We start from the raw sequence: 56,818 nt of genomic DNA on the forward strand, positions 1-56,818 counted from the left end.
TGCGCCGCGAGGGCTTCGAGCTGACGGTCGGCAAGCCGCAGGTGGTCACGAAGAAGATCGACGGCAAGGTGTACGAGCCGTTCGAGCACCTGACCATCGACACGCCGGAGGAGCACCTCGGCGCGATCACTCAGCTCCTCGCGAACCGCAAGGGTCGCATGGAGAACATGACCAACCACGGCACCGGCTGGGTGCGCATGGAGTTCGTCGTGCCCTCGCGTGGTCTCATCGGCTTCCGCAGCGAGTTCCTCACGACCACCCGCGGAACCGGTATCGCCAACGCGATCTCGCACGGCTACGAGCCGTGGGCGGGGCAGATCACCACCCGCCAGAACGGCTCGATCGTGGCCGACCGCTCGGGTGTCGTCACCCCGTTCGCGATGATCGCGCTGCAGGAGCGCATGTCGTTCTTCGTGCAGCCGACCGAAGAGGTCTACGAGGGCATGGTCATCGGCGAGAACTCGCGCGCCGACGACATGGACGTCAACATCACCAAGGAGAAGAAGCTCACCAACATGCGCTCCTCCACGGCCGACAACTTCGAGTCGATGACGCCGCCGCGCATCCTCACGCTGGAGGAGAGCCTGGAGTTCGCGCGCGACGACGAATGCGTCGAGGTGACTCCGGAGAAGGTCCGCATCCGCAAGGTGATCCTCGACCAGACCGTCCGCGGTCGCGAGGCCTCGCGTCTCAAGCGTCAGGACGCGAACGCCTGATCGCACCGCACTCCTTGAGAGAGGGCCCCACGCCGCCGCCCGGCCGCGTGGGGCCCTCTCTCATGAAAATCCCAGGTGAGGGCTAGTTTTCGCTCAGGTTGATGACGCAGACTCGTTGACTTGCGCCCGGGGCGAGCTCCCGATGAGTCCCCGATATGGGCGTACGACGACCCGAAAGTCAAAGCCTTGCTTCAGAAGACCCGTGCGCTTCGGCGCGCCTCCGACGCGGCAGCCGCTCGCGCCACTGTCACCCGTACCCCCCTGATCGCCCTCGGCGCCGCCACGGCCGCGCTCGTCGGCATCACCCTCAGCGTGGGCCTCGCCTCCGCCCCGGCGGCCGGAGCAGAGCGCTCCGACGCCGCCGCCGCCGTCACGAGCCACGACCTCGGCGCCGAGCCCCTCGCCCGCATCGCCGATCAGGCCGTCATGACGGTCGCGAACGCGACCGATGCGGTCGCCGCGGCGAAGAGCCTGACCGCGGAGGTCACCGAGTCGGGCCTCGACGTGGGCGCGGCGGCGTCCGTGGACACCACCGCTCTCGAGGACGACCTGGAGACCCTCGCCGACCGATCCACCCTCCCGCTGGTCCTCATCACGGTGACGGCCGAGCAGGCCGAAGCCGAGACCGAGAAGGTCGTGACGGCCACCGCAGACCTCCAGGCGGCCTTCACGGCCGCGCAGGAGAAGAAGGCGGCGGAGGATGCTGCCCGCGTCGCCGAGGAGAAGGCGGCGGCCGCAGCGGCCGCGCTCGCCTCCGCGAACACGCCGGACGGCGCTCGGGCCACCGCACAGCAGATGATGGCGGATCGCTACGGCTGGGGCGGCGACCAGTTCTCCTGCCTGAACTCGCTGTGGAACAAGGAGTCCGGCTGGAACTACCAGGCGTACAACAACGACGGGGGAGCGACCGGCATCCCGCAGGCGCTGCCCGGCAGCAAGATGGCCTCGGCGGGCGCCGACTGGCAGACGAACGCCGCCACCCAGATCGCCTGGGGCCTGCAGTACATCGCCGACGCCTACGGCACCCCGTGCACGGCCTGGGGGCACTCCCAGGCCATGAACTGGTACTGAGCCGAAGAGCCATCCGCCGACCCGGCCTCTTGTGGGCGAACCGGCCCCTTGTGCGCGAACGCAAGGGGCCGTTCGGTCGCAAGGGGCCGGGCCGGGGGAGTGATCCTCAGCGCAGCTCGGAGATGAGCACGGCGCTCGTCCCGGGCGCGATGGCCTCGAACACGTGGGCCGCGTCGCCGGCATACGTCAGGTAGTCGCCCGGGTTCAGCACCACGGCATCCTCGGGCGGGCCGACCCGCGCCTGTCCGGCGATGAGGATCACGTGCTCGATCGTGCCCGCATGGTGGGGGTCCGAGCGCCGGGGGTCGCCGGGCTCCGCCTGGATGAGGTACACGTCGCGCCGGGCGCCCGGAGGGCTCGCCGAGAGAAGGGTGGCGCTGTAGGCGGCGGCGGAGGAGGGTACTCCCGCGAGGTCGTCCGCACGGATGAGGGTGGGGGCGTTGGCCTGCTGGTCGACGAGCACCGCGAAGGGCACGCCGAGCGCGACGCCCAGCGCCCACAGCGTCTCGACGCTCGGGTTGCCGGCACCGCTCTCGAGCTGGGAGACCGTCGCCTTGGAGATGCCGGCCCGCCGGGCGAGCTCGGAGACGGACAGGTTCGCCGCCTCGCGCTCGCGGCGGAGCGTGCGGGCGATGCGGGTGCGGAGATCGTCCATGCGTTCATCATGGCAAACGATCGTTCGCTTGACTATGCATCCGGGCATGTTCAGAATGATGATCGTGTGTTCAGCGAAGCGAACGGGTGGCGGTCGATGACCGCTGAACGTGAGGTGTGGCGCGAGGCCCTCGGCGTCGTGCTCGCCACGAGCGCCTATGGCATCTCCTTCGGTGCGCTCGCCGTGGCCGCGGGCCTCGACGTGTGGCAGGCGTGCGTGCTCAGCCTCCTCATGTTCACCGGCGGGTCCCAGTTCGCCTTCGTGGGCGTCTTCGCCGCCGGCGGACTGGCCGCCCTGCCGTCGGCGATCGCGTCCGCCGCCCTGCTCGGGGTGCGCAACGTCGCCTACGGGATGCGCATGTCGCCGGTCGTCGGCGGGGGACCGGCACGACGAGCGCTCGCCGCGCACTTCACGATCGACGAATCCACCGCGGTGGCTATCGCGCAGGACGATCCGCGCCTGCGCCGGGTGGGCTTCTGGGTCACGGGGGTCGGCATCTTCGTCGGCTGGAACCTCACCACCCTCGTCGGCGCGCTGGTCGGCGACGTGCTCGGCGACCCGAAGGCCTGGGGGCTGGACGCCGCGGCGGCCGCGGCGTTCCTCGCCCTGCTGTGGCCGCGACTGCGCCGGCGGCAGGCGGTCGCCGTCGGGATCGCGGCGGCCGTGATCGCGGCCGCCCTCACCCCGTTCCTCCTGCCCGGACTCCCCGTGCTCGTCGCCGCTCTCGTCGCTATCGTCGTCGGGTGGTTCAACTGGCTGGAGACACCGCGAGCCGCAGAGGTCGTCGACGGGGAGGTCGGCGCATGAGTCTCTGGAGCGCCATCCTCCTCGCCGCCCTGATCTGCCTCGCCCTGAAGGCCGTGGGCTATCTCGTGCCGCCGAAGGTGCTCGAGGCGCCCCGGCCCGCCCGCATCTCCGATCTCCTCACCGTCGCGCTGCTCGCCGCCCTCGTCGCGGTGCAGTCCCTCGGCGACGGGCAGGCCATCACCGTCGATGCGCGTGTCCCCGCCCTGCTCGTCGCGGCGGGACTCCTCTGGCTGCGGCAGTCGTTCCTCGTGGTGGTGGCGTCCGCCGCCCTCGTTGCCGCGCTGCTGCGGCTGTGGGGTCTCGCCGCCTGACGCGTCGATTCGCCGGACTTCGCCCGGGTAGGATCGGGGGGTGCGCGGGAAGTGGTTGTCGAGGGTGCTGTCCTGGGTGGCCGCTGCCCTGGTGGGCGGCGTCTACGGGGTGGCCGGAACCATCGCGCACAGCGTCACGTGGGGCCCGATCCCGATCGGCCTGATCGTCGCCGCGATCGCGTGCGCCGCGATCCTCATCGCCGTGCGGGCGCTCACCCATGACCGGGGCGCCGCGGTCGCCGCCGGACTCGGGATGCTGGGCATGATCGTGCTCATCTCGGGCGTCGGTCCCGGTGGCTCGGTCGTCGTGCAGGACACCCTCGCCGGGCGCATCTGGACGTATCTCGCCGCCGGCATCGTGCTGCTCGTCATCGCGTGGCCGTCGTTCTCCCGGCAGCCGGTCCGCCCCGCCACGCCGTCCTCGGAGGAACCCGAGGTCCACGGGTCGTAGACTGAGGGGGTGACGTATGTGATCGCCCTCCCGTGCGTCGATGTCAAGGATCGCGCCTGCATCGACGAGTGCCCCGTTGACTGCATCTACGAGGGCGAACGGTCGCTCTACATCCACCCCGACGAGTGCGTGGATTGCGGAGCGTGCGAGCCGGTGTGCCCCGTCGAGGCGATCTACTACGAGGACGATCTGCCCGACGAGTGGCAGGACTACTACAAGGCCAACGTCGAGTTCTTCGACGAGATCGGCTCGCCCGGCGGCGCCGCCAAGGTCGGCGTCTACCCGTTCGACCACCCGATCATCGCCGCGCTCCCGCCGCAGGGCGAGTAGGCCCGCTCCGTGAGCGTCCGCGACCTCGCCGACTACCCGTGGGACGCCGTGGTCCCGTATCGTGAGCGCGCCGCCCGGCATCCGGGCGGACTCGTCGATCTCTCCGTCGGCTCGCCGGTCGATCCCACGCCGGAGATCATCCGTCAGGCCCTCGCCGCAGCGACCGACGCCCACGCCTATCCGCAGACCGTCGGCACCCCCGCGCTCCGGGAGGCGATCGTCGACTGGTACGCCCGCCGCCGTGGCGTCCCGGACCTCCGGGTCGACAACGTGCTGCCGACGATCGGCTCCAAGGAGCTCGTCGCGCTGCTGCCCACGCTGCTGGGGCTCGGCGCCGGAGACATCGTGGTCCACCCCCGCGTCGCCTACCCGACGTACGACGTCGGCGCGCGGGTCGCGGGAGCGACGCCTGTCGCGGCCGACGACCCGACGGAATGGCCGGAGGGGGCGCGGCTCATCTGGATCAACAGCCCGGGCAACCCGGACGGTCGCACGTGGACCGTCGAGGAGCTCTCCGCGGCCGTGCAGCGGGCGCGTGAGCTGGGGGCCGTGCTGGCGAGCGACGAGTGCTACGCCGAACTGGGATGGGACGGTCCGTGGGCCGAGGAGCCCATCCCGTCGGTGCTCGACCCCCGGGTGACCGGCGGCACGCGGGCGAACCTCCTCAGCGTCTACTCTCTGAGCAAGCAGTCCAACCTCGCCGGCTACCGGGCGGCCTTCGTCGCCGGCTGCGCCCGCGTGGTCGGCGAACTCCTCACCGCACGCAAGCACCTCGGCCTCATGCCGCCCGCGCCCGTCCAGCGGGCGATGGCCGTCGCCCTCGGGGACGAGGCTCACGTGGGGGCGCAGAAGGAGCTCTACCGTGAGCGGCGGGCGCTGCTGCTTCCCGCCGTCGAGGACGCCGGCTTCCGCATCGACGGCTCGCAGGCCGGGCTCTACCTCTGGGCGACCGAGGGGCGCGACGCCTGGGAGTCGATGGCGCGTCTCGCGGACCTCGGGATCCTCGCGGGCCCCGGGCACTTCTACGGCGCCTCGTCGCCTGAGCACGTGCGGCTGTCGCTGACGGCGCCGAGCGACCGCGTAGCCGAGGCGGCTCGGCGCCTGCGCGACGCGGTTCTGTAGGAACCCTCCCGGTTGCGCCGATCTCTTTGGCCGTTGTCACAGTAGGCCTGCGCGACGACTAGGCTGTAAAGGCGATTCGGTCGGCACCCGGCCAGGCGCTCGGCGCCCGAGAGATCGCCAGTTCCGGCTTGATCAAGAACTTGCTGACGCCCGCGACGCCGGGGCGATCAGACAGAAGGAGGAGGTCCGCGTGAGCGCTGCGGCAGACCAGACGGCGAAGCTGACGATCGGCGAGACCACCGCCGAATTCCCCCTGGTGCGCGGTACCGCGGGCCACGACAGCATCGACTTCTCGACGCTGACCCGTCAGACCGGTTACACCGGTCTCGACTACGGCTTCGTCAACACCGCCTCCACGAAGTCGGACATCACGTTCATCGACGGAGACAAGGGCATCCTGCGCTACCGCGGCTACCCGATCGAGCAGCTCGCCGGCAGTACCAGCTACCTCGAGGTCGCGTGGCTGCTCATCTACGGCGAGCTGCCGTCCGCCGTCGAGCTGGCGGAGTTCGACGAGAAGATCCGCCGCCACACGCTGCTGCACGAGGACCTCAAGCGCTTCTTCTCGGCGCTGCCGCACACCGCGCACCCCATGTCGGTGCTGTCCTCCGCCGTCGCGGCCCTGTCGACGTACTACGAGGGCCAGACCGACCCGCACAACCCCGAGCACGTCGAGCTGAACACCATCCGCATGCTCGCCAAGCTTCCGGTCATCGCCGCCTACGCGCACAAGAAGAGCGTCGGCCAGGCCTTCCTCTACCCGGACAACTCGCTCGGCTTCGTGGAGAACTTCCTGAAGCTGAACTTCGGCGTGAACTCCGAGCCGTACGAGATCAACCCGACCATGGTGAAGGCCCTCGAGCTGCTGCTGATCCTGCACGAGGACCACGAGCAGAACGCCTCGACCTCCACCGTCCGTCTCGTCGGCTCGACGGGGGCCAACCAGTTCGCCTCCGTCTCGGCGGGCATCCAGGCCCTTTCCGGGCCCCTGCACGGCGGCGCGAACGAGGCCGTCCTCACGATGCTCGGCCAGATCCGCGACTCGGGTCAGAGTGTCTCCCGGTTCGTCGAGCGGGTGAAGAACAAGGAAGAGGGCGTGAAGCTCATGGGCTTCGGGCACCGGGTCTACAAGAACTACGACCCGCGCGCCAAGCTCGTCAAGGAGGCCGCAGACGAGGTGCTGAGCTCGCTCGGCGTCACCGACCCGCTCCTGGACCTCGCGAAGGAGCTCGAGGAGATCGCCCTCGCAGACGACTACTTCCGTGAGCGGCGCCTGTATCCGAACGTCGATTTCTACACGGGCGTGATCTACAAGGCGATGGGCTTCCCCACGCGCATGTTCACGGTGCTGTTCGCGATCGGTCGCCTTCCCGGCTGGCTCGCGCAGTGGCGCGAGCTGCAGCTCGACCCGCAGACGAAGATCGGCCGTCCGCAGCAGCTCTACACCGGGTCGCCGGAGCGCGCGTTCCCGACGCGCTGAGCGCGGCGCCGCAGACGCCGAAGGCCCCCTCGCACCGGAGTGCGAGGGGGCCTTCGCCATTGTGAGGCGTGAGCTGGGATCAGCGTCCCTGCGCGCCGCGCGTGGCCTGACGGCCCTGGCCGCCCTGACGCTGCGAGCCCGGCGCGCCGCCCTGGCCCGCGGAGCGCGGGCGACGGCGACGGCGGGACGGCGGGGTGGTCGCGGTGCTCTTCTCGCCGCCCGCCGGCCGCTGCTTCGCGGAGCGCTGCTGCTGCGGCTGCGGGGGAGCCGGGCGCACGTGCGGAGCACGCTCGGGGACGAGCTCGGTCACGGCGTCGGCGGTGAGGTTCTCCAGCGGTGCCGTGATCGCGGCCTTGCGCAGGAGATCCTTCACGTCGCGGCGCTGCTCGGGCAGGACCACGGTGACGACGGTGCCCGCCGCCCCGGCTCGCGCCGTGCGGCCCGAGCGGTGCAGGTAGGCCTTGTGCTCGACGGGCGGGTCGACGTGGACGACGAGGTCGACGTTGTCGACGTGCACACCGCGGGCCGCGACATCGGTCGCGACGAGGACGCGGACGCCCCCGTCGGCCGGGTCGGTGGAGAAGGCGCCGAGGTTGCGCTCGCGTGCGTTCTGGGAGAGGTTGCCATGCAGGTCGACGGCGGGGATCCCGGCGGCGGTGAGCTGCTTCGCGAGCTTCTTCGCCTGGTGCTTGGTGCGCGTGAAGAGGATGCGACGACCGGTGCCCGAGGCGAGGTCGCGCACCAGCACGGTCTTGTTCTCGGGGGAGTCGACGACGAGCACCCGGTGGGTCATCTCGCCGACGGGCACGCTCGCCTCGTCGACCTCGTGGCTGACGGCGTTCGTGAGGAACCGGCGGGCGAGGGTGTCGATGCCGCGGTCGAGCGTGGCGCTGAACAGCAGGCGCTGACCGTCGGCGGGCGTCGCCGAGAGGATGCGGGTGACGCCGGGGAGGAAGCCGAGGTCGGCCATGTGGTCGGCCTCGTCGAGCACGGTGACCTCGATGGCGCTGAGGCGCACGACCTGCTGCTTCATGAGGTCTTCCAGGCGGCCGGGGCAGGCGACGACGATGTCGACGCCGCCCTGCAGCGCCTGCTCCTGCGGACGCTGGCTGACGCCGCCGAACACAGTGGTGACGCGAAGGCCGACGGCCTCGGCGAGCGGGGCGACGGTCGCGGCGATCTGGGTGGCCAGCTCGCGGGTGGGGGCGAGCACGAGGCCGCGGGGCAGGCCAGACCGGCGCTTGTGGCCGGAGGCCGCCAGGCGGGCGACGAGCGGGAGCGCGAAGGCGATGGTCTTGCCGCTGCCCGTGCGTCCGCGACCGAGGAGGTCACGGCCGGCGAGCGAGTCGGGCAGGGTGTCACGCTGGATCGCGAACGCCTCGGTCTTTCCGGAGGCGGCGAGAACGGTGGCGAGCTCGGCGGGAACGCCGAGCTCGAGGAAGGAAGGCATGCAGAGAACTCCGTCAGCGCACGAGAACGGCGCGGGATAGTGGGGTGAGGTGGGCGAAGACGCAGCGAGTGCGCGTCCGTTCGCCGTGCGAATGGCCAGTTCGGGCTGGAGAGGGGAGCGCGGGCGCTCGCTTCGGTCCTCGGAGACCCCTAGACGACGATGATGCTGACCGGCCGGCGGCGCGGGCAACGACCCCAGTCTACCAGCGGAGACCGGTCGAAGGCTGCAGGTGGGCTGTCAGGCGTGGAGCGCTTCGTTGAGCGTCACGCCGACGCCGGCCCGACGGACGGCCTCGACCGCGCCCGTGAGCGAGTTGCGACGGAAGAGCAGGCCGTCCTGGCCCGAGAGGTCGGCGCCCTTGACGGTCTTGCGTCCGCCATCGGCCGTCGCGGGACCGTCGGCGAGCACGATCTTCGTCCCGGCGGTGACGTAGAGCCCGGCCTCCACGACGCAGTCGTCGCCGAGGGAGATGCCGATGCCGGCGTTCGCGCCGAGAAGCGTACGGGCGCCGATCGACACGCGATGCGACCCGCCGCCGGAGAGCGTGCCCATGATCGAGGCGCCGCCGCCGATGTCGCTGCCGTCGCCGACCACCACGCCCTGCGAGATGCGCCCCTCGACCATCGAGGCGCCGAGGGTGCCCGCATTGAAGTTGACGAAGCCCTCGTGCATGACCGTGGTGCCGGGGGAGAGGTGGGCGCCGAGCCGTACGCGCGAGGCGTCGGCGATGCGTACCCCGGCGGGCTGCACGTAGTCGGTGAGACGAGGGAACTTGTCCAGGCCCTGGATCTGGATCCCGGCGCGCTGAAGCTGCGGGCGCAGGCGTGCGGCATCGGCGGGGAGCAGCGGGCCGGCATTGGTCCAGGCGACGTTCGGCAGGTGACCGAAGATGCCGTCGAGGTTGAGGGTGTTCGGCCGCACGAGCAGGTGCGACAGCGCGTGCAGGCGCAGATAGGCGTCCGCGGTGGAGGTCGGGGCCGCGTCCAGGTCGATCGTGAGCTCGACCACCGCGAGGGTGACGTCGCGGCGCTCGTCCGGACCGGTCTGCGCGTCGAGCGCGGTGCGCGCGGCGGCGACCTCGGCCTCGGACGGCGTGGAGGAGCGGACCTCCGGGTACCACGCGTCGAGGACCGTGCCGTCGCTCGCGGTGGTCGTCAGGCCGAGTCCCCAGACAGATCGTGCGTCGCTCATGCCTCCACGGTATCGCGCCGACGACGGTGTCCCGTCCCGCATGACGGGCATCAGTAGGCTGGGGGCATGGTGCTCGATCTGACCGCGTCCTCCGCCGACATCACCCGCGCGATCTGCGACGTCCCGAGTGTCTCCGGCGACGAGAAGACACTCGCCGACCTGATCGAGGAGGCCGTGTCCGGTCTGCCGCACCTGGAGGTCATCCGGCACGGCAACACGGTCGTCGCCCGCACGGATCTCGGTCGGGCGCAGCGCGTCGCGATCGCCGGGCACATCGACACCGTGCCCCTCAACGACAACCTGCCCACGCGCGACATCGAGATCGACGGCGTGCCGTATCTGTGGGGAAGGGGCACCGTCGACATGAAGGCGGGGGTCGCGGTGCAGCTCAAGCTCGCCGCCGAGCTCACCGACCCCGCGATCGACGTGACCTGGATGTGGTACGACAACGAGGAGGTCGCGGCGTCCCTGAACGGCCTCGGACTTCTCGCCGCGGCACGACCCGACCTGTTCCAGGCCGACTTCGCCATCCTCGGGGAGCCGTCGAACGGTCAGGTCGAAGGCGGGTGCAACGGCACGCTGCGGGCGATCGTGCGGACCACGGGCGTCCGCGCGCACAGCGCCAGGGCCTGGATCGGCGAGAACGCGATCCATCGCGCGGCCCCCATCCTCACCCGACTGTCCGAGTACCGGGCGCGCGAGGTGATGGTCGAGGGCCTGCTCTATCGGGAGGGGCTCAGCGCGGTCCGCATCGCGGGAGGGGTCGCGGGCAACGTCATCCCGGACGCCTGCGAGGTCGAGGTCAACTACCGCTTCGCGCCGAGCAAGTCCGCGGCCGACGCCGAGGCTCACGTCCGAGCGGTCCTCGCCGGATTCGACGTCGAGATCACAGATGCCGCCGAGGGCGCCCGCCCCGGCCTGGACGCGGACATCGCGCGCCGGTTCGTCGCGGCTGTCGGTGCGGAGCCGCAGCCGAAGTACGGCTGGACCGACGTGGCGCGCTTCTCGGCCCTCGGCATCCCGGCCGTGAACTACGGGCCGGGCGATCCGCATCTCGCCCATCACGACGAGGAGCGTGTGCCGCTCGCCCAGATCGACGCCGTCGAGCGGGGTCTGCGCGCATGGCTGACGTCGTACTGACGCTCGCACGGCGCTGGGCGCGGATGCCGCTGGCTCTGCGCATCGGCATCGTCTACGTCCTCGCACGGGTCGTGACGACCGGATTCCTCATCGCCGCTGCCTCCCTGTCCACGGTGTTCTCTCGCTTCGGCGGCGACGCCGGGCTCGTGGACTTCGTCCTCGGGTGGGATGCGCAGTGGTACTGGCAGGTGGCGGTGCACGGCTATCCCACCGACCTTCCGCTGACTGTCGACGGGAAGGTGGCAGAGAACGCCTGGGCGTTCATGCCCGTGTTCGCGTATGCCGCGAAGGCGTTGGGCTTCGTGCTCGGATCCTGGGGCGCGGGCGCTCTCGTGCTCTCGCTCGGAGCCGGCTACCTGGCCTGTCTCGCCCTGCATCGTCTGCTCCACGACCGCATCGGGAACGCGGCGGCGCTGTGGGCCGTCGTCTTCTTCGCGTCCGGACCGCTGGCCGCCCTCTTCCAGGTCGGCTACGCGGAGACGCTCTTCCTGCTGCTGCTCTTCCTCGCGCTGGATTCGACGATCCGGCGGAAGTACGCGTGGCTGTACGTGCTCATCCCGGTGCTGGGGTTCACCCGCCCCGGGGTGCTCGCCTTCGCCCTGTACCTCGGCCTGCACGGCATCCTCCGCTGGAGGAATCGCCGCACCGATCCGCTGGGCGCCCGAGAGGTCGTGCACATCGTCGCCCTCGGTGCGCTCGCGACCGCCACCGGGTTCGCTTGGCAGCTGATCGCCGGTGTCGTGACCGGCGACCCCGGCGCCTACCTCGCCACCGAGCTCGCTTGGCGACGACACTGGATCGCCGGCGGCGTCGAGGGCTTCGTGCCCTTCGAGGGATGGGTGCAGGCATCGCAGTTCTGGTTCGAGCTGTGGGGCCTGCCGGCCGGCTGGGGGCCGGTCGCGCTCATCGTGCTCGTGGTCGCGGCGGCCGCCGCGCTGCTGCTGTCCCCGCAGGTGCGGGCGCTCGGCCCCGACCTCCGTCTCTGGAGCGCGAGCTACCTGCTCTACCTGCTCGCGGTGTTCTTCCCGCAGTCGAGCACCTTCCGCCTGCTGCTGCCGCTCAGCCCGGCGTGGGGTGCGGTCGCGGTGCCCCGCTCACGAATCTGGCGCCTCGGGGTGCTGGCACTGTGCCTCGTCGGCCAGTGGGTGTGGATCTACCACGTGTATGCCCTCGGCAGCACGTTCTGGCAGGTGCCCTGACGACGCGGGGGAGCGGATTGTGTCCCCGCGTCGTCCACGGCACGGTCGCACCCGATAAACTCGTCCCATACCACCGGAGGAAAGGGAGCCACGATGGCAGCGATGAAGCCGAGGACCGGAGACGGACCCATGGAGGCCGTGAAAGAGGGACGACTCATCATCGTGCGTGTTCCGCTCGAAGGAGGAGGCCGCCTGGTCGTCTCCGTGAACGACGCCGAGGCCAAGGAGCTTCACGACGTGCTCGGTGCCGTCGTGGCCCCGGCCTGATCGAACCCGGTCCGCGGAAGCGCGACCGCAGAGGGCGAGGGATCGCGGATCCCCCGCCCTCTTCGCGTCCGGGGCGTCTGCTCAGGCGCGGTCGTCGAGGCGGATCAGCTGCAGCAGGCCCTCGCCCGCGGGGGAGACGGTCGCCAGCACCGCCGACGACTCCTGCGTCTCCTGGACCAGCGATCGATAGGCGGCGGTGATGTCGTCGCGCTGGACAGGGTCGGCCACGCGGCCGCCGGCGAGGATGCGGGGCACGAGCACCAGGCCACCGGTACGGGCGAGACGGAGTCCGTGCGAGACGTACTCGATGACGTTCTCGGGGTCGGCATCGACGAGGACGATGTCGTACGACGCCTCGTTCATGCGGGGGAGCACGTCGATCGCGCGCCCGGCGATGAACCGCGCGCGGGTGGCGGGCACCTTCGCGTCCGCGAACGCCTGGCGGGCGGCGGCGAGGTGCTCGGGCTCGTTGTCGATCGAGGTCAGCACCGCGTTCGGGGCCCCGCGCAGCAGCCAGAGTCCGGAGACGCCGGCGCCGGTTCCGATCTCGACGATGGAGCGGGCGGTGCCCGCGGCGGCGAGCACGGCGATCTGCGAGCCGACGACGGCGCTGATCGGGGCCGCCCCCAGCTCCACGGCGTGGGCGCGAGCGCGGGCGATGGTCTCCGGCTCGACGATGGACTCGCGAAGGAAGCGCGCGTTGGCGTCGTGCTCGCTCATGACCTGCCTCTCCCTGCGTGCATGGCTGATGTGTCCAGGGTATTCGCTCACCGCGCGCAGAGCCCGCAGGCGCGGCGGTAGCCTGGTCACATGACGTTCGGCCTCACCTTCGAGAAGCTGCTGCTCATCGGCCTGATCGCAGTGCTGATCATCGGCCCCGAGCGTCTGCCGCGTGCCGCGGAGGCCTTCGCGAGCATCGTGCGCAAGGCCGGCGAGTACATCCGCGACACGAAGTCCCGCGTCCGCGAGGAGATGGGTCCGGAACTCGACGACGTGGACTGGCGCAAGCTGGACCCGCGGCAGTACGACCCCCGGCGCATCATCCGCGACGCGCTCCTGGAGGAGCCGGAGCCCGCGACCCCCGCCCAGGCGACCGCGACGATCGCGGAGCCGGTGGCCCCGCGCACCGCGCCGCCGACCTTCAGCGCGGAGAACCGACCGCCGTTCGACACCGAGGCGACCTGAGTCGTCCGTTCAGGAGATCCGGGCCCGCAGCATCGCCAGCTCCTCGTCGCTGAAGAGCGAGCGCGGGATGGCGGTCGCGACCGAGGAGTCGCGCACCTTGAAGATCACGGCGTCCCTGCCGACACGGAGGCTCTGGAACGTGCGGTACGGGATCTCGGAGCGGCGGCGATCGCTTCCCAGCTGCAGCCTGTCCTCGTCCAGCGCGACCCAGACCACGCTCTCGACCGGCATCGCGGTACGGACGGCCCTGCGGGCGCTCGAGGTGGTCAGGATCACCGCGTAGGCACCCAGCGCCACCGTCATGGCGGGCAGCCAGGCGACGATCGTGCTGACCTCCGCTCCGCGGGAGAGGAGGGCGTTGAGCGTGAAGACGGAGAGGACCAGTCCGGCGGCGAGTGCGACCCACATCACGATCGCGACGGGCCTGGTCAGGGAGTACACGGCGGCGTCACGTGCCATCCGCCGCAGCAGGCTCTCATCCACGGTCACAGAACGGTGCGGCATCCGTCCATCCTTCCACGCGGCCTCATCCGATCGACATCGGCAGCGAGCGTCCGGCGAGGCCACGGCCCCGTCGGGCGAGGCCGGCGGCCATCGTCCGGATCGCCTGCGCGGCGGCGTCGTCCGGCGCGGAGGTGACGACCGGGACGCCCTCGTCCCCGCCCTGACGGAGTGCCGGACTGAGCGGGATGGAGGCCAGCAGCGGCACCGGCGCGCCGGGCTCGGACAGCGCCTCCGCGACCGCTGCACCGCCGCCCGCGCCGAACAGGTCGACGACGGTGCCGTCGCGGAGGGTGTACGCGGACATGTTCTCGATCACGCCGATCACGCGCTGACCGGTCTGGCGCGCCACGAGTCCGCTGCGGATGGCCACGTCGGAGGCCGCTGCCTGGGGAGTGGTGACCACGAGCACCTCGGCGTGCGGGAGGAGCTGCCCGATCGAGATGGCGATGTCGCCGGTGCCCGGCGGCATGTCGATGAGCAGGACGTCGAGGTCGCCGAAGAAGACGTCGGTGAGGAACTGCGAGACCGTGCGGTGCAGCATCGGTCCGCGCCAGGCCACGACGGACTCCCCGTCGCGGAGGAACATCCCGATGGAGATGGTCTTCACCCCGTGGGCGACCGGCGGCAGCATGAGGTCGTCGATGCGCGTCGGCTGCGTGCCGGCGGGGATGCCGAGCAGTCCGGGGATCGAGAAGCCGTGCACGTCCGCATCCACCAGGCCGACGGCGAGGCCCTGGTCGGCGAGGGCGACCGCGAGGTTCGCGGTGACCGTCGACTTGCCGACGCCGCCCTTGCCGCTGGAGACGAGGATCACGCGGGTGAGGGAATCCGGCCCGAAGGGCATGTGCCGTGCCGGGCGTCCCGCGCGAAGCCGCTCGGTGAGGGCCTTGCGCTCGGCCGGGGTCATCACCCCCACCTCGACCTCGACGTCCGTGACCCCGGGGACCGCGGCCGCGGCACCGCGCACGTCGCGCTCGATGCGGTCGGCGGCGGGGCATCCGATGATCGTCAGCACGATGCCCACACGCGCCACCCCGTCCTCGACCGAGATGTCGCGCACCATGTCGAGGTCGCCGATCGGTCGCCGCAGCTCCGGATCGGTCACCGCCGCCACCGCGGCCCTGACGTTCTCGGCCGCGGTCATGAGGCGGTGCCGCCCGCGGGCTTCTCCTCGGCGTCGCCCAGCTCGGCCAGCAGGGCACGGAGCTCCTGCCGCAGCACGTCGCGGGTGACCACCTGCGCGTTGCGCTCTTCCAGCGACATCCGCAGCGCGACGATCTCGCGGGCGAGATACTCGGTGTCCGCGAGGTTCCGCTCGGCGCGCTGCCGGTCCTGCTCGATCTGCACGCGGTCGCGGTCGTCCTGGCGGTTCTGCGCGAGGAGGATGAGCGGCGCGGCGTACGAGGCCTGCAGTGACAGCATGAGGGTGAGCGCGGTGAAGCCCAGCGCGGCGTCGTCGAAGCGCACCTCGTGCGGCATCAGCGTGTTCCAGCCGATCCAGAGGATGCAGAAGAGGCTGAGGATGACGAGGAACGCCGGGGTGCCCATGGCGCGGGCGACCCACTCCGTGAAGCGTCCGAAGCGGTCGCGGGAGGTGGAGCGGGGGCGGGTGCTCGTCCGTCCAGGCGCGTCGAGGCGGGCGGCCCGCTCCTTGCGCGCCATCAGCGCGCCTCCGTCACGGGCGGAGTCACATCGTCGCTGTCGTGAGTGCGCCAGTCGTCCGGCAGCAGGTAGTCGAGCACGTCGTCGATGCTGATCGCGCCGACGAGGCGGTGGGCTGCGTCGATCACGGGCAGCGAGACGAGGTCGTAGCTGGCGAGCATGCGGGCGACCTCGGCGGCGGAGGCGGTGACGGGCACCGGCTCGAGGCTGTCGTCGAGGATGGCGCCGAGCCGCTCGTGCGGTGGATAGCGCAGCATCCGCTGGAAGTGCACGAGGCCGAGCAGCCGGCCGGTCGGCGTCTCGAACGGCGGGAGCGTGACGAACACGGCCGCGGCGAGGGCCGGGTGCAGCTCATGGCGGCGGATGAGCGCGAGCGCCTCCGCGACCGTGGCGTCGGCAGACAGGATGATCGGCTCCGGGGTCATCAGACCGCCGGCCGTGTCGGGGCCGTAGCGCAGCAGCATCCGCACGTCCTCGGCGCGCTCCGGCTCCATCCGCTGGAGCAGCTGCTCCAGCTGGGCGGGCGGGAGCTGGGCGAGGAGGTCGGCGGCGTCGTCCGGTTCCATCTGATCGAGGATGTCGGCCGCGCGCTCCTCGCCGAGGCGGTCGAGGATGTGCACCTGCTCGTCCTCCGGCATCTCCTCCAGGGCGTCGGCGAGGCGGTCGTCGGAGAGCTCCTCCGCGACCTCGATCATCCGCTGCTGGGGGAGGTCGAGGAGCGTGTTGGCGAGGTCGGCGGCGTGCAGCTCCGAGTAGGAGGCGACGAGCTGCTCGGCGGACTGCGATTCGCCCGGTGCGTGCTCCTCGGTGACCTCGCTCCAGGCGGCGAACGTCGTCGGGCCCTTGGCGAACGGCGACGCCCCGGTCTTCGGTCGGCGCAGGAAGAGCTGGCTGATCGCCCACTCGCCGAGGCGGTTGGGCTCGATCGCGACATCCTCGATGACGGCAGTGCCGCTTCCGTCCGTGAGGCTCACGCGTCGGCCGAGCATCTCCGCGAGGACGCGCACCTCGCCGGCGCGCGGCGAGAAGCGACGGACGTTGATGAGCCCGGTGGTGATGACCTGTCCGGACCTGATGGATGTGACTCGACCGATCGAGAGGAACACGTGGCGGCGGCCGGGGATCTCCACGACCAGTCCGATCACGCGCGGGGCCGCGGTACTTCGATACACGACGACGACGTCCCGGACCTTGCCGAGCCGGTCGCCGACGGGATCGAAGACGGCGCACCCGGCCAGGCGCGCGGCGAAAACCCGTTGTGTGCTCACCCGACCAGCGTAGCCCGCGGCGTGCCGGGACGGCGGTCGCGGCGGTCGCTCGGCCGGACGCGGGGCACGACGTGGAAGAATAGCCGGATGAGCATGCTGAATCGCCCCGCGAGCGGCACGGACACCGGTGAGATCGTCGCCTCCATGCGCGACTACGAGAGCGCGCAGAAGGCGGTGTCGAAACTGATCGCCGGAGAGGTCCCCGCGCGCGACATCGCGATCGTCGGTCAGAGCGTGCGGACGGTCGAGCGGGTGACCGGACGGCTCGGCTATGCTGCGGCCGCACGGTCGGGAGCGATCAACGGCATCCTCATCGGCCTGTTCCTCTCGGCGATCCTCGTCCTCGGCAATCCCGAGGTGCCGATCCAGCTGTTCGTCGGCTTCGTCCTCATCGGCGTCGCCGTGGGCATGCTGCTGAGCCTGATCACCTACGCGATCGTGCGCCGCCGTCGGGACTTCGCGAGCGTGACGCAGTTCGCCGCGGATCACTACGAGGTGACCGTGCAGCCCGGTTCGCTGGCGAAGGCGCGCCAGGTCCTCGGTGCGCAGCGCGTCGCCCCGGTGCGTCCGCCGGTGAACCTGGACGAGCCGCCGAAGTACGGCGAGCGGATCCCGGCCGGCTCTCCCCAGCCCTCGCCTGAGCCTGCACCGGCGCCTGAGCCTGCCCCGGCGCCTGAGCCTGCCCCGTCGCCTGAACCTCAGCCTGCACCGGCTCCCGAGCCCGCGCCCGAACCGGGACTTCCGCCGCGACCCGCCGACCCGGAGACCGACACCCCCGGATCGGTGCGGTGACCCCGGAGCCCACGCCGGTCCGCATCGAGGTCGCACTGCCGACCGGTACGACGACGGTGTCCGCCGACTGGACGCCGGGCACCGGTGACGATGTCGTCCTGATCGCCCACGGGGCCGGAGCGGGGAAGGACCACCCCTTCCTCGTCGGGTACGACCGCGCACTCGTGGCGCTCGGGTACACGACGCTGCGCTTCAGCTTCCCGTACGCCGAGCAGGGACGCCGCATGCCCGGTCCGGCCGCGCACGCCGTCGCGACGTGGCACGCTGTGGTCGCCGAGGCCCGCGCGCGAGCGCCACGAGCCGCCGTGTGGGCCACCGGGAAGTCCTATGGCGGGCGCATGGCCTCCCAGGCCGTGGCAGAGGGCCTCGTCGTGGAGGGCCTGGTCTATCTCGGCTACCCGCTCCACCCGCCCGGCCGCCCGGACAAGCCCCGGGTCACCCATCTGCCGTCGATCACGGTCCCGCAGCTGTTCATCGAGGGCACGGCGGATCCGTTCATCCAGCCGATCGCCCAGCTCGACGACGCCGTCGCCGGCTGCCAGGACGCCCGGGTGCACTGGGTCGAGGGCGGCGGGCACTCCTTCGAGGTGAAGGGGCACCGGCGGCCCCCTGCCGAGGTCGGCGCGGACATCGCGTCCGTTGTGGACGCCTTCGTCGCAGCACGACGGGGCTGATCCTCCTCCGAATCGGAGAAACCGGCCGAACCGCGTAATGAACGGCCGGCTCCCGCATCTCTTCCGTGGGAGGCGGCCGCAGGTCTTCGGGGGGAGACACGGCACCGGCACGGGCACCATGCCGGGGGTGGCTCCAGGGATCCTCGGGGGAGGCCCCTGGTCGACCTTCGTCTCCGCAGAGGGGGAACGGGCCGCCGGTCTGGGGAGAGCGGCGGCCCTCCGTCCTCCCCAGCCTCGGCTCAGCGGCTGCGGTCCGAGCTCAGCGCTGCAGACGGGCCATCCACGCCTCGACCTCATCGGCCGTGCGGGGGATGTCCGCGGAGAGGTTGACCGGGCCGTCCTCGGTCATCAGGATGTCGTCCTCGATCCGGACGCCGATGCCGCGCAGCTCGGCGGGTACCGTGAGGTCGTCGATCTGGAAGTACAGCCCCGGTTCGATCGTGAAGACCATGCCCGGGGTGAGGATGCCGTCGTAGTACATCTCGCGGCGCGCCTGCGCACAGTCGTGCACGTCGATGCCGAGGTGGTGCGACGTGCCGTGCACCATGTAGCGCCGATGCTGGCCGCCCTTGTCCGCGTCCAGAGCTTCCTCGGCGGTGACCGGGAGCAGGCCCCACTCCGCGGTGCGGGCGGCGATCACGGACATGGCCGCCGCGTGGACGTCGCGGAAGCGGGCGCCGACCTTCGCCGCGGCGAGGGCGGCGTCGGCCGCCTCCCGCACCGTCTCGTAGACGCGGCGCTGCACCTCGGTGAACGTCCCGGACACCGGCAGCGTGCGGGTGATGTCGGCGGTGTACAGGCTGTCGGCCTCGACACCCGCGTCGACGAGGATGAGGTCTCCGGGGATGACCGTGCCGTCGTTGCGCGTCCAGTGCAGGTAGCAGGCGTGCGGCCCGGACGCGGCGATCGTGTCGTAGCCCTCGCCGTTTCCATCCTCGCGGGCGCGCCGATGGAAGACTCCCTCGACGACGCGCTCTCCTCGGGCGTGCGCGACGGCGGCCGGGAGCTCGCGGATGATGTCGTCGAAGCCGCGTGCGGTGATCTCCACGGCCCGACGCATCTCGGCGATCTCGAAGTCGTCCTTGATGAGACGCAGCTCCGAGACGAAACGGGTGAGGGACTCGTCCTCCTCGAGGACGAGCTCGCCGTCGAGCGGGGAGAACTCGTGCAGGTGCGCCGTGGCCACCTGCAGGTCGGCGGCGACGCCGTCCAGCGACGGACGCGGACCGATCCAGAACTCGCCCACCGTGGCGTCGGCGTAGAACTCCGTCGTCGTGCGGTCGGCGCGCTCGCGGAAGTAGAGCGTGACGTCGTGCCCGTCGTCCGTCGGCTCGAAGACGAGCACCGAGTCCGGCTCCGCGTCGGACCCCCAGCCGGTGAGGTGCGCGAAGGCGGAGTGCGCGCGGAAGACGTAGTCGGTGTCGTTGCTGCGCTGCTTGAGCGAGCCGGCGGGGATCACGAGCCTCTTGCCGGGGAATGCGGCCGAGACGGCGGCCCGGCGGCGCTCGGCGTACGCCGCCTGGGCGCGCGGCGCGGGCAGGGTATCCGGACGCTCGGCCCACCCGGTGGAGATGGTGTCGAGGAACCCCTGCGGGAAGGGCTGCTTGCGATTGGTCGAGCTGTTCTCGACGGGGGCTTCGACGGTCTCGTCAGCGATGGTGTCGTTTTCTCCGGTGCTCATCCGTCCAGTCTCTCACCTGGACGCGCCAAGCGCGGATCAGCCGGTCGGCTCGAGCTGCACGATGAGGGCGCGATGATCGCTCCCGCCGGCATCTTCGAGGACAGCGGACCCCGTGGGCCGCCAGTTGGGGGACGCCATCACGTGGTCGATGGGGGCGCCGGCGAGGGCAGGGAACGAGCTCGGCCAGGTTCCGGACATCCCGTTCCCGGTCCGGGAGGCAGCGTCGCGGCAGTACCCCATGTCGCCGCCGTCGACGCCGAGGGAGGCCATGTGATCGACGGTGGCGTTGAAGTCGCCGGCGAGGATGAAGTCACCCGCGGGGCACTGGTCGGCGATCCACTGCAGATCGCTCTGCCACTGCTGCATCTCCTCCATGCGCGGCGCGACCGCGTGCACGGCGACGATCGTGGGGCCATCGCCGTCGATCGGCATCAGCACGGCGCTGGGCACGGATCCGGTGTTGTTGCTCCCGTCCTTCGACGACTCGATGACGGAGTACTCGCCGAGCTCGGGGGCCACGAGGACCGTCGTCTGCCACGATTGCGGGCCGTCCTCCACGTCCGGGCGGAACTGCACGTGGTGCACCCACATCGGATGCCCCTGTTCGCGGAGCATGAGCGCGATCCGCTCGCCGACCTCCTCGGTGGTCTCGGGCAGCGCCACCACGTCGGCTTCCTGCTCCAGGATCTCCTGGGCGATCTGCTCGGCGGAGACGGCCTCACCCGCGGTGTTCCAGGTGAGCACCCGCAGGCTCGTGTCGGTTCGCTCGGGAAGGGCGGTCACGCCGAACCCCCGCGTCGCTCCGATCACCCCGGTCGCGCCGGCACCGAGCAGGGCGACGATCAGGATGGACGCCGCGAAGCCGCGCAGCGGCCGGGCGAGCAGGAGCAGCAGCGCCAGCACCGCGATGATCAGGAACCCGCCGAGCACGAGCCCGCGGGCGGCGACGAGCTGCGCGAACGGGTACGTCTGCTCGAGGTTGAAGAACTGCGGCCACACCACGACCGCCGTCGCGATCGCGAAGAGCACGGTGAGCAGGATCCCCAGGAGTCGAAACATCCCCTTCAGCCTAGAAGCGTCGCCTGTGAAGTCCCTGCCTCGCGCCCGGCCCGTCGCCGCGATCGGGGTCCCGGAATCCGCGCCACGCGCGTCGGCGCTCGGTACGCTCGGAGGATGCCCGTTCCGCCCGCCGGTCCCGCCGATCTGCACCTGCACTCCAACCACTCCGATGGCACCGAGGCGCCGGGCGAGGTCATGAGACAGGCGCATCGACACGGCGTGCGGACCGCCGCGCTCACGGACCACGACCGCACCACGGGCTGGACGGAGGCCGGGGACGCCGCCGTCGCCCTGGGCATGACCTTCCTTCCCGGGATGGAGCTCTCCGCCAAGCACGAGTGGCGCAGCGTGCACGTGCTCGGCTACCTCTTCGATCCGGACGACGCGGCGCTGCGGGCCGAGACCGACCGGATCCGGAACGACCGCATCGGGAGAGCGGAGCGCATCGTCCGCAACATCGGCCGCGACTATGACCTGCATTGGGACGACGTCCTGGCCCAGACCACGCTCGACGCGACCGTCGGCCGCCCGCACATCGCCGACGCACTGGTGGCGCGCGGCATCGTGCGTGATCGGGGCGAGGCCTTCGACGGCATCCTCCACCCGCGGGAGGGGTACTACGAGCCGCACTACGCCCCGGACCCGCTGACCGCTGTGCGACTGATCACCCAGGCGGGAGGTGTGGCGATCATCGCCCATCCGGTCACGGCCGGCCGGGACCGGATGATGCCGGCGCCGTACATCGAGCGTCTGGTCGACGCGGGGCTGGCCGGGTTCGAGGTGGACCACCGGGAGAACACGACCGCCGGCAAGAAGCTGCTGCGCGAGCTGGCAGCTCGGCACGACCTCATCGTCACCGGGTCCAGCGATTACCACGGCACCGGAAAACCGAACGTGCCGGGGGAGAACACCACCGCGACGGACATGGTCGCCCGGATCATCGATCGCGCCTCCGGCTCCGGCCCGCGGCGTCCCTGACTCCGGGGGACTGTCGGCGGTCTCCCGGCGTTCTGTCGAAACGGACCGATACGGTCCGAGGCATGCAACGTGCCACCTCGCTGGAGCGCCGCGTCGATGCGACCGCTCGCCGACTCCTCCGTGCGGTGCCGACCTCGGGCTTCCGTGCCGGGCTCGCCGAGTTCGTCGTGTTCGTGCTGAAACAGGCATGGGCGTGCGTGTTCGGGGCAGCCTTGCTGGTGGTGATCGTCGCGGCCCGCCTCTGGTATCCCGACGACGCGGCACTGGCCCGCAACGATGCACTGACGATCGCGGCCGTCCTGATCCAGGTGGCGATGCTCGTGTTCCGCCTCGAGAGTGGACGGGAACTCCCGGTGATCGTGCTCTTCCACATCACCGGCACCGCGATGGAGCTGTTCAAGACCGACGTCGGCTCCTGGGCGTACGCGGCCGACGGCATTCTCCGCATCGGCGGTGTCCCGTTGTTCAGCGGTTTCATGTATGCGGCCGTCGGCTCGTACATGGTGCGCGTGTATCGGCTCTTCGACCTCGGGTTCACCCGCTACCCCCGCCGGTGGGTGACGGCTGTCCTGGCGGCCGCCATCTACGTCAACTTCTTCACCCACCACTGGTGGTGGGATGCGCGCTGGGTGCTCTTGGCAGCGGTCGTCGTGCTGTGGCTGCCCACGATCATGCATGCGCGCGTATGGCGCCGCACCATCCGCCTGCCGCTGCTGGCCGTCTTCGCCGGAGTGTCGGTGTTCATCTATCTGGCCGAGAACATCGGCACCTGGGCGGGTGCCTGGGCGTATCCCGACCAGGCGGATGTTTGGCAGCCCGTGTCCCTGAGCAAGCTCAGCTCGTGGTTCCTGCTGATGATCATCTCGGTCGTGCTCGTCGCCTGGGTCTACCCGCCGCAGGTCCCGGCTGCACTCCTGGAGAACGAGGGGCGCCGCACGGAAGACCGTGCGGCGCCCCTCGGACGATGATGATGCGGATCAGGCGCCCGTGACGGGTGCCGCTCCGGTGCCGGAGCCGCCGCGACGACGGCGGCGACGACGTGCCGGAGCGGGCTTGCCGTCGTGGTGCTCCTTGCCGGCGCCGTCGTGCGTGCCGGCACCCTCGGCGCTGCGGTCGGCGGCCTGCGCGGTCGAGCCCTCGGCGGAGCCGCCCTCGCTCGCCCCGTCGGCGAAGGTCGAGCCGACGGGCGTGGAACCCGTGCGGCGGCGGCGACGGCGGCGCGTGCCGCCCTCCGCGGAGCCTTCGGCGGCGGCATCAGCGGCGCGCTCCGGACGACGGGTGCGCTCGGTCTTGACCGCCTCCTTCTTCGGAGCGCTCACGAGCCGCCCCTTCGTCCCCTCGGGGATGTCGAGGTCGGTGTAGAGGTGCGGGCTCGAGGAGTAGGTCTCGATGGGCTCGGGCTGGCCGAACTCAAGGGCACGGTTGATGAGGGCCCACTTGTGCAGGTCCTCCCAGTCGACGAACGTGACGGCGATGCCGGTCTTCCCCGCGCGGCCGGTACGTCCCGCGCGGTGCAGGTACGTCTTCTCCTCGTCGGGGATCGTGTGGTTGATGACGTGCGTGACGTCATCCACGTCGATGCCACGCGCGGCGACATCGGTCGCCACGAGGACGTCCTTCTTGCCCGCCTTGAACGCGGCCATGGAGCGCTCGCGCTGATCCTGGCCCATGTCGCCGTGCACGCCGCCCACGTTGAAGCCGCGGTCGGTGAGCTCGTCGACGAGTCGCTGCGCCGCACGCTTCGTCCGCGTGAAGATCACGGTCTTGCCGCGTCCCTCGGCCTGCAGGATGCGGGCGATGACCTCGTCCTTGTCGAGCGAGTGCGCGCGGTAGACGAGATGCTTGATGTTCGCCTGCGTCAGACCCTCGTCCGGGTCGTTGGCGCGGATGTGGATGGGGCTGGTCATGAACCGCCGCGCGAGCGCGACGATCGGACCGGGCATGGTCGCCGAGAAGAGCTGGGTGTGCCGCACTGCCGGCACCTTCTGGAAGATCTTCTCGATGTCGGCGAGGAAGCCGAGATCGAGCATCTTGTCGGCCTCGTCGAGCACGACCTCGGTCGCGTTCGAGAGATCGAGCAGGCGCTGGCCGGCGAGGTCGATGAGGCGACCCGGCGTGCCGACGACGATCTGCGCCCCGGCCTTGAGCTGGTCGATCTGTCCCTCGTAGGCCTTGCCGCCGTAGATGGCGACGACGCTCGTGGAGCGGTTGCTCGTGAGGAGGTCGATGTCCTCGTAGACCTGCACCGCAAGCTCGCGGGTGGGGACGACGATGAGGGCCTTGACGCCCGGCTCTGGGTCCTTCCCGAGTCGCTGCACCACCGGGATGCCGAAGCCGAAGGTCTTGCCGGTTCCGGTCTTGGCCTGCCCGATGATGTCCTGCCCCGGGAGGCCGAGGGGGATGGTCTGCTCCTGGATCGGGAAGGCATCGACGATGCCCTTCGCAGCCAGTGCGTCGACGATGTCCTGATCGATGCCGAGTTCGGCGAAACTTGTCACTGTTGTTCAGATGCCTGTCCGGCGACCGTGCGATCGCCTCGTAACGGAGCCACGCCGTCTCGTGTGCCACAGGCGCGGGGCCCCGCTCCGACGGCGGGGACACGCCCAGCCTACCGGAGCGGGGGCTCGGGGCAGGGAGGACGTCGTCGCCCGAGTATTGTGAACGACGTGGCCGACTCGGGAGGAACACCTCGTGGTTAAGTGGTTCTGGCAGCGCGATGCCGCGCCGCGACGCACCCTGGCGCTGCGCAGCCGGGGCGAGCAGGGCGATGCGACGCGCGTCGACTTCGCGGAGTTGGCGCCGGAGCTGGACCGGTTCCTCGGCCAGGCGGCCTACCTGCAGCTGGGCTACTTCGAGACGCTGACGCGGCTCATCCGCGCGACTCCCGAGCTGGCCGAGAAGGAGTCGCTGTCCCGGGCCGCCGGCGCCGCGCTCACCAAGCACCGGGGCATCGTCGACATCATCGCGGCACGCGGTCAGGACCCGACGCAGCTCATGCTCCCGTTCCGCGAGCATCTGGACGCGTTCCGGCGCAAGACCATCGGGGCGCGCCCGCGTGAGACCCTGCTCGCCGTCTACATCACGGCGGGCATGCTCGACGACTTCTACCTCGCGCTCGCCTCGAGCTACGGCGAGACAGGGCGGCGCGTCGCCGAGATCCTGCGCGAGGACGATGCGCGCCACGAGATCGTCGCGATCATCCAGGAGACGATCGAGAGCGACGAGGAGTGGCGTTCGCTGCTGTCCATGTGGGCACGGCGTCTCGTGGGCGACACCATCCTCGTCTGCCGTGCGGCGCTGCGGCCGGAGATCCTCGCCGTGGAGGAAGCCCGCATCGAGCCGGTGTACACCGAGCTGATGGGAGCGCACGCCCGACGCATGGATGCGATGGGACTCGCGTCCTAGCTCAGATCCCGAGCGCGGCCTTCGCCTGCGCGTCACCGCGTCGACGCGCGGCGGTGAGCGCCCCGGTCACCAGCGCCGCGACCACCGCCGCGCCGAGGACGCTCGCGAGCCATAGCCAGACGCTGTCCTCGCCCACGCCGGCCCATTGCAGGCTCGTGTAGACGATCGCCGAGACGGCGGTCGCGATCGCCGGGGCGAGGGCGACGCCACGGCGTTCGCGACCGCCGATCAGGAAGTGCGCGGCGATGCCGAGAACGCACGCGCCGACGAGGGCGAGGAGGATGTACATGCGCGGGTCAGGCGACGAAGCCCACGCGACGCGACTCCTCGGTGCCCAGCTCGATGTAGGCGAGGTTCGCGGTCGGCACGATGTAGGAGTTGCCCTTCACATCGGCGAAGCTCAGGTGCGAGGCGCTCTGCTCGAGTGCCGCGGAGACCTGGGTGCGGACCTCGTCCGCCGTGGCAGCGGTGTCGAAGCTCAGCTCGCGGCCGGTGTTGATGATGCCGATGCGGATTTCCACGGATGCTCCTTGAAGGTCGTCGGACTCGGCCAACTCTATCGCGCGGCGAGCAGCGGAGACCGGCGGCGGCGGCCGTTTCGCCCTGAGCGCACATCCGGTGACGGGCCTCGCCCCCGACGCCGATGTCCGCGCCTCCCGATAGCGTGGAGGGATGATGTCGGATGCCGCCCAGCGAGCCGTGATCACGGCGTCGCCGACCGCGTCCGGCGTCGTGATCGGCGCCCCCGGCACGGGTAAGACGCGCACGCTCGTCGACCGGGTCGTGCAGCTTCTCGAGGTCGAGGGACTGCCGCCGGAGGAGGTGCTGGCGCTCACCCCGAGCAGGCAGGCGGCGACCGCGCTGCGCGACCGCATCGGCGTGCGCATCGGCCAGGCGACGCCGGGCCCGCTGGCCCGATCGCTCGGGTCGTTCGCATTTCAGCTCGTCCGCGGCGCGATGGTCCGGGAGGGGGCTGAGCCTCCGGCGCTGCTCACCGGCGCCGACCAGGATCGCATCATCGCCGAGCTGCTGGCGGGCGACGTCGAAGACGGTCGGATCGTCTGGCCCCCGGCGCTCAGCGAACCCGTCCGTGCGTCGAAGGGCTTCCGCTCCGAACTCCGCGCCTTCCTCGCGGAGTGCACGGAGCTGGGGGCGAGCCCGGCGGAGCTGCGTGCCACCGGTGATGCGGTCTGGACGGCGGCCGCCGACTTCGTGGAGGAGTACCGCACCGTGCTCGACGCCCTGCGGTCCGCCCACCGCGACGCCGCCGACCTCCTCGGTGAGGCGGCGGGGATCCTCCGTACGGCGGACGCCGCGACGCTCGGAGCGCTGGCACCCCTGCGCGTGGTGCTCATCGACGACGCCCAGGAGCTGACGCGCGGCGGGATCGGCGTGGTGCGCGCCCTCCTCGACCGCGGCATCGCGGTCCAGGCCTTCGGCGACCCCGACATCTCCTCCGGCGCCTTCCGGGGCGCGAGTCCCGAGCTGTTCGCCCAGCTCGCCGGTGCGCTCGGCACCGTGCACGTGCTCGACGGCGCCCATCGCCAGCGCCCGCTGCTGACCGCGCTGACGCGTACGGTGACGCAGGCGATCGGCGTGTCCGGACGGGTCGAGCACCGCCGCGCGCCCGCCCCGGTCGCGGGGGACGACGAGGCCGAGGTCTCGACCTTCCTCGCGCCGTCGCCCTACGAGGAGTTCGATCGCATCGCCGGGGTCATGCGCGACTGGCACCTCAGCGCCGGCATCCCGTGGGACCGGATGGCGGTCATCGCCCACGACACCCGTCAGGTGACGGCCCTGGAGACCGAGCTCGCCGCGCGCGAGATCCCGACGAGGGCCGCGGGAGTGCAGCGCCCGCTCGGCAGCGAGGGGATCGTGCGCGACATCGTCGGCATCGTGCGGCTCGCGTTGACCCCGGACGAGGAGCGCACGGTTGGGGCCTGGGAGGAGGCGCTGCGCACACCGTTCGGGGGCATGGACGCGATCGCGCTCCGCCGGCTGCGCGCGCGGCTCCGCCACCTCGAACTCGGGCAGGGCGGCTCGACTCCGGCGCGCGAGCTCCTGCGCGCGGCGATGTCGGAACCGGCCACCCTCACCCTCATCGACGCTCCGGAGTCACGGACCGCCGAGCGCTTCGCCGAGACCGTGGCGGGCGTCGCCCGTGCCGCGGCGGAGGGCGAGACGATCCATGATCTCCTGTGGCGCATCTGGGAGCAGGCCAGGGCCGTCGACGGGCGGCGGCTGCAGGTCGCGTGGCGGGAGATCTCGCTGCTGCCCACCGGCGCCGAGACCGCGCGGTCGCTCGACGCCCTCGTGGCCCTCTTCGACGCGGCCAAGCGCTTCGTCGAGCGCACCCCGAACGAGCGCCCGGAGGTCTTCGTGCGCGACATCCTCGACAGCGAGGTGCCGGAAGACACGCTGTCGTCGCCCGAGCGTCCGGGCACGGTCACACTGCTCACGCCGGCCACCGCGCTCGGCACGGAGTTCGACGCCGTGGTCGTCGCAGGGGTCCAGGACGGCGTCTGGCCCAACGTGCGGCTGCGCGGTGGGCTCCTGCAGACCTGGCGGCTGGCGGACACGGTGACCGCGGCCCGCTCCGGCCTGCCGGCCCAGGTGCCGGATGTCCTCGACCGGCGCCGCGCCGCGCTCCACGACGAGCTGCGGCTGTTCGTACGGGCGATCTCGCGCGCCCGCCACCGGCTGCTCATCACCGCCGTCGACGACGACGATCTGACGCCCAGCGCCTTCTTCGGGTTCCTTCCGCCGCCGGAGCCGCCGGAGCGCCATGCCTCCGCGGAGCACCCGCTCACGCTGCGCGGGCTGGTCGCGCGATACCGTCGGGTGCTCACCACGACGCCAACCGAATCCGCGCGGCGCGGGGCGGCCGCCCAGCTCGCCGTCCTCGCCCGGGAGGGGGTGCCCGGAGCTCATCCGCACGACTGGTACGGGGTCACGGCGCCGTCGACGGCTGCGCCGCTGCGCGATCTCGCCGCGAACGGGGCACGGGTGTCTCCGTCAGCTGTGGAGTCGTACGAGGAGTGCGGCCTCAACTGGGTCGTCTCGGCCCTCGGAGGTGACACCGTCATGCCGCCGACGGCCGGTATCGGCACGATCATCCACGAGGCGATGGAGCGCGTTCCGGACGGCGACCTCGAGCGCATGCGCGAGGTCGTCGAGGAGCACTGGCCGGAGCTCGACTTCGAGACGGCGTGGATCGGTCGCAAGGAGCGCCGTCGCGCCGACCTGTTCGTCGACCGGTTGCACAGCTATCTCGGGGAGGTGAGGCGAGACGGCGGTCGTCTCCTCGGCAGCGAGGTGGAGTTCCGGTTCGCCGTCGATGTGTCCGGTGCGACCGCCGAGCCCACCGTGCACCCGGTGGGCGAGGACCGCGGTCACCGTGCCATCGTGCACGGCTACATCGACCGGGTCGAGGCGTACCCGCCCGGGGCGGGCGAGCATGGCCCGGCCCGCGGCCGCGGCTGGCAGTCGATGGCCGGCGGGCCGGAGGGGACCACGGTGGTCGTCGACCTCAAGACCGGGAAGACCGATCCGGAGTCGGACGGCGGCGTGGTCGCTCACGCCCAGCTGGCGGCCTATCAGATCGCGGTGCAGGAGGGCCTCGTGCCGGGGGCCGCGCCGGCCTCGCTCGGGGGCGCGCGTCTCGTCATCGTCTCGAAGACGTTGGCCAAGAGCGACTACCGGGTCGCGCACCAGCACGCGCTGGACGGCGAGGCCCGGTCGCAGTTCCTGAACCGGGTCGCCGAGGTCGCCCGCGGCATGTCGGCGGCGAGTTTCACGGCCCAGGTCGAGGCGCACTGCGCGGACACGCAGCGCCGAGTGCATCCGTGCCGCATCCACACCGTGCCGGCGGTGAGCGCATGACCGCAGGAACCCCGGACGCCGTGCTCTCGGCGACCGATATCGCCGCCGCGCTCGGACTCCCGACCCCGACTCCCGCCCAGCAGCAGGTGATCGAGGCCCCGCTCGAGCCCGCTCTCGTCGTCGCCGGGGCGGGCAGCGGCAAGACGGAGACCATGTCGTCCCGGGTGGTCTGGCTCGTCGCGAACGGGCTCGTCCGCCGGGACGAGGTCCTCGGCCTCACCTTCACCCGCAAGGCGGCGGGGGAGCTGGCGGAGCGCATCGGCGCCCGCCTCGCCGTCGTCGACGAGTACGGTCGGCGGGGCCTGCTCCCGCATCTCCCGGAGATCGTCGCCGGAGAGGCGCTGCGTCGGGTGGCGGGGGCTGCGCCGGGGCGTCAGCGGGAGCTCGTGCGCGCCCACGTCCTCGACGACCTCGCGCGGCACTACGGCACGGGCGAGGAGTCCGGCGCGGTCCGCACGGCCGAGGACCTCCTCATCCGCCCTCGCGTGTCGACCTACAACGCCTTCGCGGACGGCATCGTCCGCGAGCACGCCGCGCGCATCGGTCGGGACCCCGATGTGGCGATGCTCAGCCAGGCAGCGTCCTGGATGCTGGCGCGGGAGGTCGTGCTCCGCAGCGACCTCCCGGAGCTGGAGGAGGTCGACTACGCCCTGGGAACGGTCATCGACGCCGTGCAGCGGCTCGCCGGCGAGGCTCTCGATCACCGGGTCGACCTCGCGGACGCCGAGCGCCTCGCCGCGGCGCAGGCCGCGGCGTTCGAGCCCTACCGCTCCCACGCCGACGTCGAGAAGGCGGCGGTCAACCTCCGAAGCCTGTCGACCCTGACCCGTCTGGTCCGCGACTACATCGCCGAGAAGGACCGGCGCGGGGTGCTCGACTTCGCCGACCAGGTGTCCGGCGCGTTCGACATCGTCGAGTCGGCCCCGGATGTCCGCGCCGAGCTCCGCGAGCAGCATCGGGTCGTGCTGTTGGACGAGTACCAGGACACCTCCGTGATCCAGACGCGCTTCCTCGCGGAGCTGTTCCGCGACACGGCCGTGATGGCCGTCGGCGATCCGCATCAGTCGATCTACGGCTGGCGCGGGGCCAGCGCCGACAACCTCTACGCGTTCCCCCGGTCGTTCTCGAGCGCGGGAGGGGTGCGCACCTACAGCCTCATGACGAGCTGGCGCAACGACCGGAGCATCCTCGATGTCGCCAACCGGGTCCTCGAGCCGCTCCAGCGTCCGGGACTCGACGTCCCGCCGCTGGAGCCGCGGCCGGGCGCGGGGGAGGGCACGGTCGGGGTGCGCTACCCGTTCACGGTCGACGATGAGGCCGCCGAGGTCGCGGCCTGGTTCGCCGAGCGCCGCGCCGCCCACGACGCGACCTCGGCCTCCCCGCACACCGGCGCGATCCTGTTCCGGTCCAAGCGCCACATGCAGACCTTCGCCGGCGCGCTCGCCGCGCGGGGGATCCCGCACCGCATCCTCGGACTGGGCGGACTCCTCGCCACGCCCGAGGTCGTCGACGTGGTCTCGACGCTGCGGGTGGTGCACGATCCGACCGCCGGTTCGGCGCTGATCCGGCTCCTCACCGGCCCCCGCTTCGGCGTCGGGGTGGCCGATATGGCGGCGCTCTACGAGCTGGGGCGCGCGCTCGCGGAGCGCGACACCGCCCTCATGCCCCTCCCTGAGGAGGTGCGGGCGCGGCTGCGCTCCTCCCGTGGCGCCGATGAGGCCGTCTCCATCGTGGACGCGGTCGACATCGTGCGAGCAGTGCGCGACGACTATCGCCTGCTGGAGGGCATCACCCCGGAGGGGCGCGCCCGGATCCGGGCTGCCGGGGAGATGCTGGAGCGCCTGCGCCGCGCGTCGTCCCAGCCCATCCCGGAGCTCATCCGGCTCATCGAGCTGGAGCTCAGGCTCGACATCGAGCTCGCCGCCAACGAGACACGAGGACCGGCGCGCGTCGCGGCCACCCAGTTGCGCGCGTTCGCTGACGAGGTGCGCGCGTTCCTCGCCGCCGATGAACGTGGCACGATCGGCAGCCTGCTGGCCTGGCTCGACAAGGCGGAGAGCACCGACGAGCTGATGCCGCGTCCGGAGCCGCCGGAGCCCGGGGTCGTGCAGCTGCTCACGATCCACGGGTCGAAGGGCCTGGAGTGGGATGCCGTCGCGGTCGTGCGCCTCGTCATCGACGAGCTGCCGGGGCGTGTGTCCGACACCTCCGGGTGGTTCGGGTTCGGGGTCGTGCCCTTCGCGCTGCGCGGAGACCGCGACGCGCTTCCGCGCTTCACCTGGGATCCGGAGGAGGCGATGGAGGGCGAGACCGATCCCGGCAAGCGGCAGAAGCTCGCCCAGGCATCGCTGTCCGGCGGCGCGACGAAGGCGAATCCGCACGGCGGCGCCCTCAAGCGGTTCAAGGACGCCTACCGGGAGTACCAGCGACAGGAGGAGCGTCGTCTCGCCTACGTGGCGATCACCCGCGCGAGGAGCGACCTGCTGCTCAGCGGGGCGCACTGGGCGGGCCAGAAGGCACCACGCACCCCGAGTCCGTACCTGCAGGAAGCCATCGACGTCCTCGGACTCGACGAGATCCCGCCGGTCGATCCGGATGAGAACCCGTACGACGGCCCCGGGGCCACGCTGCACTGGCCGCTCGATCCGCTCGGCGGGCGGCGTGGGGTGGTCAGTGCCGCGGCCGCGGCCGTCGGAGAGGCCCTCCAGGACGACGCGATCGTGCCGACGGAAGAACTGCGTCGGCTGCTGGACGAGCGCGCAGCCCGCCAACGCGGGACGGACGCGCAAGCTCCCACCCGCGTGCCCGCCTCCCGGTTCAAGGACTACGTCACCGACTACACCGGCACCCTGTCCTCGCTCGTGCGTCCGATGCCGGAGCGTCCGTACCGCCAGACCCGTCTGGGGACCCTGTTCCACGCGTGGGTCGAGCAGCGCTCCGAACTCGTCGGTGTCGGGACCCGGGTCGATGAGGCGCTCTGGGAGATCGACGAGGACCAGCCGGAGGGCGACACCGCCCCGGGCGCTCCCGCATCCGGTGCTGCTGCGGACGCCGCCGACCTCGCTGCGCTGCAGGAGACCTTCGAGCGGAGCGAGTGGGGCCCGTTGCAGCCGCTCGCCGTGGAGATCGAGATCGACTTCGCGCTGGGGGCCGGCCTCCCGGGCCTGCACTCAGCTACGGACGCGCACATCGTGATCTGCAAGCTCGACGCGGTGTACCGACGCGCCGACCGCGGCGGACGGATCGAGATCGTGGACTGGAAGACCGGACGGGCGCCACGGACGCCACAGGAGCGCGAGGAGCGGATGCTGCAGCTCGCCCTCTATCGGCTCGCGTACCATCGGCGCTTCGGCGTCCCGCTGGAGGACATCGACGTGGCGCTGTACTACGTGGCCGATGACCTCGTCATCCGCGGGGATCGCGTCTACTCCGAGGAGGAGCTCTTCCAGCGCTGGAGCGCCGCCCGCGCCGCGCGCTGAGCCTCTTCGGAGTCGTCGTCGTCCGCTGCCGGGGACGAGGCGAAGGCGGGCGACTCGCTTCGTCCGCTCCCTCGCGTCTCGGCGAACGCATGTGCGACGCCGGAGAGGTCCTCGGTCTCGATGCCCGCCACGGCGGCGCGGTGCTCCGCGTCGGGTTGAGACGGTGCTCCCGCAGGCGCATCCCGGTCGGCCGACACATCGACCGGGGCATCGCGGTCGGCGTCGTCCGCCTCCGCCGCCCAGAGCTCTTCGGGGTTGTAGGCGTCGGTCTGCATCGAGGTGTCCACCTCGGGAGCGGCCGCTGCCGGCACCCGGTCGAGCGCGTCCATCGCGGAGTCGACATCCGAGCGTCGATCGCCTGGCACGCCGAGGTCGTCATGGCGCAGGCCGTCGGCCAGAGCATCGAGCAGTGCCGCGGCGTCCTCCACGATGTCCTCGCGCCGCAAGGCGTCGCCGTGGACGAGCCAGCGCGCGAACTCCAGTTCGGCGAGCAGGCGCGCGCGAACCTCGAGGCCGGCGTCGGGAGTGCGATCCATGGCGCGGGCATACGAGCCGTGCACGTCGGCCGCGGCGTCGGGAGCCGCGGACAGCCAGGACAGGTCGAGCGCCGGATCGCCGACGGCCAGACCGTGCCAGCCGATCACGCCGGTGACCTCGGGACCGCGCTCGGGATGATCGTCGAAGAGGAACGACGTGGCCTGCGCGCCGCCGAGGATGACCGTCGACTCGAAGCGCCAGAGGTCGTCGTCGGCGACCGCGTCCCGCCACCGCACCGTGAGGCGGGCGGGGACGCGTCCCGTGGCTGCCGCGGTGTCGACGAGCCGCTCCAGCTCGGCGCGGCTCTCCTCCGCGCTGCGCATCACCAGCCCGGCGCCGCGCACGACCGACGTCGGCAGTGCGTGCACGGCGGCGATCGCCGCACCCATGGACTCTGCGGCCCCGCGTCCGGCTGGCACCATCGCCGCTTCGATCTGGAAGCCGGGGAGCAGCTCGGTCACCAGCGCGCGCCCTTCGCCCACCCGGGTCTCGCCGATGTAGCCGGGCGCGCGGAACGGCAGCATGGCGCGGGCGCCGTCGGTGAGCGCTCGCAGCGCCAGGGCCTCTGCCGCCAGCTCCCGCGCCGCGTCGTCGTCGTCCGCCACGCGGATCGCGAGTTCCCGGCCGTCGGCGAGGGAGGCGACGGCGGAGTCGAAGCGCCCGTCGCCGTCCGCGGTGAGTGCCCGGGTGCCCGTGACCTCCGCGCCGGGAAGTGCGGCCGTCACCGCCGCGGCTAGAGTGAATGGAGAGCGTCCCATGCCCCCAGGGTAGGTCGGCTCAGGGGCGGTCCCGCCTCCGCCACGCCCGTGAAAGAGGGAGTCGATGAGCATTCCGCGCCCGTTCTTCGACCGCGCCGCCGAACTCCGCGAGGAGGAGGGCGTGATCGAGCGTCTGCGCGACGACGCGGGCTCGCGCGTCGTCGTCGTCCGGGAGGGACGGGTGCGTGTGGCAGCCTCCGCGCTGCTGCGCGTCTCCGCGGACGAGGTCGCGGACGGGACATGGGCGCTGCTCGGCCGGGATGCGGACGGCGGCGCGCTCCTGCTCGCCGCGCTCCCGCCGGAGACCGATGCCCTCGACACCGCGCCGGATGAGATCTGGCTCGGACTCCGCGACCTGGGCGGGCGTCTCGACGCCGGGGAGTCCGAGGTGCTCGTCGCCGCGGTCGCACTGGCCGGCTGGCTCCGCGACGCCCCGTTCTGCCCGACCTGCGGCGGAGGGACGGAGCTGCGCAACGCGGGCTGGTCTCGGCGGTGCCTGGTGTGCGGGCGCGAGCACTTCCCGCGGACCGATCCTGCCGTGATCGTCGCCGTCGAGAGCGCGGACGGCGAGCGGCTGCTGCTCGGTGCCAACGCCAACTGGGGCGGACGCATGTACTCCTGCTTCGCGGGTTTCACCGAGGCGGGCGAGTCCCTCGAGGCCACCGTGCACCGGGAGATCGAGGAGGAGTCCGGTGTGCGCCTCTCGGCGCTGCGCTACATCTCCTCCCAGCCGTGGCCCTTCCCGCGCTCGCTCATGATCGGCTTCCGCGCCGTCGTGGAGGATGAATCGGCGGCCAGGGCCGACGGTGAGGAGATCATCGACGTGCGCTGGTTCACACGGGCGGAGATCGGTTCCGCGCTCGCCGGGGACGGCCCCGTCGGGCTGCCGGGGCCCGCGTCGATCGCGCGCGCTCTCATCGTCGACTGGTTCGAGGATCGCCCGTGAGCGCACTCGATGCCCTCGACGAGCGGCAGCGAGCGGCCGCTTCCGTGCTGCGAGGACCGGTGGCGGTGCTGGCGGGTGCCGGTACGGGCAAGACCAGGGTCATCACCCACCGCATCGCGCACGGGGTGGATACCGGTGCCTACTCTCCGTCGCGCGTGATGGCGGTGACCTTCACCGCGAAGGCTGCCGGCGAGCTCCGCGGTCGCCTCCGTGCCCTGGGGATCGAGGGTGTCGCGGCTCGCACCTTCCATGCCGCCGCTCTCGCGCAGCTCAACTTCTTCTGGCCCACGCTGGCGGGGGCTCCCGCGCCGTCGATCATCGACAACAAGGTGCGTATGCTCGGCCAGGCCGCCGATGCCCTCCGCCTGCGTCCTCGAACGGCGACCCTGCGCGACATCGCGTCGGAGATCGAGTGGCGGAAGGTGTCGATGATCTCGATCGACCGGTACGCCGAGCTCGGACGCCCGGTCAGCGGGGTCGACCCCACGCAGCTCGTGGAGTTGATGCGCGGCTACGAGGCGCTCAAGGACGAGCGTCACCAACTCGACTTCGAGGACGTGCTGCTCGCGTGCGCGGGGATGCTGGAGACCGAGCCGCGCGTCGCAGCGGCCGTCCACGAGCAGTACCGGCACTTCACGGTCGACGAGTTCCAGGACGTGTCGCCGCTGCAGAACCGGCTTCTGGAGCTGTGGCTGGGGGACCGTCACGACATCTGCGTCGTCGGCGACGCCAGCCAGACGATCTACTCCTTCGCCGGAGCCGACCAGCGGTTCCTGCTCGATTTCGAGCGGCGGCATCCGGATGCGACGGTCGTGCGACTGGAGACCAACTATCGGTCGCAGGCTCCTATCCTGACGGCGGCGAACGCGCTGATGCGCGGTCGCCCCGGGGCGTTGGAGCTGATCCCCGCCCGGGAGCGGTTCACCGCCGAGCCGCCGACGATCACGGCCTACGACTCGGAGGCCGAGGAGGCCGCAGGCATCGCGGCCGGTGTCGCCGCCCGCATCGCCGACGGCGCCTCGCCGGCGGAGATCGCCGTGCTGTACCGGGCCCACGCGCAGTCCGCGGTGCTCCAGCAGGCGCTCGCCGCCGAAGGGATCGCCACCTCAGTGCTCGGCGGCACGCGGTTCTTCGCCATGCCGGAGGTGCGTCAAGCGATCCTCGCGCTTCGAGCTGCCGCCGTGGCGCCGACCGAGCACGGATTCCTGCCCGGGGTGCAGCGCGTGCTTCGGGAGCTGGGGCTGACCGAGGAGCCGCCGACCGCCGGGGGAGCGCAGCGCGACGGCTGGGAGGCGCGCCGGGCGATCTTGCGGCTCGCCGAGGAGGCGGGTCCGGAGACGACGCTCCGGTCGTTCAGCGACGAGCTCATGGCCCGTGCCAAGGATCAGCACGAGCCGACCATGCGGACGGTGACCCTCTCGACGCTGCATGCGGCGAAGGGCCTCGAGTGGCCGCATGTCTACCTCGCCGGATGGGCGGAGGGGTCTCTCCCCATCTCGTACGCGACGACGTTCGAGGCCGTCGATGAGGAGCGACGCCTCGCGTACGTCGGGATCACGCGGGCTGCGCGCACGCTGGAGCTCTCGTGGGCGCGATCGGCAGGGCGCGGCGAACGGGCACCGTCCCGGTTCCTGGCGGAGATGGGGACGACGGGTCGCGGCACAGGCATTCTGCGCGAAACCGCACCGAACGCCACACGATCACGCCGTCCGCGCTGATCCGGCCGATGCGCGCCGGATCGGTCGCGGCCAGGAGGTGCGCCGCGACAGCACCCGCCGACGCCACCCTGGCGAGCGTGAGGCGCCCGGGGTCACGGCCCACGAGCTGAGCGTGGATCAGTGGCCAGGCCGGGTCGCGCGCCGTGTCCTCGGCATCCCGGCAGCTCAGACACGGCGTCAGCCCGGGGACCACGAGCGGCCCCACGGTGATCCGCCCCGGCTCGACGGCGATCGGGAGGTGCGGGTGGTCGGCGCGCAGCATCGGGGCGAACTGCACGGCGGCTGCCGCACCGGGGACGAGGACGACGGCGACCACCGTCGACGCCCGCGCCTCCGCCTCCGCGAGCGGTACCCCTTCGTCGGCGAGCGTCTCGCACAGGCGCCCCGCAGCGCGGGCGTCGGTGAGGCCGAGCGCGGAGACCCGGGCCGTGCGCGGTCGGTCGGGCTCGTCCCTCAGGGCCGGTTCGACGGCGGCCAGCAGCCGTCGGGCCTCAGCCCACGGCGCGCCGGCGCGATGCGCGATGACGTCGAAGGAGCTGAGCCGGAAACCGCCGCGCATGCGGCTGAGGAGCCGTTCGACCCACGGTGCGGACGCCGGCACCCGGATGCCGCCGTCGTCGCCGATCTGGAGGGTCGTCCCGTCACGCCAGAGCAGCGGGAATGCGGGATCGAGACGGGTCAGGGTCGTCGGGGAGAGCGGCACCCCTCGATTCTGCGGAGCCGCACGGGGCCGCAGGCCGGTTCGAGGGATCGGTGGAGAAATTGGCGGGCCGTCCGCGGTCGGGGAGGGAGAGTGACCCGCCGTCCCCGACCACGCATAGTGCTGGCTCAGACCGGGCGGTCACCCTCGGGAGCGTCGTCGTCGCCGCGGTCGTCGGCGCTCTCCGTGGGCGTCTCCCCGGAGAAGTCGTCGCCGTCCAGCAGGCGGGCAAGGGCCTCGTCGAACTCGTCGGCCACCGGCTGCTCGCCGCGCTCAGCGGCCTGAAGGCGGGCGATCAGCGCTGTCGGGTCGTCGATGTCCTCTGCGGTGGGCATGAGGTCCGGGTAGTCCCACAGGGAGTCCCGGGCCTCGACACCGACGGCGTCGGTGACCGCACGCCACATGGCCGAGGCCTCCCGGATGCGTCGCGGTCGGATTTTGAGCCCGACCAGCGCGCCCAGAGCGTCCTCGGCGGGACCGCCGACCGCACGCCGACGCCGCGCCGCCTCGGCGATCCTGCCGCCGTCCGGCAGCCGGGAGGTGGCGTCCGCGGTGACGACGTCGACCCACCCGTCGATCGTCGCGATGAGGTTCTCCAGCCGGGCGAGGGCTTCGCGCTGCGCCTCGGTCTGTGTGGGGAGGAGGGCGCCGCCCTCGATCGCCGCGCGCAGCTCCTCGGGGTTCGAGGGGTCGAGGCGGCTCGCCACATCCTCCAGAGCGTCGACGTCGACCGTGACGCCCCGGGCGAAGTCGGTGATCTGCGCCATCACATGCAGGTGCAGCCACTTGGCGTGCCGGTACAGGCGGGCATACGCGAGCTCGCGCGTCGCCACGTAGAGGGCGATCTGATCCGCGGGGATCTCGAGCCCCTCCCCGAAAGCGGTGAGGTTCTGCGGGATCACGGCGGCCGTTCCCGCCGGCAGCACGGGGATGCCGACATCGCCGCCGGAGACGACCTCGAGGGAGAGGTTGCCGAGCACCTGCCCGAACTGGGCGGCGAAGACCGAGCCGCCGAGGCCCCGCATCAGGCGTCCCGCCCCCTGCACCACGCCGCGCATCTCCTCCGGCACCTGGGTGTCGAGGGCAGCCGTCAGCGCGTCGGCGATGCTGGTGGACACGGGGTCCGCGATCTCCTTCCACACCGGCAGCGTCTTCTCGACCCATTCGCCGCGGGTCATCGCCACCGGCGGGTCCGCGAGCTCGGAGATGGTGGTCGCCTCGCCCAGCCAGAGGCCGGCGAGAGCGAACGAGTCGGCGAGGGAGGACCGCGAGCCGTCTCCGATGCCCTGGCCCTCGCGGTTCGCGATGTGCAGGGCCTGCCGCAGGGAGTTCTCCCATGGGTCGCCGCCGAAGGCGCCCTGAAGCTGCGCCATGATCGTCTGCATCATCGCGGGGTCGAACGTGAAGCCGTCCATTCCCTGGAACGCGTCGCGCAGCGCCTCGGGGTCGATGTCTCCGCCGCCCTGGTTCGAGAGCATCCGTCGCAGGAACTCCTGGAAGTCCTCCGGGTTCGGTTCGTTGTCTGCCATCTCGCTCGCCCTCTCAGCACGTCTGAAGCCGTGGCATCTACGCTAGTCACAGGTTTCAGTGCGCGACCCCGAAGCGGGCAGATCGCTGTACGCCGCTCGCGAACGACGGAGGATTGCTGTGGAACGACCGCGCGCAGGGAAGCTCGGACTCGGTGTCTGGGCATTGGTGGTCGCGCTCGCCGCGCTCGCCGTCCTCACCTTCCTGCCGTCGCCGTATGTGATCCAGCGTCCGGGCCCCGTGTACGACACCCTCGGCACGGCGAAGAACGCCGACGGCGAGCAGGTCCCGCTCATCAGCGTCGAGGGGACCGAGACGTACGAGACGGGCGGGACGCTCGACCTGACGACCGTCCAGGTGGTCGGCAACCGGGAACGGACGCCGAGCTGGTTCGAGCTCGCTCTCGCGTGGATGGACGCGTCTCGGGCCGTCGTGCCGCTGGACGCGGTGTTCCCCGAGGGTGTGACCACCGAGCAGCGGGACGAGCGGAACGCGATGCTCATGGTCGACTCGCAGCACGAGGCGACCGCCGCCGCGCTGAACGAGCTCGGCTACGACACCGGAGCCGAGGTCGTGGTGGTGGACGCTGTCGAAGGGTCGCCGGCCGACGGCCTGCTGCAGGCGGATGATGTCATCACCGCGATCGACGGCACGCCCGTCACCTCGGCGACCGCACTCCGCGAAGCCATCCAGGAGGCGGGCGGCGATCCGGTCGCGCTCACGGTGCGCCGCGACGGCGACGAGCAGACCGTCGAGATCACGCCGGAGGAGCAGACGCAGGACGGCACGACGACGTGGCTGATCGGCATCACGTTGCGCACGGACTACGACTTCGAGGTCGACGTCACGATCCAGCTCGACAACGTCGGCGGCCCCAGCGCGGGGATGATGTTCGCCCTCGGGATCATCGACACCCTCACGCCGGGCGAGCTGAACGGCGGCAAGGAGGTCGCGGGTACGGGCACGATCGATGCCGAGGGGACCGTCGGCCCGATCGGCGGCATCCGCCAGAAGCTCTACGGTGCTCGCGACGCCGGCGCGGACTACTTCCTCGCGCCGGAGGCCAACTGCGATGAGGTCGTGGGGCACGTCCCGGACGGCCTGCAGGTCATCCGCACTGCGACCCTCGACGAATCGCTCGCGGCGCTGGAGGTCATCGCGGAGGACGGCGACGTCGACGCGCTGCCGACCTGCGACGTCCCGACCACCTGAGTCGGCGCGGGTCGTGACCCCGCCGTGACCGGTGTGACAGCCTGCCCACAGCGAGCGGTGCCTAGGATGGAGGGGTGACCTCGACCCCAGCCCAGCCCCCGGCCACGCCTCGAACCTCCCGACGCATCCTCGGAATCTCCCTGGTGATCATCGCCGCGCTCATCGCGGCGTTCTTCGTCTTCGCGTCGCTCTACACCGAATTCCTCTGGTTCGACCAGGTCGGGTTCACCGGCGTGCTCACCACGCAGTGGATCGCGACGGCGGTGATGTTCGTCGTCGGCTTCCTCGGCATGGCCGTGCCGCTGTTCGTCGTCATCCAGCTCGCGTATCGGCTCCGCCCGGTCTACGTCCGGCTGAGCTCGCAGCTCGACCGCTACCAGGAGGTCATCGAGCCGCTGCGCCGCCTCGCGATGTGGGGCATGCCCATCTTCTTCGGCCTCTTCGCGGGGTTCGCGGCGGCCGGCAACTGGAAGACCGTGTGGCTCTGGGCCAACGGCGTCGCCACCGGTGAGGTCGACCCGCAGTTCAAGGTCGACACCGGGTTCTACATGTTCGCGATGCCGTTCTACTCGATCCTGCTCGCGTTCGTCTCGGCGGTCCTGCTGCTGAGCCTTCTCGTCACCGCACTGGTGTCGTACCTGTACGGCTCGTTGCGCGTCGGCCAGGGCGAGCTGCGCATCTCGAAGCCGGCCCGCATCCAGCTCGCGGTCATCGCCGGTCTCTACCTGCTCGTGCAGGCGGCGAGCCTGTGGCTGGACCGCTACAAGACCCTCGTGGAGCCGGACGACCGGATCACCGGTGCCGCCTACACGGGCGCCAACGCGACCATCCCCGGCCTCGGCATCCTCGCGATCATCGCCGCCGTCGTCGCCATCCTCTTCTTCATCACGGCCGTCATCGGCCGCTGGCGCTTCCCGCTCGCGGCGACCGCGCTGCTGATCGTGGCGTCCCTCGTCATCGGCATCGGCTACCCGTGGGTGGTCACCACCTTCCAGGTCAAGCCGAACCAGAACGCCTACCAGGCCGAGTACTACCAGCGGAACATCGACGGCACGAAGGAGGCCTACGGCGTCGCCGACCTGGAGACCACGGCCTTCGAGGCCGAGACGGATGCCGAGGCGGGCCAGCTCCGCGCCGATGCCGAGACCACCGCGTCGATCCGCATCATGGACCCGAAGGTCATCCCGCCGACCGTCCGCCAGCTCGAGCAGTACCGCGGCTACTACCAGTTCCAGACGACCATGGACGTCGACCGCTACGAGATCGACGGCGTGAAGCAGGACACGGTCGTCTCCGTCCGTGACCTCGACATGTCGGGTCTGGGCGACGGTGACAACTGGAACAACCGCGTCGCGGTCTACACGCACGGCTACGGCCTCGTCGCCGCGGCAGGCAACCAGCGCACGACCGACGGTGAGCCCGTCTTCCTGGAGCGCGGCATCCCCACCTCGGGCTTCCTGTCCGAGCAGGGCGACTTCGAGCCGCGGGTCTACTTCGGCGAGAACTCCCCGGAGTACTCGATCGTCGGCGCCCCGGAGGGGGCCGACCCGGTCGAGATCGACTACCCGCGCGGCAAGGACGGCTCGAGCGAGACGAAGACGACGTTCTCCGGGAACGGCGGACCGAAGATCGGCGACAGCTTCACCAAGCTGCTCTACGCGCTCAAGTTCCAGTCGGAGCAGATCCTGTTCTCGAACCTCGTCAACGAGGACTCGCAGATCCTGTACGACCGCGACCCGAAGACGCGCGTGCAGAAGGTCGCGCCGTACCTCGAGCTCGACAGCGACCCGTACCCGAGCGTCGTGGACGGCCGCATCGTCTGGATCGTCGACGGCTACACGACGAGCTCGACCTACCCGTATTCGACGAGCGTGAGCCTGTCCGATGCGATCGCCGACTCGAACGTGCCGACGCCGTCGCTCGCGATCGACGACATCAACTACATCCGCAACTCGGTCAAGGCCACCGTCGACGCTTACGACGGCTCGGTCACGCTGTACGCCTGGGATGAGGAGGACCCGATCCTCAAGACCTGGCAGAAGGTCTACCCGTCGACCCTCAAGCCGATCAGCGAGATGTCCGGCGAGCTCATGAGCCACGTCCGGTACCCGACCGACCTGTTCAAGGTGCAGCGCGACATCCTCGGCATCTACCACGTCGACAAGGCCGGCTCGTTCGCCCAGCAGGACAACCGCTGGCAGACGCCGAACGACCCGCGCAGCGACGCGATGCTGCAGCCGCCGTACTACCTGACCATGCAGATGCCGGGCCAGGACGAACCGCGGTTCTCGATGTTCTCCACCTTCATCCCCGCCTCCCAGGGTGCGGGGGGCAGCCGTGACGTGCTGATGGGCTATCTCGCCGTCGACTCGGATGCCGGCGCGGAGAAGGGCGTGAAGGCCGAGGGGTACGGGCAGTTGCGCATGCTCGAGATCGACACCGATACCACGGTGCCCGGCCCCGGTCAGGTGCAGAACACCTACAACTCGGACACGGCCGTGGTCCCGCAGCTCAACCTGCTCCAGCAGGGGGAGTCCGAGGTCATCTACGGCAACCTGCTGACGCTGCCCGTCGGTGGCGGTCTGCTCTATGTCCAGCCGGTCTACGTGCAGTCGTCCGAGGGGACGCAGCTGCCGCGTCTGCAGAAGGTGCTCGTCGCCTTCGGTGACCGGGTGGCCTTCGAGAACACCCTCACCGAGGCGTTGGACACGCTGTTCGGCGGCGACTCCGGCGCGACCGGTGGGGACGACGAGGTCGAACCCACCGATCCGGGCACGACCGATCCCGACACCGGGGAGACGCCGACCACGCCGACCCCGACGGACGAGCAGGCCGATGCCCTGGCGAAGGCGCAGCAGGCACTGCTCGACCGCCAGGCGGCTCTCGCCGAGGGCGACCTGGAGAAGTTCGGCGAGGCGGACAAGCGGCTCACCGCGGCCGTCGAGAAGCTCCTGGAACTCGAGGCCGCCGCAGGAGAGTGATCCTCCCCGCGCACACGAAAGGGCGCCCTCACAGGGTGCCCTTTCGCGTTCCCCGGTACCTGTGCGCCGGAAGCCGGTCCGCCGCATCAGGCACTCGCGCGAGATCAGGCGCGACTCTGCCCGGTGGCCTGATGCGGCGCGGGTGCATGGTGGCGAGCGTGTTAGCGTGGGCATGTACCGCACCCGGTGGCGGCCTTCATTTCCTGACTCAGCTGGAGGCCCGCAATGCAACACCCACCCCGCGCTCGATTCTTCCGTCGCGACGACAGAGACCAGCTCACAGACCTGGTCAACGCACACCTCTCGACCGTGATCCCGGGAGCCCGCGTCTCGGTCAACACCGTTCTCAGCGCCCTCGAGCGTCAGCCGGACGAGTACGTCCTCGACCCCTGGGTCACTGAGCGCGCGACCATCGTCGTCGAGCAACGCGAACGTCTCGTCGCGGCGGCGCATCTGCAGCGGTTCTCCGGCGACGCCCGCGTGAGCGACGACTATCGCGACGCGGGGCTGATCCAGTTCGCGCTGGCCTTTCCGGACTCCGATGACCCTTCGGCCTTCGATGTGCTCCTGCGCGCGTGCGTGGTCCAGCTCCGGACGTGGCGTGTGGCGGCGGTGTACGCAGAGGGACAGCTCCCGTTCCCGGGAGTCACCGGGGTTCCCGACTCCTGGCCCCACGTGCGCGAAGCCTTCGCGAGGGCGGGGCTCGTGCACGCGGGAACGACCGAGGTCGTGCTGATGGCGACGCCGACCGAGCTCGTGGGAGCGGGAGCCGGAAGCGAGGGGATCACGGTGCGCCGCGAGCTCGGTTCCGGCGGGGTCCGTTTCATCGCACGCACCGACGGTGCCGACACCGGGTACCTCGAACTGGACCTCACGGTCGGTCGCCCCGAGCGCCACCCCGTCGGCCCCGTGCTGGCGGAGGTGTCCGATGAAGACGCCGAGGACCCGATCGTGCGGCGCGTGCTCCTGGCAGAAGCCGGCCGGTGGCTGCTGGTCGGGGGCGTGCACGCCGTCCTCGTCGTCGTCGATGGCGAGGACGCGCAGGAACGGACCCGATGGACAGGATTCCGGGAGGTCACCGAGAACTCCCGGGGTTGGCGGTACGTCGGCGAGTAGTCGCCCCGCGCATTCAGGCACTCGCGCCGCTTCAGGCGACCCCCTGCCCGCGGGGCTGATGCCGCGCGGGTGCCTGGTTTCGCGCGCGGCACGCCAGGACAGGCGGTCTCGCGGCAGCAGGCGGGCGCGCGAGGTCAGGCGACCTCTGGGCAGAAAGCCTGAGCTGGCGCGACTGCCTGAGTAGGCGGAGGGTTTTGTCCGGGACGGACCGTCGCGCGGGGAGGGGGTGGCATGGGAGGGTGGAGGGAAACAGGGAGGGTGCCGTGACTGAGCGCATCGTTGTGGGAGTGGTGGACACGTCGGCGGGACGACGAGCACTGGAGTGGGCGGCGCACCGCGCACGGTCGCGGAAGGCCACGCTGCTCCTCGCGAGCGTCGTCGGGGGAGCGGTCGGCGCCGTCGGGGAGGGCCCCGTGGTGGACGCCGCGATCGCGGCCGCGCGGAGTCTGCTGGAGGAGCACGCGGAGACGCTGAAGGATCAGGGCCTGGACGTCGACCTCGTCGTGCTCCGCGGCGACCCGGTCCGACAGCTCGTCTCGACCACCGCGGGCGCGAACCTCCTCGTGATCGGCAGCGACTTCCGTCCGGATGACGCGGACAGCCCTCGGCGCGGGGCGCACGGACTGCGCATCGTCGCCGACTCGTCCTGCCCTGTCGTGGTGATCCCCGACATCGAGACCGCCGACCGTCGCGGTGTGGTCGTCGGTGTGGACGGGTCGCCGATCTCGGAGGCCGCGGTCGCCTTCGCCGCCGCCGAGGCCGACCGCCTCGGCGAGCCCCTCATCCCGGTGACGGTGTGGACCCCCGTCCCGCTTCCGCGCGGGGCGCGGGCATACCCCGAGCAGTACCTCTCCTCCATGCAGGAGCTGTCGGAGGAGACCCTCGCCGTCGCCCTCGCCGGACTGCGCCAGACGTATCCGGATCTCGAGCTCCAGCCCCGGGTGGAACGCGGCTACCCGTCCGAGGTCATCAACCGTACGGCCGCCACCGCGAGCCTCGCCGTGGTCGGATCGCACGGACGAGGGCCGGTCGCCCGCTTCCTGCTCGGCTCCATCAGTCATGAGGTCCTCGCGGCCCTCGCGGCGCCCACTGCCGTCGTCCGCTGACCGGCTCGACGGCATCCGCGGGTCTAGAGCGGGCTGGTCAGCACCTCGTGGAGAACGCGACGGCTGTCGTCGCCACCCGGTCCTGACCCGCCTGCGAGTGTCACCAGGGCCTTCCAGAGCGCCCAGCCGCGAGCCCGTCGCCAGGTCGCGGCATCCAGGTCGACGGCGTCGCGGAACGCGTCGCGCGCGTCGCCGTCGAAGTACGTCCATGCCATGACGAGGTCGCAGGCGGGATCGCCGACGCCGCAGGTGCCGAAGTCGATCATCGCCGACAGGCGGCCGTCGCTGACGAGCAGGTTGCCCACGGCGACATCGCCGTGGAACCAGACCGGCGCGGACTCCCACGCGCTGCCCGTCGCGGCGAGCCAGACGCTCCGGCACAGTTCCGCATCCAGGGTGCCGTCCAGCCGCTGGAGCGCGGCCTGGACCTCGTCGCTGTAGACGCTCGGATGCAAACCGCGGAAGAACGAATGCCGGCCGGCGGCCCGCCCTTCGTGCACGGGGAGAGACCTCAGGACGCGGAGGAGGTCCCCGAGATCCACGGCGAGGCGAACGCGATCGAGTTCCGTGGCGCGGTCCACGGTATCGCCGTCGAGCCACCGGCGGATCGACCACGGCAACGGGTAGCCCCGGCCGGGAGCCCCCAGCGCCACGACGGAGGGAACCGCGACAGGCAGCCTTCCCTCGAGGAACGCGAGCGCTCTGCTCTCCTTGTGCACGGCCGCGGCATAGGGCTCGGCGACGGGAAGCCGCACCGACAACTCGTCGCCCAGCCGGAACGTCCTGTTGTCCCACCCCTGACGCGCCACGGCGCGGACGGGGAGGTGCGCCCAGCGGGGGAACTGCTCCTCGACGAGCTCCGCGACGACGCGCGCATCGATGTCGACCGGTCGGCTCACCCCTCGATACTCGCAGAGGTCGCCTCTCGCTGCGGCTCGACCGGCCTCCGAGCACCGGGATGGGGCGCACGCTCTAACGGCGGGACGAGGAGAACAGCCGGGGCCCCTCGTCGTGACCGTGGCTCGTGAAGCCGTAGAAAGCCGGGAGGAGCAGGAAGATGATCGACGCGACGAGCGGGTGCACCGCGACGCCGAGGACCCCGGCGGCGAGGTACAGGGCGACTCCGATAAGTGCGCGCGGGCGTTCGTGGGCGAAGTAGGAGTCGTCGACGTCTTCGTGCGTGAGGTCGGGGTGACGAGCCAGGTACGAGAAGAAGAGCAGCCACGCGGAGCACAGCAGAGCCCCGACGAGAGCGTAGAGCGCCACGGCGACCCGCTCGTCTGCGAGATTCCCGGTCCTCGCCGTCTCCGCGATCACCGCGGTGGGCCAGGGGACGAGTGCGAGGGTGGCGAGGATGCCGAGGTTGGCCCATTGCAGGCCGCGGTCCATCACCCGGATCCGCGTGAAGGCGGCCTTGTGGTTCAGCCAGATCACCGCGAGATAGACGTACGAGCCGGCATACGCGAGATAGGTCGGCCACTCGTCGAGGAGGGCGGGCAGCAGCTCGCCCTCCTCGGCCCGGGGTGGTCGGAGATCGAGCACGAGCAGCGTGATGACGATGGCGATGATCGCATCACTGAACGCGACCGCGCGGCCGGGATCCGCTCGTCCCGCGGCAGGCGCCGGCGAGCGCCGGTCCCGTCGGCCGTCCGTCCCCATCTTCGTCGCCCTCGCGCCCGTCGGGTCACGCCGCCGTCGAAGTGCGATCCGGGTGCAGCACGACCTTCGTCCAGCCGTCGTCCCGATTGTCGAAGTGCTCGTACGCCTGCGGTGCCTCTTCGAGCGGCAGATCGTGGCTGACCACACGGGAGGGTGTCGCCTTGCCGCCGGCGATGAGGTCGCGCAGTCGTCGGTTGTACTTCTTCACCGGACACTGACCGCTCCCGAGCTTCTGGCCGCGGAACCAGAACTCCCCGAAGTCGAAGGCGAGCTTGCCCTGCTTGGCCAGCTCATCCGTGGCGCCGGGATCCTGCGGGATGAACACGCCGACGACGCCGATCTCGCCCGTGAACCGCACCGACTTCACGAGCCGGTTCAGCGTGAGGGTCGGGTCCTCGGTGCCGCTCGGGTCGTGGGCCTGATAGCCGACGCATTCGCAGCCGTTGTCGGCGCCCAGCCCCATCGTCATCTCGTTGACCGCCTCGACGGGGTCCACCGCCGAGTCGTCGATCGCGATCGCCCCCAGCTCCTCGATCTTGCGCAGGCGGTCGGGATGCCGATCCACGACCATGACCCTTCCGGCCCCCTTGAGGATCGCGGAGTAGGCGGCCATGTAGCCGACGGGGCCCGCGCCGTAGATGACGGTCTGGTCCCCGGGCTTCACGTGGGCGAGCTCCGTGGCGTGATAGCCGGTGGGGAAGATGTCCGCGAGCATCACGTAGTCGTTCTGCTTCTCCTCGGCGTCCTCTCCCAGGCGGAGACAGTTGAAGTCGCCCCACGGCACCCGGAGGAGCTCTGCCTGACCACCGGCCCACGGCCCCATGTCGGCGAAGCCGTAGGCGGCTCCCGCCCACTCCGGGACGGGCTGCGCGGTGAGACAGTAGTTGGTGAACCCCCGCTCGCAGTTCTTGCAATGCCCGCAGGCGACGTTGAAGGGCAACGCGACGTAGTCGCCGACCTTCACCTTGTCGACGGCCTTGCCGACCTCGATCACCTCGCCGAGGTTCTCATGGCCGAACCATCGGCCGGTCTCGAAACTCGTCCGGCCTTCGTACATGTGCAGGTCCGAGCCGCAGATGTTCGTGGTGGTGATGCGCACGAGCACGTCGGTGGGGCGTTCGATACGGGCATCCGATACGTCGGTGACGCTGACCGTATGCGGGCCTTCGTACACTACTGCTCTCATGTCCTCTTCCTTTCAGCGATGTGAAACGTCGATGGAGTGGCGCAGTGAGGAGCGCTGGTCAGGCCATGTCGTTTCGGCTCAGTCTGTGAGCCGGGCCATCGTGACTCCGCGGCGGTGCGCGACGGAGGGCCTTCCCAGATCCGGGGCGGGGGAGGACAATGCGGGAACCGCGCGGCGAGAGTGCCGGCCTGCGGTGACGCCGGACATGCGAAAGGCCCTCCGGCCTGGGATCTCTCCCGGCCAGAGGGCCTTCATTTGTTGCGGGGACAGGATTTGAACCTGCGACCTCCGGGTTATGAGCCCGGCGAGCTACCGAACTGCTCCACCCCGCGGCACAAGAGATAACTTATCACGGATCCGGGGAGGCGTCGAATCGAGCGCGGCACCGGCGGGTGCGAGAGGATGGCGTCATGTCTGAGAACACCGCCGTGCCCGTCGCCGTGTGCCAGTTCGCCCCCACCGATTCGCGCGAGCGCAACAGGGAGCAGATCGCCGAGCTCGCCGCAGAGGCCGCGCGGCTCGGGGCGAAGCTGATCGTGTTCCCGGAGTACTCGAGTTTCTTCGTCGACCCGATGGACGAGCGCCTGGCGGCGAACGCGGAGCACCTGGACGGCCAGTTCGTGACCGGGCTCATCGGTCTGGCCGCGGAGCTCGCCGTCGTCATCGTCGCGGGCGTCACGGAGAAGGCCTCGGACGAGGGGCGCGTGCGCAACACGGTCGTCGCCGTGCGCGGCGACGGCATCCTCGCGGTCTACCGCAAGCAGCACCTCTACGACGCGTTCGGGCAGACCGAGTCGGACTGGGTGGAGTCGGGAGGCATCGGCGAGCCCGCGGTGTTCGAGGTCGGCGGAGTGCGCTTCGGACTGATGACCTGCTACGACCTGCGGTTCCCCGAGCTGTCGCGGCTTCTCGCGGTCGCCGGCGCCGAGGCGCTCGTGGTGCCGGCGGAGTGGGTGCGCGGACCGCTCAAGGAGCAGCACTGGACCACCCTGCTCGCGGCGCGGGCCATCGAGAACACGGTGTTCGTGATCGCCGCGGACCACCCGGCGCCGATCGGCGTGGGCCACTCGCGCATCGTCGACCCGCAGGGCGTCGTCCGCGCCGGTATCGGCTCCGAGCCGGGAGTGGCCCTCGGTGTGGTCGATGGCGCGGTGATCGCCCGCGTCCGTGCGACGAACCCTTCGCTGCGGGCACGGCGGTACGCCGTGGTCCCACGCTGACCGCGCCCCTCAGGGGTGCAGGCTCGCGAGGCGCGTAGCCGCCTCCTCCAGCACCTCCACGCGCTTGCATGCCGCGAAACGCACGAGCCCCGCGTACGTCGGGCGCCGCGCGGGGGACACGAAGGCGGTGAGCGGGATCGCCACGACACCCGCCCGTTCCGGAAGCGTGCGGCAGAAGGCCGCCGCGTCCGTGCCGCCGAGGGCCGTCGCATCGGCCACCGTGAAGTAGCCGCCCTGCGGTGCGTGGACCGTGAAGCCGGCTGCGCGCAGACCGTCGCCGAGGATGGCGTGCTTGCGGGCGAGCGCGGCGGCGGCATCCGAGAAGAACGCGTCGTCGAGGCGGAGGCCCACCGCCACAGCCGGCTGGAACGGGGCGCCGTTGACGTACGTGAGGTACTGCTTGACGGTCAGGACGGCCGTGATGAGCGCGGCGGGGCCGTGCACCCAGCCGATCTTCCACCCCGTGGTCGAGAAGGTCTTCCCCGCGGACGAAATGGTGAGGGTCCGCTCCGCGGCACCGGGCAGGGTGGCGATCGGGACGTGCGGGGTGTGGAAGGTGAGATGCTCGTAGACCTCGTCCGTGACGATCATCGCGTCGTGCCGCGCGGCCAGGCGCACCACCTCGCGGCGCACCTCCTCGTCGAAGACGGCTCCGGTGGGGTTGTGCGGGTCGTTGACGAGGATGATCCTGGTCCGGTCCGTGACGGCCTCCGCCAGCTGATCCAGGTCGGGCTGGAAATCGGGCGCCAGCAGGGGCACCGTCCGAAGGCGAGCGCCCGCGAGCGCCACCGCCGCGGCGTACGAGTCGTAGTAGGGCTCGAAGACGACGACCTCGTCCTCCGGCCCGTCGATGAGGGCGAGCAGGGTCGCGGTGAGGGCCTCGGTGGCGCCGGCCGTCACGATGACCTCGGAGTCCGGGTCGATTGCGAGGCCGTAGAAGCGCTGCTGATGCTCCGCGATGGCCAGAAGCAGATCGGGGTACCCGCGCCCGGGCGGGTACTGGTTGAGGCCGTCGGCGATCGCGTCGCGTGCGGCGGTGAGCACCGCCGCCGGGCCGTCCTCGTCGGGGAAGCCCTGGCCCAGATTGATCGAGCCGGTTCGGGCCGCCGCGGCGGACATCTCTGCGAAGATGGTGGGCGCGACGGAACCGTCCGCGTCGAGCAGACCGGCACCGGCCGCCGTGCGACGCCATGCGCCGGGGATGACACTCATGAAGAACAGGCTAAGGCCATAGCGGAAACTCAAGCTCGGCATAAGGAACGCACAGGGATGCGGGGCATCCTGGAGGAGCGTTGAAGGAGCACACCATGAACCAGGACAACCCGCAGGACCGCCCGGCACCGGCGTCGGACGACGCTGTGTCCGCCGGACACACCCCCCAGATCCCCCAGACCCCCGAGGCCGCGCCGAGCGCGCCGTCTCCCGCCACCGACGGCACCCCCGCGACGGGCGCACCGGCTGCCTCCGCCCCGGTCGCCCCGCAGGGCCACCACATGCCGCCGACGTTCGCGTCGCACGCCGCCGGTACGCCGACGGTGGCCCCCGTGCCGCACGGTTTGGCCGCGCCCGGTCCGGGCGCCGCCGGCGTCCCCGGCGCCGCATTCGGCGTCCCGGCGCAGGACACCCGCCCGCTCGACGGCACGGTGCCGCCGGCGGAGCCGGCCCCCGCCGCGACGAAGGAGAAATCGCGCGGTGGCACCCGCGTCGCGGCGTTCATCGTCGCGGCCGCCCTCGTCGGTGGCGTCGCCGGCTTCGGCGGCGGCGCGCTGCTCACCGGGCTGCAGGACTCGCCGTCCTCCGGGTCGGCGCAGGGGCCGCAGACCGTCACGGTGAACAATCCCGGCTCGGTCAACGAGACCACCGCGGTCGCGACCGAGGCTCTTCCCTCTGTCGTGACGATCGAGGTCGCCGGCTCCCAGGAGGCCGGCAGCGGCTCGGGCGTCATCATCAGCAAGGACGGCTACGTCCTCACCAACACGCACGTCGTCACGCTCGGCGGGGCGGCGGCAGACCCGACGATCCGGGTCACGACCTCCGATGGGCGCATCTACGATGCCACCGTGGTCGGCACCGACCCGATCTACGACCTCGCGGTGATCAAGCTCACCGACGCCGAGGGCCTGACTCCGATCGCATTCGCAGACTCGTCGAAGCTGAACGTCGGCGACACCGCCGTAGCCCTCGGCGCCCCGCTGGGCCTGGCGAACTCGGTCACCACCGGCATCGTGAGCGCGCTGAACCGCAGCATCCAGATCGCCTCCTCCGCGCTTCCCGACTCCTCCTCCGAGGACGCCCCGCAGCAGCAGGCGCCGGAGGACGGGCAGAGCGAAGGGCCGTTCCAGTTCGATCTGCCCGGCAACAGCGGGCAGCAGGCCACCGAGTCGATCTCGATCGCCGTGATCCAGACGGACGCCGCGATCAACCATGGCAACTCGGGCGGCGCCCTCGTCAACAGCAAGGGCGAGCTGATCGGCATCAACGTCGCCATCGCGAGCTCGGGCAACTCCGAGGAGTCGGGCTCGATCGGCATCGGCTTCGCCATCCCGTCCAACATCGCCAAGCGCGTCGCGGACGAGATCATCGCCGACGGCGCGGCCACCCACGGCCTGCTGGGCGCATCCGTCCGCGATGCCTCCGGCGTCGAGGGCGCGACCGAGGCCGGTGCGTACATCGCCGAGGTCACCGACGGGGGCGCGGCCGCGGCCGCCGGTCTCCAGGTCGGCGACGTCGTGACGAGCTTCAACGGGGTGCCCATCACGAGCGCGACCGACCTGACCGCGCAGGTGCGTGCGGCGGCGGCCGACAGCAAGGCTGACGTGACCTACGTCCGCAACGGCAAGCAGAGTGAGATCGAGGTGACGCTCGGCACGCTCGCCGGCTGATCCCGACGGTCAGAGAAGGACGCCACCCGCGCGATAGGCTCGCCGGGTGGCGTCCTTCTCTTTCGGCACCGGCAACGCGGCCAAGCTGCTCCGGATCCCGCTGTACGCCCTCGGTCGTCTGGGCACCCTCGTCGTGCCGCGCGGTCGGCGATGGGTCTTCGGCTGCGGTGCCGGCGTCGGCGACGGCGCTCTCGCCCTGCAGCGGTATGCGGCAGGGGAGGGGCATGAGACCCTCTGGCTGACCGGATCGGCGCGCGAAGCGGCCGACGCCGAGGCCCTCGGCCTGCGGACCGTCCCGCGGGGCGGGTTCCGCGGATGGTGGGCGACCGCGCGCGCCGGCGTGCTGATCGTGACGCACGGCCTCGGCGATGTGAACCGCTACGGCAACGGTGGTGCCTTCGTCGTGCAGCTCTGGCACGGTATCCCGCTCAAGCGCATCGGCCTCGACTCGCCGGCCACCACGCAGGTGCCCGCCGTCCCCGGCGCCCCGATCCTCCGGCGCCTCGTCGGGCTGCTGTACCGCGGCGCCGCGCAACGGATCCGCGTCCTGCCCGCCGCCTCGCACCGGGCCAGGGCGCGCCTCGAGTCCGCGTTCGGGCTGAGCGACGGCCGGGTCGTGGTCACGGGGGAGCCGCGCGTCGATGTGCTCTCCCTCGGCACGCCCCAGGAACGCCGCGCGCATGCACGGGCTCTGCTCGCGGAGGCCGTGGGCGCGATCGGCGACGCCCGACGAGTGGTCCTCTACGCGCCGACGTGGCGGGACGGCGCCCCGGACCCCTCGGTGCCGACGGCCGAGGAATGGATGCAGATCATCCGGGTGCTGGAGGAGCACGACGCCGTCCTCCTCGTTCGTTCGCATCCGCTCGGTGACGGCAGCTACACGCCACCGCTGACGACCGAGCGAGTGCGCGCGCTGCCCAGCGCGGTCGTCAGCGACGTCACCCCGGTGCTGGCCGCGGTCGACGTCCTCATCACCGACTACTCCTCGCTCGCCTACGACGTAGGGCTCCTGGACATGCCGGTGGTCTTCCTCGCACCCGATGTGAGGGAGTACGCCCGCACCCGCGGCTTCTACGGGCGCTTCGAGGACGTCGCCGCTTCAGGCGTCGCGACGGGATGGGAGGCGGCGCTCGTCCGGCTGGCGACGCTGCTCGGCGACCCCGCCGCGTTCGACGAGGCTGCCCGACGTTCCGCTACGCTCAGCGCGGAGATGCACGCGTTCCGTGACGGTCAGAACACTCGTCGGGTATACCGGACGATCCGTGCGCGGGGGATCCCTGCGCCGAAGGGAGCAGCATGACGACGGCCCGCATCGATGACACGGCACAGGCGCTGGTCATCGCAGGGACCGGGCAGCGTCCGGAGAGTGCCGAACTCTCCGGACCGCGGGCGCGGGTGGAGGCCCGCGTCACCGGCGGGGGGAAGACCTGGAAGGCGACGTTCGTGCTCCGCGCATCCCGGTGGGGTGGCCCGGAGCTGCCCCTGCCATCAGGTGAGTACGAGCTGCGTATCGGCGGCGCCGATCTGGCGGAGCTGCGTCTCGCGCCGGTCGTGCTCCCGGGCGTGCGGATCGCCGTCGAAGGCGCGCTCGTCCGCATCGCGGCACCCGTCGATCCCGTGTACGACACGGCAGAAGGGCGCTCGACACTCGAGGAGCGCTATGTGGCGCAGACCGGCGGGACGGAGAACGCCGTGTTCTTCGAGAGCTTCTACGGCCGGAGCGTCGGGTGCAACCCCCGCGCCATCGATCGGGAGCTGGCGCGGCGTGCTCCGCAGGTGCGCCGGTACTGGAGCGTCGCCGATCTGTCGGTGGAGGTGCCGGACGGCGCGATAGCGGTCATCGAGGGCAGCCCGGAATGGTGGCGCGCCCGCGGTGCTGCACGACTGCTCATCGTGAACGACTGGCTGCGCCGTCGCTTCGCGCGCAAGCCGGGGCAGAAGGTGCTGCAGACCTGGCACGGCACGCCCCTCAAACGTCTGGCGCTGCACCGCCCGGGGTTCGACCCCCGGCGGATGGTGGCGGTGGTCAAGGAGTCCCGGCGGTGGGACGTGCTGCTGGCGCAGAACACCTACTCCGCGCGCATCCTCCGCAAGGCCTACGCGTTCTTCGGGCGGCCGATCTGGGTCGACGGCTATCCTCGCAACGATGCTCTGCGCACCGGGGATCCGGTCGCCGTGCGCGCGGCGCTCGGCATCGGAGCCGACGAACGCGTGCTGCTCTACGCCCCGACGTGGCGTGACGACCGTGCGGAGATGGTCGACTTCGTCGATCCGGAACTCCTCGCGCGGCAGACGAACGCCGTCGTGCTCGTGCGCGGTCACTCGCGCACGCTGGGGGAGGGCAGGGACCGTGCCGGCGCGCGGGTGATCGACGTGACCGGCTATCCCGAGACGGCGCAGCTCCTGCTCGCCGCCGACGCCCTCGTGACGGACTACTCCTCCGTCATGTTCGACTTCTCGGTGACGGGCAAGCCGATGTACTTCCTCGTGCCCGACCTCGACCACTATCGCGGTCAGCTCCGCGGCTTCTACTTCGATCTCGCGGAACGCGCGCCGGGCCCGCTGGTCCGTACGCAGGACGAGCTCGTGGCCGCGCTGGACGACCAGGGCCACCGGGAACGGTACGCGGAGCGCTATGCCGCGTGGCAGCGGCAGTTCAACGCGCTCGACGACGGCCGGGCCGCGCAGCGGGTGGTCGACCGGATCCTCGACCTCGGATTCGTCACCCCGTAGCCGTCGGCGTTCAGGGCAGGGGAGTGTTCCGCGTGCCGAGCCGCGATGCGTCCACCGTGTCGCCGGCTCCGCGCAGCACCCCGCCGAGGAAGCCGAGGCCCCACGAGAGGTGCATCGTGGGCAGCACGAGGAGCGTCCACAGGCGTTGCCGCACGCCGCCCCCGCCCGGCGCGAGAGCCACGCCGACCACGAGCAGGACGTAGAGCGCGAGCGGGACGTAGACCAGACCCGAGGCGATGAGGGAGACCATGCCGGACACGACCCCGGTGAGCTGCAGGATCCCGAGGACGACGGCGAGCACGACGAACAGCAGGAGCACCGGCGGGGCGAAGTAGCGCAGACCGTTGCGGCGCCCGAAGCGGCGCACCAGCTCTCCTCGCCAGGCCCCGGTCGCGCGGAACTGTCTGGCCAGTCGCAGCCAGCTCTCCCGCGGCCAGTAGGTCACCGACAGCTCGGGATCGAACCACACCCGGTGGCCGGCCTGACGGATGCGCAGATTCAGCTCCCAGTCCTCGCCGCGGCGGATCGACTCGTCGAAGAGACCGACCTCGTCGAGCACCTCCCGCCGCATCACGCCGAGGTAGGCGGATTCCGCCTCGCCCTCGACGCGGCCGCCGTGATACGCGCCGCCGCCCAGGCCGACCGGGGAGTTGTACAACCGGGCGACGGCCTTCTGGAAGGGAGTCCGGCCCTCGGCGTGCATCACGCCGCCGACGTTGGCCGCCCCCGTGCGCTGCAGCGTCTGCAGCGCACGGGCCGCGTAGCCGGGCGCGAGCTCGGAGTGCGCGTCGACCCGGATGACGGTGGGGTAGCGGCTGGCCCGGATCGCGGCGTTGAGTCCGACGGGGATGTGCGCGGCGGGGTTGTCCACGAGGCGTATCCGGTCGTCGGCAGCGGCCAGTCGGCGGGCGAGGGCCGTGGTGCCGTCCGACGACGGTCCCAGCGCGAGGACGAGCTCGGCCGGAACCCCGACCTCCTGAGCGAGCACCGACGCGACCGCGTGCTCCAGGTAGGCGCGTTCGTTGAGCACCGGCATCACGAAGGACACCCCGGTGACGGGGGCGGGGGATCCGTTGGCTGGCACACGTCGATCATGTCACGCCGCTCCTGCCCCGCCCTCCCAGGCAGAGCGCGGTGGTCGCGGCTCAGCGGGGGCCGCGAGCGGACGAACTATCCTGGAGGGATGGGTGCACTGTCTGACGCGAAGAAGGCCTACCGTCTCCTTCGGCGGGCGCTCGCTTCGCGCTCCGCGGTGCAGCGTGTCCGCCGTCGGCTGGCGGATCAGGCGCCGTACTCGGCAGATCACTTCCGGGTCGCCGTGTACTTCGCAGACGGCGCGGTCAACATGTATCAGATGCGGCAGTGGTACCGCCCGCTCGCCGCGCTCGCCGAGCGGTGGCCCGTGGTGGTGCTCGCGCGCCAGGCGACCGGCGCGGAGAAGCTGCTGGAGGAGGACGGCCCGCCCGTCGCGTTCGTGCCGAAGGTGCGCGATCTCGAGCGGTTCCTGGCCACACAGGACATCCGGCTGGTCCTCTACGTGAATCAGAACACCCGCAACTTCCAGATGTTCCGGTACGGCCGTCGCTGGCATGTGTTCATCAATCACGGCGAGTCCGACAAGATGTACATGACCACGAATCAGTACAAGGCCTACGACTACGCCTTCGTCGCCGGTCAGGCGGCCAGGGATCGGCTGTCGCGGACGCTGTGGGACTACGACGTGGAGAGCCGGACGATCGAGATCGGACGCCCCCAGGCGGACCACTACTCCGGCTCGC

49 protein-coding genes, 1 tRNA gene and 1 pseudogene (1 of these 51 cut by a window edge) are annotated in these 56,818 nt (G+C 71.3%); 30 read left to right on the forward strand and 21 right to left on the reverse strand.

Annotated elements, in window-relative coordinates; all coding sequences use genetic code 11:
- Together B2W79_RS06265 and B2W79_RS06270 are read left to right on the forward strand one after the other, a co-directional pair.
- Window positions 1–716 (forward strand): annotated as a pseudogene (locus B2W79_RS06265) (translational GTPase TypA); the annotation flags it as partial.
- Between the two features lie 186 nt (window positions 717–902).
- The gene (locus B2W79_RS06270; protein WP_292787957.1) at window positions 903–1,787 is read left to right on the forward strand and encodes a phospholipase; all 885 of its coding nucleotides are present in this window, start codon (window positions 903–905) and stop codon (window positions 1,785–1,787) included.
- Between the two features lie 106 nt (window positions 1,788–1,893).
- Here the strand turns inward: B2W79_RS06270 and B2W79_RS06275 are convergent, their stop codons facing one another.
- Window positions 1,894–2,442 (reverse strand): helix-turn-helix domain-containing protein, encoded by a 549-nt coding sequence (locus tag B2W79_RS06275; RefSeq protein WP_025102949.1) that lies wholly within the window; start codon window positions 2,440–2,442, stop codon window positions 1,894–1,896.
- Between the two features lie 96 nt (window positions 2,443–2,538).
- Between B2W79_RS06275 and B2W79_RS06280 the strand changes: the two genes are divergently transcribed.
- The 6 genes from B2W79_RS06280 to B2W79_RS06305 all read left to right on the forward strand — a co-directional run bounded on the left by B2W79_RS06280 (window position 2,539) and on the right by B2W79_RS06305 (window position 6,943).
- Complete coding sequence (locus tag B2W79_RS06280; RefSeq protein WP_292787960.1) at window positions 2,539–3,249, forward strand: AzlC family ABC transporter permease; 711 nt, start codon at window positions 2,539–2,541, stop codon at window positions 3,247–3,249.
- The gene (locus B2W79_RS06285; protein WP_071328206.1) at window positions 3,246–3,560 is read left to right on the forward strand and encodes an AzlD domain-containing protein; all 315 of its coding nucleotides are present in this window, start codon (window positions 3,246–3,248) and stop codon (window positions 3,558–3,560) included. Before B2W79_RS06280 ends, B2W79_RS06285 begins: the two co-directional genes overlap by 4 nt.
- Window positions 3,561–3,600: 40 nt before the next feature.
- Window positions 3,601–4,011 carry a histidinol dehydrogenase gene (locus tag B2W79_RS06290; RefSeq protein WP_292787965.1) on the forward strand — a complete coding sequence of 137 codons (411 nt, stop codon included), beginning with the start codon at window positions 3,601–3,603 and terminating at the stop codon, window positions 4,009–4,011.
- Window positions 4,012–4,020: 9 nt separating this feature from the next.
- A complete protein-coding gene (gene fdxA, locus B2W79_RS06295) occupies window positions 4,021–4,341 on the forward strand; it encodes a ferredoxin (RefSeq protein ID WP_017203330.1) in 321 nt (106 codons plus the stop codon).
- A gap of 9 nt (window positions 4,342–4,350) precedes the next feature.
- Window positions 4,351–5,463, forward strand: a complete 1,113-nt coding sequence (gene dapC / locus B2W79_RS06300) for a succinyldiaminopimelate transaminase (protein ID WP_071328207.1) — start codon at window positions 4,351–4,353, stop codon at window positions 5,461–5,463.
- Between the two features lie 190 nt (window positions 5,464–5,653).
- Window positions 5,654–6,943, forward strand: coding sequence for a citrate synthase (locus tag B2W79_RS06305; RefSeq protein WP_083391672.1), 1,290 nt, complete (start codon window positions 5,654–5,656; stop codon window positions 6,941–6,943).
- Window positions 6,944–7,022: 79 nt separating this feature from the next.
- On the opposite strand, the gene B2W79_RS06310 is transcribed toward B2W79_RS06305, so the two are convergent.
- Window positions 7,023–8,393 (reverse strand): DEAD/DEAH box helicase, encoded by a 1,371-nt coding sequence (locus B2W79_RS06310; RefSeq protein WP_292787969.1) that lies wholly within the window; start codon window positions 8,391–8,393, stop codon window positions 7,023–7,025.
- A 237-nt stretch (window positions 8,394–8,630) separates the two neighbouring features.
- Window positions 8,631–9,584: a 2,3,4,5-tetrahydropyridine-2,6-dicarboxylate N-succinyltransferase gene (gene dapD / locus B2W79_RS06315; RefSeq protein WP_071328208.1), complete on the reverse strand. Its 954-nt coding sequence runs from the start codon at window positions 9,582–9,584 to the stop codon at window positions 8,631–8,633.
- A 66-nt stretch (window positions 9,585–9,650) separates the two neighbouring features.
- On the opposite strand from dapD, the gene dapE reads away from it, so the two are divergent.
- From dapE to B2W79_RS06330, 3 genes are all read left to right on the forward strand, one after another.
- A complete protein-coding gene (gene dapE / locus B2W79_RS06320; RefSeq protein ID WP_292787972.1) occupies window positions 9,651–10,724 on the forward strand; it encodes a succinyl-diaminopimelate desuccinylase in 1,074 nt (357 codons plus the stop codon).
- Entirely contained in the window at window positions 10,706–11,923 is a 1,218-nt protein-coding gene (locus B2W79_RS06325; RefSeq protein ID WP_292787974.1) for a hypothetical protein, read from the forward strand. The genes dapE and B2W79_RS06325 overlap by 19 nt, the downstream gene beginning before the upstream one ends.
- Window positions 11,924–12,016: 93 nt before the next feature.
- A complete protein-coding gene (locus B2W79_RS06330) occupies window positions 12,017–12,190 on the forward strand; it encodes a DUF3117 domain-containing protein (RefSeq protein ID WP_071328210.1) in 174 nt (57 codons plus the stop codon).
- An 81-nt stretch (window positions 12,191–12,271) separates the two neighbouring features.
- Here the strand turns inward: B2W79_RS06330 and B2W79_RS06335 are convergent, their stop codons facing one another.
- Window positions 12,272–12,910 (reverse strand): O-methyltransferase, encoded by a 639-nt coding sequence (locus B2W79_RS06335; protein WP_071328211.1) that lies wholly within the window; start codon window positions 12,908–12,910, stop codon window positions 12,272–12,274.
- Between the two features lie 90 nt (window positions 12,911–13,000).
- Here B2W79_RS06335 and B2W79_RS06340 point away from each other — a divergent pair, with 90 nt between their 5' ends.
- On the forward strand, window positions 13,001–13,375 hold the full coding sequence (locus B2W79_RS06340; protein WP_060923136.1) for a twin-arginine translocase TatA/TatE family subunit: 375 nt from the start codon (window positions 13,001–13,003) through the stop codon (window positions 13,373–13,375).
- A 9-nt stretch (window positions 13,376–13,384) separates the two neighbouring features.
- Here the strand turns inward: B2W79_RS06340 and B2W79_RS06345 are convergent, their stop codons facing one another.
- From B2W79_RS06345 to B2W79_RS06360, 4 genes are read right to left on the reverse strand one after another with little or no spacing between them, the layout of a single operon-like run.
- A complete protein-coding gene (locus tag B2W79_RS06345) occupies window positions 13,385–13,879 on the reverse strand; it encodes a YcxB family protein (protein WP_292787977.1) in 495 nt (164 codons plus the stop codon).
- 22 nt (window positions 13,880–13,901) lie between these two features.
- Window positions 13,902–15,023, reverse strand: a complete 1,122-nt coding sequence (locus tag B2W79_RS06350; protein WP_292787979.1) for an Mrp/NBP35 family ATP-binding protein — start codon at window positions 15,021–15,023, stop codon at window positions 13,902–13,904.
- Entirely contained in the window at window positions 15,020–15,541 is a 522-nt protein-coding gene (locus B2W79_RS06355) for a DUF1003 domain-containing protein (RefSeq protein WP_071328214.1), read from the reverse strand. The genes B2W79_RS06350 and B2W79_RS06355 overlap by 4 nt, the downstream gene beginning before the upstream one ends.
- A complete protein-coding gene (locus B2W79_RS06360; protein ID WP_071328215.1) occupies window positions 15,541–16,809 on the reverse strand; it encodes a magnesium transporter MgtE N-terminal domain-containing protein in 1,269 nt (422 codons plus the stop codon). The genes B2W79_RS06355 and B2W79_RS06360 overlap by 1 nt, the downstream gene beginning before the upstream one ends.
- Before the next feature lie 87 nt (window positions 16,810–16,896).
- Between B2W79_RS06360 and B2W79_RS06365 the strand changes: the two genes are divergently transcribed.
- Window positions 16,897–17,601, forward strand: coding sequence for a general stress protein (locus B2W79_RS06365; protein ID WP_292787982.1), 705 nt, complete (start codon window positions 16,897–16,899; stop codon window positions 17,599–17,601).
- The gene (locus B2W79_RS06370; protein WP_292787983.1) at window positions 17,598–18,275 is read left to right on the forward strand and encodes an alpha/beta family hydrolase; all 678 of its coding nucleotides are present in this window, start codon (window positions 17,598–17,600) and stop codon (window positions 18,273–18,275) included. The genes B2W79_RS06365 and B2W79_RS06370 overlap by 4 nt, the downstream gene beginning before the upstream one ends.
- 259 nt (window positions 18,276–18,534) lie before the next feature.
- On the opposite strand, the gene B2W79_RS06375 is transcribed toward B2W79_RS06370, so the two are convergent.
- Both B2W79_RS06375 and B2W79_RS06380 read right to left on the reverse strand, forming a co-directional pair.
- Entirely contained in the window at window positions 18,535–19,956 is a 1,422-nt protein-coding gene (locus B2W79_RS06375; protein WP_292787985.1) for an aminopeptidase P family protein, read from the reverse strand.
- Between the two features lie 36 nt (window positions 19,957–19,992).
- A complete protein-coding gene (locus B2W79_RS06380; RefSeq protein WP_071328218.1) occupies window positions 19,993–21,015 on the reverse strand; it encodes an endonuclease/exonuclease/phosphatase family protein in 1,023 nt (340 codons plus the stop codon).
- Between the two features lie 114 nt (window positions 21,016–21,129).
- Here B2W79_RS06380 and B2W79_RS06385 point away from each other — a divergent pair, with 114 nt between their 5' ends.
- Window positions 21,130–21,993, forward strand: coding sequence for a PHP domain-containing protein (locus tag B2W79_RS06385; RefSeq protein ID WP_292787988.1), 864 nt, complete (start codon window positions 21,130–21,132; stop codon window positions 21,991–21,993).
- 62 nt (window positions 21,994–22,055) lie between these two features.
- Window positions 22,056–22,961, forward strand: a complete 906-nt coding sequence (locus B2W79_RS06390) for a DUF817 domain-containing protein (RefSeq protein WP_292787990.1) — start codon at window positions 22,056–22,058, stop codon at window positions 22,959–22,961.
- A 9-nt stretch (window positions 22,962–22,970) separates the two neighbouring features.
- Here B2W79_RS06390 and B2W79_RS06395 read toward each other — a convergent pair whose 3' ends face one another.
- Complete coding sequence (locus tag B2W79_RS06395) at window positions 22,971–24,491, reverse strand: DEAD/DEAH box helicase (RefSeq protein WP_071328221.1); 1,521 nt, start codon at window positions 24,489–24,491, stop codon at window positions 22,971–22,973.
- Window positions 24,492–24,684: 193 nt separating this feature from the next.
- Between B2W79_RS06395 and B2W79_RS06400 the strand changes: the two genes are divergently transcribed.
- Entirely contained in the window at window positions 24,685–25,398 is a 714-nt protein-coding gene (locus tag B2W79_RS06400) for a ferritin-like fold-containing protein (protein ID WP_292787992.1), read from the forward strand.
- A 1-nt stretch (window position 25,399) separates the two neighbouring features.
- On the opposite strand, the gene B2W79_RS06405 is transcribed toward B2W79_RS06400, so the two are convergent.
- Together B2W79_RS06405 and B2W79_RS06410 are read right to left on the reverse strand one after the other, a co-directional pair.
- Complete coding sequence (locus B2W79_RS06405; RefSeq protein ID WP_292787994.1) at window positions 25,400–25,687, reverse strand: hypothetical protein; 288 nt, start codon at window positions 25,685–25,687, stop codon at window positions 25,400–25,402.
- Window positions 25,688–25,694: 7 nt separating this feature from the next.
- Entirely contained in the window at window positions 25,695–25,919 is a 225-nt protein-coding gene (locus B2W79_RS06410) for a DUF3107 domain-containing protein (protein WP_025102974.1), read from the reverse strand.
- 151 nt (window positions 25,920–26,070) lie between these two features.
- Between B2W79_RS06410 and B2W79_RS06415 the strand changes: the two genes are divergently transcribed.
- Both B2W79_RS06415 and B2W79_RS06420 read left to right on the forward strand, forming a co-directional pair.
- Entirely contained in the window at window positions 26,071–29,280 is a 3,210-nt protein-coding gene (locus B2W79_RS06415; RefSeq protein ID WP_292787998.1) for an ATP-dependent helicase, read from the forward strand.
- Window positions 29,277–32,759 (forward strand): ATP-dependent DNA helicase, encoded by a 3,483-nt coding sequence (locus B2W79_RS06420; RefSeq protein WP_292788000.1) that lies wholly within the window; start codon window positions 29,277–29,279, stop codon window positions 32,757–32,759. The genes B2W79_RS06415 and B2W79_RS06420 overlap by 4 nt, the downstream gene beginning before the upstream one ends.
- Here B2W79_RS06420 and B2W79_RS06425 read toward each other — a convergent pair.
- Window positions 32,705–34,054: a hypothetical protein gene (locus B2W79_RS06425; protein ID WP_292788001.1), complete on the reverse strand. Its 1,350-nt coding sequence runs from the start codon at window positions 34,052–34,054 to the stop codon at window positions 32,705–32,707. The genes B2W79_RS06420 and B2W79_RS06425 overlap by 55 nt on opposite strands.
- Window positions 34,055–34,118: 64 nt before the next feature.
- On the opposite strand from B2W79_RS06425, the gene nudC reads away from it, so the two are divergent.
- Both nudC and B2W79_RS06435 read left to right on the forward strand, forming a co-directional pair.
- Window positions 34,119–35,000 (forward strand): NAD(+) diphosphatase, encoded by an 882-nt coding sequence (gene nudC / locus B2W79_RS06430; RefSeq protein ID WP_071328226.1) that lies wholly within the window; start codon window positions 34,119–34,121, stop codon window positions 34,998–35,000.
- The gene (locus B2W79_RS06435) at window positions 34,997–36,718 is read left to right on the forward strand and encodes an ATP-dependent helicase (RefSeq protein WP_292788003.1); all 1,722 of its coding nucleotides are present in this window, start codon (window positions 34,997–34,999) and stop codon (window positions 36,716–36,718) included. Before nudC ends, B2W79_RS06435 begins: the two co-directional genes overlap by 4 nt.
- A gap of 828 nt (window positions 36,719–37,546) precedes the next feature.
- Here the strand turns inward: B2W79_RS06435 and B2W79_RS06440 are convergent.
- Entirely contained in the window at window positions 37,547–38,947 is a 1,401-nt protein-coding gene (locus tag B2W79_RS06440) for a zinc-dependent metalloprotease (RefSeq protein ID WP_071328228.1), read from the reverse strand.
- 118 nt (window positions 38,948–39,065) lie between these two features.
- On the opposite strand from B2W79_RS06440, the gene B2W79_RS06445 reads away from it, so the two are divergent.
- The 4 genes from B2W79_RS06445 to B2W79_RS06460 all read left to right on the forward strand — a co-directional run bounded on the left by B2W79_RS06445 (window position 39,066) and on the right by B2W79_RS06460 (window position 45,360).
- Window positions 39,066–40,157 carry a YlbL family protein gene (locus tag B2W79_RS06445; RefSeq protein ID WP_292788007.1) on the forward strand — a complete coding sequence of 364 codons (1,092 nt, stop codon included), beginning with the start codon at window positions 39,066–39,068 and terminating at the stop codon, window positions 40,155–40,157.
- 74 nt (window positions 40,158–40,231) lie between these two features.
- Window positions 40,232–43,138, forward strand: coding sequence for a UPF0182 family protein (locus B2W79_RS06450; protein ID WP_292788009.1), 2,907 nt, complete (start codon window positions 40,232–40,234; stop codon window positions 43,136–43,138).
- Between the two features lie 225 nt (window positions 43,139–43,363).
- Entirely contained in the window at window positions 43,364–44,254 is an 891-nt protein-coding gene (locus B2W79_RS06455; RefSeq protein WP_292788010.1) for a hypothetical protein, read from the forward strand.
- A gap of 263 nt (window positions 44,255–44,517) precedes the next feature.
- Window positions 44,518–45,360, forward strand: coding sequence for a universal stress protein (locus tag B2W79_RS06460; protein WP_292788012.1), 843 nt, complete (start codon window positions 44,518–44,520; stop codon window positions 45,358–45,360).
- A 23-nt stretch (window positions 45,361–45,383) separates the two neighbouring features.
- On the opposite strand, the gene B2W79_RS06465 is transcribed toward B2W79_RS06460, so the two are convergent.
- The 4 genes from B2W79_RS06465 to B2W79_RS06480 form a co-directional block, all read right to left on the reverse strand.
- Entirely contained in the window at window positions 45,384–46,259 is an 876-nt protein-coding gene (locus tag B2W79_RS06465) for an aminoglycoside phosphotransferase family protein (RefSeq protein ID WP_292788014.1), read from the reverse strand.
- A gap of 73 nt (window positions 46,260–46,332) precedes the next feature.
- Entirely contained in the window at window positions 46,333–47,019 is a 687-nt protein-coding gene (locus tag B2W79_RS06470; protein WP_292788016.1) for a TMEM175 family protein, read from the reverse strand.
- Window positions 47,020–47,044: 25 nt separating this feature from the next.
- Window positions 47,045–48,205, reverse strand: a complete 1,161-nt coding sequence (locus B2W79_RS06475; RefSeq protein WP_292788019.1) for a glutathione-independent formaldehyde dehydrogenase — start codon at window positions 48,203–48,205, stop codon at window positions 47,045–47,047.
- A 258-nt stretch (window positions 48,206–48,463) separates the two neighbouring features.
- A tRNA-Met gene (locus B2W79_RS06480) sits at window positions 48,464–48,537 on the reverse strand.
- A 78-nt stretch (window positions 48,538–48,615) separates the two neighbouring features.
- Between B2W79_RS06480 and B2W79_RS06485 the strand changes: the two genes are divergently transcribed.
- A complete protein-coding gene (locus tag B2W79_RS06485; protein ID WP_292788021.1) occupies window positions 48,616–49,425 on the forward strand; it encodes a carbon-nitrogen hydrolase family protein in 810 nt (269 codons plus the stop codon).
- Between the two features lie 9 nt (window positions 49,426–49,434).
- Here the strand turns inward: B2W79_RS06485 and B2W79_RS06490 are convergent, their stop codons facing one another.
- A complete protein-coding gene (locus B2W79_RS06490) occupies window positions 49,435–50,637 on the reverse strand; it encodes an aminotransferase class I/II-fold pyridoxal phosphate-dependent enzyme (protein WP_292788022.1) in 1,203 nt (400 codons plus the stop codon).
- Window positions 50,638–50,732: 95 nt separating this feature from the next.
- On the opposite strand from B2W79_RS06490, the gene B2W79_RS06495 reads away from it, so the two are divergent.
- From B2W79_RS06495 to B2W79_RS06505, 3 genes are read left to right on the forward strand one after another with little or no spacing between them, the layout of a single operon-like run.
- Window positions 50,733–52,307, forward strand: coding sequence for a S1C family serine protease (locus B2W79_RS06495; protein ID WP_292788024.1), 1,575 nt, complete (start codon window positions 50,733–50,735; stop codon window positions 52,305–52,307).
- A 46-nt stretch (window positions 52,308–52,353) separates the two neighbouring features.
- Entirely contained in the window at window positions 52,354–53,607 is a 1,254-nt protein-coding gene (locus B2W79_RS06500) for a CDP-glycerol glycerophosphotransferase family protein (RefSeq protein ID WP_292788026.1), read from the forward strand.
- Window positions 53,604–55,040, forward strand: a complete 1,437-nt coding sequence (locus B2W79_RS06505) for a CDP-glycerol glycerophosphotransferase family protein (RefSeq protein WP_292788028.1) — start codon at window positions 53,604–53,606, stop codon at window positions 55,038–55,040. The genes B2W79_RS06500 and B2W79_RS06505 overlap by 4 nt, the downstream gene beginning before the upstream one ends.
- Before the next feature lie 10 nt (window positions 55,041–55,050).
- Here B2W79_RS06505 and B2W79_RS06510 read toward each other — a convergent pair whose 3' ends face one another.
- Window positions 55,051–56,076: a glycosyltransferase gene (locus tag B2W79_RS06510; RefSeq protein ID WP_292788096.1), complete on the reverse strand. Its 1,026-nt coding sequence runs from the start codon at window positions 56,074–56,076 to the stop codon at window positions 55,051–55,053.
- A 147-nt stretch (window positions 56,077–56,223) separates the two neighbouring features.
- Between B2W79_RS06510 and B2W79_RS06515 the strand changes: the two genes are divergently transcribed.
- On the forward strand, window positions 56,224–56,818 hold the 5' end (the start) of the coding sequence (locus tag B2W79_RS06515; RefSeq protein WP_292788030.1) for a CDP-glycerol glycerophosphotransferase family protein. Its footprint extends 689 nt past the window's final position; the window shows 595 of its 1,284 coding nt (coding positions 1–595); it begins with the start codon at window positions 56,224–56,226; the stop codon falls past the right edge of the window.

This window comes from Microbacterium sp. UBA7513, assembly GCF_002478345.1.
Taxonomy (GTDB): domain Bacteria; phylum Actinomycetota; class Actinomycetes; order Actinomycetales; family Microbacteriaceae; genus Microbacterium.

What these genes read in the sequence shown, in the direction of transcription:
- B2W79_RS06350 (WP_292787979.1), bottom strand. Translation starts at nt 15,023, where the DNA reads ATGACCGCGGCCGAGAACGTCAGGGCCGCGGTGGCGGCGGTGACCGAT.
- B2W79_RS06280 (WP_292787960.1), top strand. Translation starts at nt 2,539, where the DNA reads ATGACCGCTGAACGTGAGGTGTGGCGCGAGGCCCTCGGCGTCGTGCTC.
- B2W79_RS06470 (WP_292788016.1), bottom strand. Translation starts at nt 47,019, where the DNA reads ATGGGGACGGACGGCCGACGGGACCGGCGCTCGCCGGCGCCTGCCGCG.
- B2W79_RS06505 (WP_292788028.1), top strand. Translation starts at nt 53,604, where the DNA reads ATGACGACGGCCCGCATCGATGACACGGCACAGGCGCTGGTCATCGCA.
- B2W79_RS06455 (WP_292788010.1), top strand. Translation starts at nt 43,364, where the DNA reads ATGCAACACCCACCCCGCGCTCGATTCTTCCGTCGCGACGACAGAGAC.
- B2W79_RS06365 (WP_292787982.1), top strand. Translation starts at nt 16,897, where the DNA reads ATGAGCATGCTGAATCGCCCCGCGAGCGGCACGGACACCGGTGAGATC.
- B2W79_RS06415 (WP_292787998.1), top strand. Translation starts at nt 26,071, where the DNA reads ATGATGTCGGATGCCGCCCAGCGAGCCGTGATCACGGCGTCGCCGACC.
- B2W79_RS06340 (WP_060923136.1), top strand. Translation starts at nt 13,001, where the DNA reads ATGACGTTCGGCCTCACCTTCGAGAAGCTGCTGCTCATCGGCCTGATC.
- dapD (WP_071328208.1), bottom strand. Translation starts at nt 9,584, where the DNA reads ATGAGCGACGCACGATCTGTCTGGGGACTCGGCCTGACGACCACCGCG.
- dapE (WP_292787972.1), top strand. Translation starts at nt 9,651, where the DNA reads ATGGTGCTCGATCTGACCGCGTCCTCCGCCGACATCACCCGCGCGATC.
- B2W79_RS06345 (WP_292787977.1), bottom strand. Translation starts at nt 13,879, where the DNA reads ATGCCGCACCGTTCTGTGACCGTGGATGAGAGCCTGCTGCGGCGGATG.
- B2W79_RS06375 (WP_292787985.1), bottom strand. Translation starts at nt 19,956, where the DNA reads ATGAGCACCGGAGAAAACGACACCATCGCTGACGAGACCGTCGAAGCC.
- B2W79_RS06380 (WP_071328218.1), bottom strand. Translation starts at nt 21,015, where the DNA reads ATGTTTCGACTCCTGGGGATCCTGCTCACCGTGCTCTTCGCGATCGCG.
- nudC (WP_071328226.1), top strand. Translation starts at nt 34,119, where the DNA reads ATGAGCATTCCGCGCCCGTTCTTCGACCGCGCCGCCGAACTCCGCGAG.
- B2W79_RS06390 (WP_292787990.1), top strand. Translation starts at nt 22,056, where the DNA reads ATGCAACGTGCCACCTCGCTGGAGCGCCGCGTCGATGCGACCGCTCGC.
- B2W79_RS06475 (WP_292788019.1), bottom strand. Translation starts at nt 48,205, where the DNA reads ATGAGAGCAGTAGTGTACGAAGGCCCGCATACGGTCAGCGTCACCGAC.
- B2W79_RS06490 (WP_292788022.1), bottom strand. Translation starts at nt 50,637, where the DNA reads ATGAGTGTCATCCCCGGCGCATGGCGTCGCACGGCGGCCGGTGCCGGT.
- B2W79_RS06355 (WP_071328214.1), bottom strand. Translation starts at nt 15,541, where the DNA reads ATGGCGCGCAAGGAGCGGGCCGCCCGCCTCGACGCGCCTGGACGGACG.
- B2W79_RS06275 (WP_025102949.1), bottom strand. Translation starts at nt 2,442, where the DNA reads ATGGACGATCTCCGCACCCGCATCGCCCGCACGCTCCGCCGCGAGCGC.
- B2W79_RS06405 (WP_292787994.1), bottom strand. Translation starts at nt 25,687, where the DNA reads ATGTACATCCTCCTCGCCCTCGTCGGCGCGTGCGTTCTCGGCATCGCC.
- B2W79_RS06310 (WP_292787969.1), bottom strand. Translation starts at nt 8,393, where the DNA reads ATGCCTTCCTTCCTCGAGCTCGGCGTTCCCGCCGAGCTCGCCACCGTT.
- B2W79_RS06510 (WP_292788096.1), bottom strand. Translation starts at nt 56,076, where the DNA reads ATGCCGGTGCTCAACGAACGCGCCTACCTGGAGCACGCGGTCGCGTCG.
- B2W79_RS06385 (WP_292787988.1), top strand. Translation starts at nt 21,130, where the DNA reads ATGCCCGTTCCGCCCGCCGGTCCCGCCGATCTGCACCTGCACTCCAAC.
- B2W79_RS06495 (WP_292788024.1), top strand. Translation starts at nt 50,733, where the DNA reads ATGAACCAGGACAACCCGCAGGACCGCCCGGCACCGGCGTCGGACGAC.
- B2W79_RS06440 (WP_071328228.1), bottom strand. Translation starts at nt 38,947, where the DNA reads ATGGCAGACAACGAACCGAACCCGGAGGACTTCCAGGAGTTCCTGCGA.
- B2W79_RS06420 (WP_292788000.1), top strand. Translation starts at nt 29,277, where the DNA reads ATGACCGCAGGAACCCCGGACGCCGTGCTCTCGGCGACCGATATCGCC.
- B2W79_RS06330 (WP_071328210.1), top strand. Translation starts at nt 12,017, where the DNA reads ATGGCAGCGATGAAGCCGAGGACCGGAGACGGACCCATGGAGGCCGTG.
- B2W79_RS06285 (WP_071328206.1), top strand. Translation starts at nt 3,246, where the DNA reads ATGAGTCTCTGGAGCGCCATCCTCCTCGCCGCCCTGATCTGCCTCGCC.
- B2W79_RS06485 (WP_292788021.1), top strand. Translation starts at nt 48,616, where the DNA reads ATGTCTGAGAACACCGCCGTGCCCGTCGCCGTGTGCCAGTTCGCCCCC.
- B2W79_RS06325 (WP_292787974.1), top strand. Translation starts at nt 10,706, where the DNA reads ATGGCTGACGTCGTACTGACGCTCGCACGGCGCTGGGCGCGGATGCCG.
- B2W79_RS06425 (WP_292788001.1), bottom strand. Translation starts at nt 34,054, where the DNA reads ATGGGACGCTCTCCATTCACTCTAGCCGCGGCGGTGACGGCCGCACTT.
- B2W79_RS06335 (WP_071328211.1), bottom strand. Translation starts at nt 12,910, where the DNA reads ATGAGCGAGCACGACGCCAACGCGCGCTTCCTTCGCGAGTCCATCGTC.